This window comes from Streptomyces sp. NBC_00029 (assembly GCF_045160505.1).
GTDB lineage: Bacteria > Actinomycetota > Actinomycetes > Streptomycetales > Streptomycetaceae > Streptomyces.
In genome coordinates, this window is sequence record NZ_CP108292.1 from 4,521,143 (window position 1) to 4,577,202 (window position 56,060).

Annotated in this window: 53 protein-coding genes, 3 tRNA genes and 1 pseudogene (1 of these 57 cut by a window edge); 26 read left to right on the forward strand and 31 right to left on the reverse strand. The window is 70.9% G+C overall.

Annotated elements, in window-relative coordinates:
- From OG753_RS21205 to OG753_RS21240, 8 genes are all read right to left on the reverse strand, one after another.
- Nucleotides 1-1,162 carry the 5' portion of an ArnT family glycosyltransferase gene (locus OG753_RS21205; protein WP_405789639.1) on the reverse strand. 1,067 nt of this gene lie to the left of the window's left edge, so the window shows 1,162 of its 2,229 coding nt (coding positions 1-1,162); its start codon is at nucleotides 1,160-1,162; the stop codon falls past the left edge of the window.
- Nucleotides 1,159-2,433, reverse strand: coding sequence for a bifunctional glycosyltransferase family 2/GtrA family protein (locus OG753_RS21210; RefSeq protein ID WP_327263279.1), 1,275 nt, complete (start codon nucleotides 2,431-2,433; stop codon nucleotides 1,159-1,161). The genes OG753_RS21205 and OG753_RS21210 overlap by 4 nt, the downstream gene beginning before the upstream one ends.
- A 25-nt stretch (nucleotides 2,434-2,458) precedes the next feature.
- On the reverse strand, nucleotides 2,459-3,991 hold the full coding sequence (locus tag OG753_RS21215) for a sensor histidine kinase (protein WP_405792750.1): 1,533 nt from the start codon (nucleotides 3,989-3,991) through the stop codon (nucleotides 2,459-2,461).
- A 5-nt stretch (nucleotides 3,992-3,996) separates the two neighbouring features.
- On the reverse strand, nucleotides 3,997-4,782 hold the full coding sequence (locus tag OG753_RS21220; protein WP_327263281.1) for a response regulator transcription factor: 786 nt from the start codon (nucleotides 4,780-4,782) through the stop codon (nucleotides 3,997-3,999).
- Between the two features lie 88 nt (nucleotides 4,783-4,870).
- Entirely contained in the window at nucleotides 4,871-5,758 is an 888-nt protein-coding gene (locus tag OG753_RS21225) for an amidohydrolase family protein (protein WP_405789640.1), read from the reverse strand.
- Nucleotides 5,736-6,074, reverse strand: coding sequence for an antibiotic biosynthesis monooxygenase (locus tag OG753_RS21230; protein ID WP_327263283.1), 339 nt, complete (start codon nucleotides 6,072-6,074; stop codon nucleotides 5,736-5,738). Before OG753_RS21230 ends, OG753_RS21225 begins: the two co-directional genes overlap by 23 nt.
- Nucleotides 6,075-6,188: 114 nt before the next feature.
- Nucleotides 6,189-7,082 (reverse strand): DUF2797 domain-containing protein, encoded by an 894-nt coding sequence (locus OG753_RS21235; protein ID WP_327263284.1) that lies wholly within the window; start codon nucleotides 7,080-7,082, stop codon nucleotides 6,189-6,191.
- On the reverse strand, nucleotides 7,079-7,513 hold the full coding sequence (locus OG753_RS21240) for an Lrp/AsnC family transcriptional regulator (RefSeq protein WP_405789642.1): 435 nt from the start codon (nucleotides 7,511-7,513) through the stop codon (nucleotides 7,079-7,081). The genes OG753_RS21235 and OG753_RS21240 overlap by 4 nt, the downstream gene beginning before the upstream one ends.
- 107 nt (nucleotides 7,514-7,620) lie before the next feature.
- On the opposite strand from OG753_RS21240, the gene OG753_RS21245 reads away from it, so the two are divergent.
- Nucleotides 7,621-8,532: an SMP-30/gluconolactonase/LRE family protein gene (locus tag OG753_RS21245; RefSeq protein WP_405789644.1), complete on the forward strand. Its 912-nt coding sequence runs from the start codon at nucleotides 7,621-7,623 to the stop codon at nucleotides 8,530-8,532.
- 25 nt (nucleotides 8,533-8,557) lie between these two features.
- Here the strand turns inward: OG753_RS21245 and OG753_RS21250 are convergent, their stop codons facing one another.
- The 3 genes from OG753_RS21250 to OG753_RS21260 form a co-directional block, all read right to left on the reverse strand.
- Complete coding sequence (locus OG753_RS21250; RefSeq protein ID WP_327263286.1) at nucleotides 8,558-8,923, reverse strand: PH domain-containing protein; 366 nt, start codon at nucleotides 8,921-8,923, stop codon at nucleotides 8,558-8,560.
- Between the two features lie 194 nt (nucleotides 8,924-9,117).
- Nucleotides 9,118-9,190 (reverse strand) — tRNA-Arg (locus OG753_RS21255).
- Between the two features lie 219 nt (nucleotides 9,191-9,409).
- Nucleotides 9,410-9,500, reverse strand: a tRNA-Ser gene (locus OG753_RS21260).
- Between the two features lie 187 nt (nucleotides 9,501-9,687).
- On the opposite strand from OG753_RS21260, the gene OG753_RS21265 reads away from it, so the two are divergent.
- The 3 genes from OG753_RS21265 to OG753_RS21275 all read left to right on the forward strand — a co-directional run bounded on the left by OG753_RS21265 (nucleotide 9,688) and on the right by OG753_RS21275 (nucleotide 14,163).
- Entirely contained in the window at nucleotides 9,688-10,113 is a 426-nt protein-coding gene (locus tag OG753_RS21265; protein ID WP_327263287.1) for an SSI family serine proteinase inhibitor, read from the forward strand.
- Nucleotides 10,114-10,232: 119 nt separating this feature from the next.
- Nucleotides 10,233-13,574, forward strand: coding sequence for a PAS domain-containing protein (locus OG753_RS21270; RefSeq protein ID WP_405789647.1), 3,342 nt, complete (start codon nucleotides 10,233-10,235; stop codon nucleotides 13,572-13,574).
- A gap of 13 nt (nucleotides 13,575-13,587) precedes the next feature.
- Nucleotides 13,588-14,163 carry an antibiotic biosynthesis monooxygenase gene (locus OG753_RS21275; RefSeq protein WP_327263289.1) on the forward strand — a complete coding sequence of 192 codons (576 nt, stop codon included), beginning with the start codon at nucleotides 13,588-13,590 and terminating at the stop codon, nucleotides 14,161-14,163.
- Nucleotides 14,164-14,173: 10 nt separating this feature from the next.
- Here the strand turns inward: OG753_RS21275 and OG753_RS21280 are convergent, their stop codons facing one another.
- The 9 genes from OG753_RS21280 to OG753_RS21320 form a co-directional block, all read right to left on the reverse strand.
- Complete coding sequence (locus OG753_RS21280; RefSeq protein ID WP_405789649.1) at nucleotides 14,174-15,823, reverse strand: long-chain fatty acid--CoA ligase; 1,650 nt, start codon at nucleotides 15,821-15,823, stop codon at nucleotides 14,174-14,176.
- Nucleotides 15,824-15,985: 162 nt separating this feature from the next.
- Nucleotides 15,986-16,519, reverse strand: a complete 534-nt coding sequence (locus OG753_RS21285; RefSeq protein WP_405789650.1) for a SigE family RNA polymerase sigma factor — start codon at nucleotides 16,517-16,519, stop codon at nucleotides 15,986-15,988.
- Between the two features lie 135 nt (nucleotides 16,520-16,654).
- Entirely contained in the window at nucleotides 16,655-17,821 is a 1,167-nt protein-coding gene (locus tag OG753_RS21290) for a lipid-transfer protein (protein ID WP_405789651.1), read from the reverse strand.
- A complete protein-coding gene (locus OG753_RS21295) occupies nucleotides 17,818-18,201 on the reverse strand; it encodes a MaoC family dehydratase (protein ID WP_405789653.1) in 384 nt (127 codons plus the stop codon). The genes OG753_RS21290 and OG753_RS21295 overlap by 4 nt, the downstream gene beginning before the upstream one ends.
- Nucleotides 18,198-19,316, reverse strand: coding sequence for an acyl-CoA dehydrogenase family protein (locus tag OG753_RS21300; protein ID WP_405789655.1), 1,119 nt, complete (start codon nucleotides 19,314-19,316; stop codon nucleotides 18,198-18,200). The genes OG753_RS21295 and OG753_RS21300 overlap by 4 nt, the downstream gene beginning before the upstream one ends.
- A complete protein-coding gene (locus OG753_RS21305) occupies nucleotides 19,316-20,257 on the reverse strand; it encodes a bifunctional MaoC family dehydratase N-terminal/OB-fold nucleic acid binding domain-containing protein (RefSeq protein WP_405789656.1) in 942 nt (313 codons plus the stop codon). The genes OG753_RS21300 and OG753_RS21305 overlap by 1 nt, the downstream gene beginning before the upstream one ends.
- A complete protein-coding gene (locus OG753_RS21310) occupies nucleotides 20,254-21,405 on the reverse strand; it encodes an acyl-CoA dehydrogenase family protein (RefSeq protein WP_405789657.1) in 1,152 nt (383 codons plus the stop codon). Before OG753_RS21310 ends, OG753_RS21305 begins: the two co-directional genes overlap by 4 nt.
- A gap of 198 nt (nucleotides 21,406-21,603) precedes the next feature.
- On the reverse strand, nucleotides 21,604-21,915 hold the full coding sequence (locus OG753_RS21315; protein ID WP_327263297.1) for a hypothetical protein: 312 nt from the start codon (nucleotides 21,913-21,915) through the stop codon (nucleotides 21,604-21,606).
- Nucleotides 21,916-22,668: 753 nt separating this feature from the next.
- Nucleotides 22,669-23,082, reverse strand: coding sequence for a DUF6344 domain-containing protein (locus OG753_RS21320; protein WP_405789659.1), 414 nt, complete (start codon nucleotides 23,080-23,082; stop codon nucleotides 22,669-22,671).
- Nucleotides 23,083-23,349: 267 nt separating this feature from the next.
- Here OG753_RS21320 and OG753_RS21325 point away from each other — a divergent pair, with 267 nt between their 5' ends.
- Together OG753_RS21325 and OG753_RS21330 are read left to right on the forward strand one after the other, a co-directional pair.
- Nucleotides 23,350-23,652 (forward strand): RNA polymerase sigma factor, encoded by a 303-nt coding sequence (locus tag OG753_RS21325; protein WP_405789661.1) that lies wholly within the window; start codon nucleotides 23,350-23,352, stop codon nucleotides 23,650-23,652.
- Complete coding sequence (locus tag OG753_RS21330; protein WP_405789662.1) at nucleotides 23,649-24,524, forward strand: CU044_5270 family protein; 876 nt, start codon at nucleotides 23,649-23,651, stop codon at nucleotides 24,522-24,524. Before OG753_RS21325 ends, OG753_RS21330 begins: the two co-directional genes overlap by 4 nt.
- Before the next feature lie 367 nt (nucleotides 24,525-24,891).
- On the opposite strand, the gene OG753_RS21335 is transcribed toward OG753_RS21330, so the two are convergent.
- Nucleotides 24,892-25,788 carry a hypothetical protein gene (locus OG753_RS21335; RefSeq protein WP_405789664.1) on the reverse strand — a complete coding sequence of 299 codons (897 nt, stop codon included), beginning with the start codon at nucleotides 25,786-25,788 and terminating at the stop codon, nucleotides 24,892-24,894.
- Between the two features lie 644 nt (nucleotides 25,789-26,432).
- Between OG753_RS21335 and OG753_RS21340 the strand changes: the two genes are divergently transcribed.
- Nucleotides 26,433-27,209: an NUDIX domain-containing protein gene (locus OG753_RS21340; protein WP_405792752.1), complete on the forward strand. Its 777-nt coding sequence runs from the start codon at nucleotides 26,433-26,435 to the stop codon at nucleotides 27,207-27,209.
- On the opposite strand, the gene OG753_RS21345 is transcribed toward OG753_RS21340, so the two are convergent.
- A complete protein-coding gene (locus OG753_RS21345; RefSeq protein ID WP_405789666.1) occupies nucleotides 27,193-28,323 on the reverse strand; it encodes a helix-turn-helix domain-containing protein in 1,131 nt (376 codons plus the stop codon). The genes OG753_RS21340 and OG753_RS21345 overlap by 17 nt on opposite strands.
- A 728-nt stretch (nucleotides 28,324-29,051) precedes the next feature.
- Here OG753_RS21345 and OG753_RS21350 point away from each other — a divergent pair.
- The 12 genes from OG753_RS21350 to OG753_RS21405 all read left to right on the forward strand — a co-directional run bounded on the left by OG753_RS21350 (nucleotide 29,052) and on the right by OG753_RS21405 (nucleotide 39,858).
- The gene (locus OG753_RS21350) at nucleotides 29,052-29,321 is read left to right on the forward strand and encodes a DUF6284 family protein (protein ID WP_405789668.1); all 270 of its coding nucleotides are present in this window, start codon (nucleotides 29,052-29,054) and stop codon (nucleotides 29,319-29,321) included.
- Nucleotides 29,318-29,653, forward strand: a complete 336-nt coding sequence (locus tag OG753_RS21355) for a hypothetical protein (RefSeq protein ID WP_405789670.1) — start codon at nucleotides 29,318-29,320, stop codon at nucleotides 29,651-29,653. Before OG753_RS21350 ends, OG753_RS21355 begins: the two co-directional genes overlap by 4 nt.
- Nucleotides 29,650-30,651: a DUF2637 domain-containing protein gene (locus OG753_RS21360; RefSeq protein ID WP_405789672.1), complete on the forward strand. Its 1,002-nt coding sequence runs from the start codon at nucleotides 29,650-29,652 to the stop codon at nucleotides 30,649-30,651. Before OG753_RS21355 ends, OG753_RS21360 begins: the two co-directional genes overlap by 4 nt.
- A complete protein-coding gene (locus tag OG753_RS21365; RefSeq protein ID WP_405789673.1) occupies nucleotides 30,651-30,989 on the forward strand; it encodes an RRQRL motif-containing zinc-binding protein in 339 nt (112 codons plus the stop codon). The genes OG753_RS21360 and OG753_RS21365 overlap by 1 nt, the downstream gene beginning before the upstream one ends.
- 83 nt (nucleotides 30,990-31,072) lie before the next feature.
- Nucleotides 31,073-32,680, forward strand: coding sequence for a hypothetical protein (locus tag OG753_RS21370; protein WP_405789675.1), 1,608 nt, complete (start codon nucleotides 31,073-31,075; stop codon nucleotides 32,678-32,680).
- Nucleotides 32,680-34,770, forward strand: coding sequence for a hypothetical protein (locus OG753_RS21375; RefSeq protein WP_405789677.1), 2,091 nt, complete (start codon nucleotides 32,680-32,682; stop codon nucleotides 34,768-34,770). Before OG753_RS21370 ends, OG753_RS21375 begins: the two co-directional genes overlap by 1 nt.
- 208 nt (nucleotides 34,771-34,978) lie before the next feature.
- The gene (locus OG753_RS21380) at nucleotides 34,979-35,458 is read left to right on the forward strand and encodes a hypothetical protein (RefSeq protein ID WP_405789679.1); all 480 of its coding nucleotides are present in this window, start codon (nucleotides 34,979-34,981) and stop codon (nucleotides 35,456-35,458) included.
- Between the two features lie 84 nt (nucleotides 35,459-35,542).
- The gene (locus tag OG753_RS21385; RefSeq protein WP_405789681.1) at nucleotides 35,543-36,463 is read left to right on the forward strand and encodes a bifunctional DNA primase/polymerase; all 921 of its coding nucleotides are present in this window, start codon (nucleotides 35,543-35,545) and stop codon (nucleotides 36,461-36,463) included.
- The gene (locus OG753_RS21390) at nucleotides 36,460-36,813 is read left to right on the forward strand and encodes a hypothetical protein (protein WP_405789683.1); all 354 of its coding nucleotides are present in this window, start codon (nucleotides 36,460-36,462) and stop codon (nucleotides 36,811-36,813) included. Before OG753_RS21385 ends, OG753_RS21390 begins: the two co-directional genes overlap by 4 nt.
- Nucleotides 36,813-37,991 (forward strand): DUF3631 domain-containing protein, encoded by a 1,179-nt coding sequence (locus tag OG753_RS21395; RefSeq protein ID WP_405789685.1) that lies wholly within the window; start codon nucleotides 36,813-36,815, stop codon nucleotides 37,989-37,991. Before OG753_RS21390 ends, OG753_RS21395 begins: the two co-directional genes overlap by 1 nt.
- A 234-nt stretch (nucleotides 37,992-38,225) precedes the next feature.
- Entirely contained in the window at nucleotides 38,226-38,414 is a 189-nt protein-coding gene (locus OG753_RS21400; protein ID WP_405789687.1) for a helix-turn-helix transcriptional regulator, read from the forward strand.
- Nucleotides 38,415-38,472: 58 nt separating this feature from the next.
- Nucleotides 38,473-39,858 carry a tyrosine-type recombinase/integrase gene (locus OG753_RS21405; protein WP_405789689.1) on the forward strand — a complete coding sequence of 462 codons (1,386 nt, stop codon included), beginning with the start codon at nucleotides 38,473-38,475 and terminating at the stop codon, nucleotides 39,856-39,858.
- Nucleotides 39,859-39,998: 140 nt separating this feature from the next.
- On the opposite strand, the gene OG753_RS21410 is transcribed toward OG753_RS21405, so the two are convergent.
- From OG753_RS21410 to OG753_RS21435, 6 genes are all read right to left on the reverse strand, one after another.
- A tRNA-Ser gene (locus OG753_RS21410) sits at nucleotides 39,999-40,088 on the reverse strand.
- A gap of 52 nt (nucleotides 40,089-40,140) precedes the next feature.
- Entirely contained in the window at nucleotides 40,141-41,088 is a 948-nt protein-coding gene (locus OG753_RS21415; protein WP_405789691.1) for a trypsin-like serine peptidase, read from the reverse strand.
- A 219-nt stretch (nucleotides 41,089-41,307) separates the two neighbouring features.
- Entirely contained in the window at nucleotides 41,308-42,354 is a 1,047-nt protein-coding gene (locus OG753_RS21420) for a putative sulfate exporter family transporter (protein WP_327263306.1), read from the reverse strand.
- Complete coding sequence (locus OG753_RS21425) at nucleotides 42,354-42,902, reverse strand: cysteine dioxygenase family protein (RefSeq protein WP_327263307.1); 549 nt, start codon at nucleotides 42,900-42,902, stop codon at nucleotides 42,354-42,356. Before OG753_RS21425 ends, OG753_RS21420 begins: the two co-directional genes overlap by 1 nt.
- A gap of 89 nt (nucleotides 42,903-42,991) precedes the next feature.
- Nucleotides 42,992-43,897, reverse strand: a complete 906-nt coding sequence (locus OG753_RS21430; RefSeq protein ID WP_383199175.1) for a LysR family transcriptional regulator — start codon at nucleotides 43,895-43,897, stop codon at nucleotides 42,992-42,994.
- A gap of 89 nt (nucleotides 43,898-43,986) precedes the next feature.
- Nucleotides 43,987-45,486: a trypsin-like peptidase domain-containing protein gene (locus OG753_RS21435; RefSeq protein WP_327263309.1), complete on the reverse strand. Its 1,500-nt coding sequence runs from the start codon at nucleotides 45,484-45,486 to the stop codon at nucleotides 43,987-43,989.
- A gap of 238 nt (nucleotides 45,487-45,724) precedes the next feature.
- On the opposite strand from OG753_RS21435, the gene OG753_RS21440 reads away from it, so the two are divergent.
- The 3 genes and pseudogenes from OG753_RS21440 (at nucleotide 45,725) to OG753_RS21450 (ending at nucleotide 48,439) form a co-directional block, all read left to right on the forward strand.
- Nucleotides 45,725-46,513 carry a glycerophosphodiester phosphodiesterase gene (locus OG753_RS21440; RefSeq protein ID WP_327266855.1) on the forward strand — a complete coding sequence of 263 codons (789 nt, stop codon included), beginning with the start codon at nucleotides 45,725-45,727 and terminating at the stop codon, nucleotides 46,511-46,513.
- Nucleotides 46,514-46,623: 110 nt separating this feature from the next.
- Nucleotides 46,624-47,210 (forward strand): annotated as a pseudogene (locus OG753_RS21445) (ATP-binding protein).
- 254 nt (nucleotides 47,211-47,464) lie between these two features.
- The gene (locus OG753_RS21450) at nucleotides 47,465-48,439 is read left to right on the forward strand and encodes a DUF5926 family protein (RefSeq protein WP_405789693.1); all 975 of its coding nucleotides are present in this window, start codon (nucleotides 47,465-47,467) and stop codon (nucleotides 48,437-48,439) included.
- A 180-nt stretch (nucleotides 48,440-48,619) separates the two neighbouring features.
- On the opposite strand, the gene OG753_RS21455 is transcribed toward OG753_RS21450, so the two are convergent.
- A complete protein-coding gene (locus tag OG753_RS21455) occupies nucleotides 48,620-49,192 on the reverse strand; it encodes a hypothetical protein (RefSeq protein WP_405789695.1) in 573 nt (190 codons plus the stop codon).
- Nucleotides 49,193-49,371: 179 nt separating this feature from the next.
- Nucleotides 49,372-50,100: a bifunctional DNA primase/polymerase gene (locus OG753_RS21460; protein ID WP_327263312.1), complete on the reverse strand. Its 729-nt coding sequence runs from the start codon at nucleotides 50,098-50,100 to the stop codon at nucleotides 49,372-49,374.
- Between the two features lie 394 nt (nucleotides 50,101-50,494).
- Here OG753_RS21460 and OG753_RS21465 point away from each other — a divergent pair, with 394 nt between their 5' ends.
- On the forward strand, nucleotides 50,495-52,048 hold the full coding sequence (locus tag OG753_RS21465; RefSeq protein WP_327266856.1) for a PP2C family protein-serine/threonine phosphatase: 1,554 nt from the start codon (nucleotides 50,495-50,497) through the stop codon (nucleotides 52,046-52,048).
- Nucleotides 52,049-52,166: 118 nt separating this feature from the next.
- Complete coding sequence (locus OG753_RS21470) at nucleotides 52,167-53,633, forward strand: aminopeptidase P family protein (protein WP_405789697.1); 1,467 nt, start codon at nucleotides 52,167-52,169, stop codon at nucleotides 53,631-53,633.
- A 60-nt stretch (nucleotides 53,634-53,693) separates the two neighbouring features.
- Here OG753_RS21470 and OG753_RS21475 read toward each other — a convergent pair whose 3' ends face one another.
- On the reverse strand, nucleotides 53,694-54,140 hold the full coding sequence (locus tag OG753_RS21475) for an ATP-binding protein (RefSeq protein WP_327263314.1): 447 nt from the start codon (nucleotides 54,138-54,140) through the stop codon (nucleotides 53,694-53,696).
- A gap of 237 nt (nucleotides 54,141-54,377) precedes the next feature.
- Between OG753_RS21475 and OG753_RS21480 the strand changes: the two genes are divergently transcribed.
- Nucleotides 54,378-55,220, forward strand: a complete 843-nt coding sequence (locus tag OG753_RS21480; RefSeq protein WP_405789698.1) for a hypothetical protein — start codon at nucleotides 54,378-54,380, stop codon at nucleotides 55,218-55,220.
- A gap of 109 nt (nucleotides 55,221-55,329) precedes the next feature.
- Nucleotides 55,330-56,055 (forward strand): YcnI family protein, encoded by a 726-nt coding sequence (locus OG753_RS21485; RefSeq protein WP_405789699.1) that lies wholly within the window; start codon nucleotides 55,330-55,332, stop codon nucleotides 56,053-56,055.
- Nucleotides 56,056-56,060 lie beyond the last annotated feature (5 nt).

A 56,060-nucleotide genomic window follows, 5' to 3' on the forward strand; every position in this document is an offset into this window, starting at 1 on the left:
GCGCGAGCGCCACCGTGTAGTACTCGTGGAAGATGCCCTGCATGTAGCTGAAGACGACCGCGGTGATCAGCAGCGAGCCGCCCCAGGCCAGGAAGGCGGCCCGGGCCATGCCGTCGAGCGAGTCGGTGGCCCGGCGGGCCCGCCAGGTGACCACCAGGCCGGCCACCAGCAGCACCAGGGCCGCCGGCAGCAGCCAGGCGATCTGCCCCCCGATGTTGCCCGAGAAGAGCCGGTCGATGCCGGTCTCTCCCCAGCCGCCGCCACCGCCACCACCGGCGCCTCCGCGACCACCGCCGCCGACACTGCCGGTCTCGTTGCCGTTGATCCGGCCGAGGCCGTTGTAGCCGAGGGTCAGCTCCAGGAAGGAGTTGTTCTGCGAGCCACCGATGTACGGGCGGGAGGAGGCGGGCCACAGCTCGACGATGGCGACCCACCAGCCGCCGGCCACCACCATCGCAAGGCCCGCCACCAGCAGCTGGCCGAGCCGCTTGCGCAGCCGGGTGGGCGCACAGACGGCGTACAGCAGGGCCAGCGGCGGCAGGATGACGAAGGCCTGCAGGGTCTTGGTGAGGAACGCGAAACCGACGGCGACCCCGGCCCAGACCAGCCACTTGGTGCGGGCCCCGTCGAGGGCGCGCAGTACGCAGTACACGGTGACGGTCAGCAGCAGGGTCAGGAGCGCGTCGGGGTTGTTGAAGCGGAACATCAGCGCGGCGACGGGCGTCAGTGCGAAGGCGGCGCCGCTCAGCAGAGCGGCCCCGGGACCGAACTGGCGGCGCACCGCGGCGTAGAGCACACCGGTGGTCGCCACGCCCATCAGCGCCTGCGGGGCGAGGATCTGCCAGGCGCCGAGCCCGAAGAGCCGGACGGACAGCATCATCGGCCACAGGGCCGCCGGGGGCTTGTCGACGGTGATGGAGTTCCCGGCGTCGGAGGAGCCGAAGAAGAAGGCCTTCCAGCTCTCGCTGCCCGCCTGTACGGCGGCGGAGTAGAAGGAGTTGGCGTAGCCGGAGGAGCCCAGGTCCCACAGCAGCAGGGCGGCGGTGGCGATCAGCAGTCCGGCGAGGGAGGGGAGTTCCCACCGGGGACGGTCGACCGCGCGGCGGCCGGTACCGGCGCGGGCCTCGGGGACCGGGAAGAGCGAGGGTGCTGCCGTGGTCATCGGATGTCGTCCTTCACGTTCACGGGAGTGTCGCGCCGCTCGGGGAAGACCCAGGCGCGGAAGAGCAGGAAGCGCAGCACGGTGGCGGCGAGGTTTGCGGTGATCAGCACGGCCAGTTCGGTGCCGTGCGCGGGATCGGCGGTGGCCGCTCCGAGCGCGGCGAGGGATCCGCTGGTGAGGGCCAGCCCGATGCCGAACACCACGAGGCCCTGGGCCTGGTGGCGTACGGCCCGGTCCCGGCCGCGCACCCCGAAGGTGAGCCGGCGGTTGGCGGCGGTGTTGGCGATCGCGGAGAGCAGCAGCGCGGCGCCGTTGGCGAACTGCGGGCCGGTCCCGGTGCGGAAGGCGGAGTACAGCAGCAGGTAGAGCACGGTGGACAGCGCGCCGACGGCGCAGAAGCCCAGGAGCTGGCGGGCCAGTCCGCCCTCCACCCCGGGCAGCGCGGCGCGGTCGCGCGGATCGTCGCCGAAGGGACGGGCGAGCCGGTCCAGCGGGAGGGCGCCGACCGCCAGGGCCCGGCCCACGCGCCAGACGCCTTTGAGGTCCTCGGTGGCGGTCCGGACGATGTGGACGGTCGAGTCGGGATCGTCGACCCAGTCCACCGGAACCTCGTGGATCCGCAGCCCGGCGCGTTCGGCGAGCACGAGCAGTTCGGTGTCGAAGAACCAGCCCGTGTCCTCCACCAGCGGCAGCAGCCGCTCGGCCACCTCGCGCCGGATCGCCTTGAATCCGCACTGTGCGTCGCTGAAGCGGGCGGCGAGGGAGGAACGCAGGAGGAGGTTGTAGGCGCGGGAGATGAACTCCCGCTTCGCTCCGCGCACCACCCGCGAGGACCGGGCCAGGCGGGTGCCGATGGCGAGGTCGGAGTGGCCGGAGATCAGCGGCGCGACCAGCGGCAGCAGGGCGTTGAGGTCGGTGGAGAGGTCCACGTCCATGTAGGCGAGGACGGGGGCGTCGGAACCGGACCACACCTGGCGCAGGGCCCGGCCCCGGCCCTTCTCCTCCAGCCGGGTGCTGCGTACGCCGTCCAGTGCGGCGGCGAGCCCTTGCGCGACCTCGGGCGTGCGGTCGGTGCTCGCGTTGTCGGCGACCGTGATCCGGAAGGGGTAGGGGAAGGTCCGGCTGAGGTGCTCGTGCAGTCTGCGGACGCACGGGCCGAGGTCCTTCTCCTCGTTGTAGACAGGGATCACCACGTCGAGGACGGGCTCGCCGGGCACGGGTGCGAGGGGCGCCCGTGCCGGAAGGGCCCCGGGAGAGGTGTCGGTTCGCATGGTCCGACACTCGCCGGGCGCCCTGTCACCGCTGTGTGCTGAGCCTGTGCCCCGCCTGTGAGTCCGCACGGCCCGGCTGCGCGTGCGGCAGCAACACCTCGAAGCAGGTCCGTCCGGGCTCGCTCCGTACGCCGACCTGCCCGCCGTGCGCGGTGACCACGGCCTGGACGATGGCCAGCCCGAGTCCGGTGGAGCCCGCGGCGCGTGAGCGGGAGGCGTCACCGCGGGCGAAGCGCTCGAAGACGCGGGGGAGCAGGTCGGGCGCGATTCCGGGCCCGTCGTCCTCGATCCGCAGCCGGACTGCGGATGTTTCACGTGAAACATGGGCGGTGATGGTGGTGCCCGGCGGGGTGTGCGTACGGGCGTTGGCGAGCAGGTTGACCAGGACCTGCTGGATCCGGGCCGGGTCGGCCCTGATCGGTGCGGGCTCGTCGGGCAGGCTCAGGCGCCAGTGGTGCTCGGGCCCCGCGGCGCGGGCGTCGCTGACGGCGTCGACGACGAGCGGGGCCAGGTCGGTGTCGGCGTCGGCGGTGGAGAGCGGGCGGCCCGCATCGAGCCGGGCCAGTAGCAGCAGGTCCTCGACCAGCCCGGTCATCCGGGTCGCCTCGGACTCGATCCGCCCCAGGGCGTGCCGGGTGTCGGGGCCGGGCTCCTCCCGTCCCCGGCGGGTCAGTTCGGCGTAGCCGCGGATGGAGGCCAGCGGGGTGCGCAGCTCGTGGCTGGCGTCGGCGACGAACTGCCGGACCCGCATCTCGCTCTGCTGGCGGGCGGTGAGCGCGGAGGAGACATGGCCCAGCATCCGGTTGAGGGCCGCGCCGACCTGGCCCACTTCGGTGCGGGGGTCGGCCTCGGCGTCCGGGACCCGCTCGTGCAGGGCGGGCTCGCCCTTGTGCAAAGGAAGTTCGGAGACCCGGGTGGCGGTGGCGGCCACCCGTCGCAGGGGGCGCAGGGCGACCCCGACCAGGGCCTGTCCGGCGAGCGAGGCCGCGATCAGCCCGGCCAGGGTGACGCAGAGCTCCACCCCGATCAACGTGCGCACGGTGGAGTCGACATCGCGCAGCGGGAAGCCGAGTGCGAGGCTCCCGTCGGGGGCGGTCCGCACCCGGTAGCTGCCGAGTCCCGGAAGATCCGTGTCCACCGGTCCGGGCGTACCCTGCGCGGCCTGCCGGGCGGCCCGGGCCAGGGCCTTGCCCTGGGCCTCGGTCAGCGGCGGAGCCTGGTCGGCCGACCATCCGTCGACCCGGGCATTGCGGGCGGTCCCGAGGACGTTCCCGTCGGGGTCCAGCCGGATCCCGGCGGCGTCCAGCGGGCTGCCGGGAGCCATCACGAAGCCGGCGCTGTTCTCCCGGGCCGGCTTCCCGCCGGGTGCCCGGACGGCCATGGTCACGGAGGTCTTCAGCTGCTCGTCCAGCTCGGTGACCAGGTACGAGCGCAGGGCGAAGGTGGTGACCGTCCCGATGGCCGCGCCCACCACGGCGATCAGCGCCACCGCCGAGACGACGAGACGGGTGCGCAGCGACCAGGGCCGGCGGCCGCGCGGCCGCCGCTTCGTGCGCAGGGCCACTACCCGGCCGACTCGGCCGGCTCGGCCGGCTTGATCAGGTAGCCGGCACCGCGCCGGGTGTGGATCATCGGGAGGAAACCGGGGCCGCTCTCCAGCTTCCTTCGCAGGTAGGAGATGTAGAGCTCGACCACATTGGCCTGGCCGCCGAAGTCGTAGGACCACACCCGGTCCAGGATCTGCGCCTTGCTCAGCACACGCCGCGGGTTGCGCATCAGGTAGCGCAGCAGCTCGAACTCGGTGGCGGTCAGGTGGATCTCCCGGCCGCCCCGCACCACCTCGTGGCTGTCCTCGTCCAGCCGCAGATCACCGACGGCCAGCACCGATCCGCCGCGCGCGGCCTGCGCCGCTCCCGACCGCCGGACCAGTCCGCGCAGCCGGGCGACGACCTCCTCCAGGCTGAAGGGCTTGGTGACGTAGTCGTCGCCGCCGGCGGTGAGGCCCGCGATGCGGTCCTCCAACGAGTCCTTGGCGGTCAGGAACAGCACGGGGACCTGGGGGATCTCCCGGCGCAGGCGCCCGAGGACGGCCAGGCCGTCCATGTCGGGAAGCATGATGTCGAGGACGACCACGTCGGGCCGGAACTCCCGCGCCGCCCGCACCGCACCCGCACCGTCGCCGGCGCTGCGGACCTCGCAGCCCTCGTAACGCAGGGCCATGGACAGCAGCTCGGAGAGCGAGGCCTCGTCGTCGACGACGAGCACCCGGCAGGGTCCCCCGTCGGGCCGCACCAGGGCCGCGGGGTGATGGATGGACGTGGACGCATGGGAGGTGGTCGTCGCAGTCATACCGGACACGCTGTCCGGTGCCTCTGAGAGCGTTCTTGTGCCTACCTGTGAATTTCCTGAGAAAGGAAAAGGGCGGCCCAGGCGTGCGTCAGCCGTCGAGGCGGAACAGCCGTGCGCCGTTGTCGTGGCAGACCGCCCGCAGCCAGTCGTCGCCGAGGCCGAGCCGTTCGAGGGCGGCGAGCTGGTGTTCGTAGGGGTAGGGGATGTTCGGGAAGTCGGTGCCGAGCAGGATCCGGTCGCCGAGGTCCGCGAGCCGTCCGAGGTCCGAGGGCGGGAAGCCGCTGATCCGCTCGGCGAAGTCGGTGAAGGCCATGGTGGTGTCCAGGCGGACCTCGGTGTACCGGTCGGCGAGATCGAGGAAGTCGGCGTACTCGGGCATGCCCATGTGGGCGATGACCAGCCGCAGCCCCGGATGGCGGGCCAGCAGCCGCCCGACCGGCTCGGGTCCGGTGTGCTTGCCGGGGACGGGCCCCGAGCCGCAGTGGATCACGATCGGGATGCCGGCCTCGGCGAGCAGCCCCCAGACGGGGTCGAGCCGGTCGTCGTTCGGGTCGTAGCCGCCGACCTGGAGGTGTGCCTTGAAGATCCGGGCTCCGGAGTCGACGGCGTGGCGGACGTACGGGGCCACGCCCTCCTCCGGGAAGAAGGTCGCGGTGTGCAGGCAGTCGGGGGTGCGGGCGGCGAAATCGGCGGACCAGGAGTTGAGCCAGGCGGCCATCGCCGGCTTGTGCGGGTAGAGCATGGCGGTGAAGGCCCGGACCCCGAACTCCCGCAGGAGCGCGACCCGCTGCTCCTCCTCGTGCCGGTAGGTGATGGGCCACTCGACGCCGGTCATCGGACCGATCGCGTCGAAGTAGTCCCACACCTTGTCCAGGACCCGCCCGGGCATGAAGTGCGTGTGCACATCGACCAGTCCGGGCAGCCCGAGCCGCTCCCGGAAGGCGCGGACCGCCTCAGCCGTTGCGGACAAAGCCATGGCTCCGCTCGACGGTCGCGACGTGCAGGGTGTAGCTCTCGTACCAGTCGGCGCGCCCCTGCTTCATGGCCGCCCGGTGCTCCAGGTCCTCCCGCCACACGGTGAGGGACTCGTGGTCGCGGAAGTAGGCGACGGTGATGCCGAGGCCTCCGGGGGTACGCGCGGACTCGTATCCGAGGAAGCCGGGATTCGCCCCGACGATCTCGTTCATCCGCGCGAGCGTCTCGGGGTATCCGCTGTCGTCGGCGGTGCGGGTGTTGCTGAAAACGGCGATGACATAGGGCGGTTCGAAAGCCGCCACCGGCTGAATGGTCATGTCGAACACCCTCGGCGGAGCGCCCCCGGCATGTCCACCGGAAACGGCTCCGGAGGGCCAAAGGGATCCAAGTTTTGACCATGCCCGCCGCGGGACGCGCGGCGGCCACGAGGGTCAGAACAGGCCGTCCTGTTCGACCGGAGCACCGCCGGCGGACGGGAGCTGCGCCATCGGTACCGAGGTCGCCGCCTCGTCCGCCGGGACGGTGAGCTCCCAGCCGGCCAGCAGCCGGGTGTCCACCACGAGTCCGTCCGCGAGGTGCAGATCGGGACCGGCGGCGCCCACGAGCCGGCCCACGACGGCCCCGCCGGGCACCATCTCGGTGAGCACCCGCGCGGGCCCGTCCGCCCCGAGCAGCTCGTCCAGCCCGAACACCCCCGCGTGGTCGGTCACTTCGCAATCCACCCGCTCCAGCGAATCCGGCCACCCGGACAGGGCAGCCGCCCGCGCGTGCAGCTCGGCGACCTCCCGCGCCCGATCGGGCGCGGCCGGCAGCCGGGCCCGTACGGCACGCTTACGGGCGTACGCGATCCGGTCGGGCACCCCGAGCGCCGCCCGCAGCAGCTCCTCGGTGCGCCGGGTGGCCATCAGCGGACCGCGCCCGAGCCAGGCCCATGCCACCGCCCCCTGCTCCAGCAGGCGGGCCGGGCCGCGCTCCTCGGCGGTGATCCCGACCTTGACCATGCCGGGCCCGAACCACGCCAGATAGACCCGGTAGGTACGCGGATCGGCGGCATTGGTGTCGGCCGCCACGGAGAACGACCGGTCGAGGCGGGCGCATTCGGGGCACTGCGCGTTCCCGGTGCGGCCCGGCACGGTCTCCGCGGTGGGGCAGGCCGTGCGCTTGCCCGCCCGCCACACGCCGAGGCAGTGGCGCTCCCCTCGGGCGGCAAAGGCGATCCGCTGCCCGTACGCGAGCTCGCTCGCCCGCTCGCCGCGCCCCTCCCCGTACCACCCGATGGCGGGGCGGCCGTCCTTCCACCGGATCCCGGTGCACCACCAGGTCACAGCGGGAGCGGCCTCTCGAAGAAGGTGTCCAGGACGACGGTGGCGTGCGTACCGCTCACGCCGTTGATCGCGTAGAGGCGCCGCAGGACGTCCTGCAGCTGCTCGGTCGAGGCCGTACGCACCTTGACCAGCACGGACGCGCTGCCCGCAATGATGTGCGCCTCCTGGATCTCGGGGATCGCGGCGAAGTCGGCGCCCGCCTCGCCCATCCAGGCGTTGGAGTCGACCATCACGTAGGCCAGGACCCCGCTGCCCACGGCGGCCGGGTCGACGTCGACGGTGGTCCGCCGGATCACCCCGCGCTCGCGCAGTTTGCGTACGCGCTCGTGGGTCGCCCCCGCCGAGAGTCCGACGGCCGTGCCGAGAGCGGCGTACGACTGGCCGGCGTCCTGCTGCAGGCGCAGGACGAGCGCACGGTCGATGTCGTCCACGCAATCTTCCTCTCCTGGGCCTGTCGGCCCTTGCGAAGACGGTACCTGATCCTGCAATCTCACCATCAGACCGAACAAAATTCGGGAATACTCCTCCAGGGGGAATCATGTCTGCCATAGCCGACCTCACCTTGTACGAGATTCTGGACGAGCGTTTCCAGACCGGCCGCTGCGCCAACGGCGACGCCCGGCTGGATCGGCTCTACGACGACTGCCGCTGGGCGGAGGGCCCGCTCTACCTGCCCGCCTGGCGGCAACTGGTGTGGAGCGACATCCCCAACGACCGGATGCTGCGCTGGGACGAGGCGACCGGCGCGGTCTCGGTCTTCCGCTCCCCGGCCGGCCACTCCAACGGCAACACCGTGGACCGTGAAGGCCGCCTGATCACCTGTGAGCAGGGCAACCGGCGCGTCACCCGCACCGAGCCGGACGGCAGCCTCACCGTCATCGCCGACCGCTTCGACGGCAAGCGGCTCAACAGCCCGAACGACGCTGTGGTCCGCTCGGACGGCTCCATCTGGTTCTCCGACCCGGACTTCGGCATCACCAACGACTACGAGGGCCACCGCGCGCCCAGCGAGATCGGCGCCTGCAACCTCTACCGCGCCGACCCCTCGACCGGTGAGGTCCGGCTGGTCGCCGACGGCTTCCTCGGCCCCAACGGCCTCGTCTTCTCCCCCGACGAGAGCGAGCTGTACGCCGCGGACACCCGGGCCGGCCACATCCGCGCCTTCAAGGTCACCGACGACGGCACCCTCACCGGCGACCGGGTCTTCACCACCTGCCCCGGGGTCGACAACATCCGCTTCGACGACGAGGGCCGGCTGTGGGCGGCCGCGATGGAGAACGGCGTCCGGTGCTACGCCGCCGACGGCACCCTGATCGGCCGCCTCCGCGTCCCGGAACCGGTCTCGAACATCGCCTTCGGCGGCGCCAAGAACAATCGCCTCTTCATCACCGCCACCACCTCCCTCTACTCCTTGGTGATGTCGGTGACCGGCCTCCCCCGCGTCCTCTGAGGAACGGGCCGGCCGTCCCCTCCTCCTATCGGGCGACGAACTGCGTCAGGATCGCCTGCACCTCGTAGATGTCGACGCCCTTGGTGAAGGTCTTCTCTACCGGCGCCGAGCTGCCGGATATCCAGATCTTGAGCTCGGCGTCGAGATCGAAGTGCCCGGCGGTCTCGACGGAGAAGTGCGTGATGCTCCGGTACGGGATGGAGTGGTACTCCACCTTCTTGCCCGTGAGCCCCTGCTTGTCGACGAGCACCAGCCGCCGGTCGGTGAACAGGATCGTGTCCCGGATCAGCAGGAAGGCCGCATGCACCTGCTCCCCCTGGCCCAGCAGCCGCGCGTAGTCCCGCTGTGCCGACACAGGGTCGACGGTGTGCGCGTTCCCGAACAGTCCCATGAGTGCCCCCGTTTTCCGGCTTCGAACGATCTTCAGAAACCGTACCGAGGCAGACCCCTCGTCCACGTCCCCCGCCAGAGCCATCCCACCCCTGACATCCTCCGGGGGACCCCGTCCCCATCAAGGAGGAGACGGGAGTCGTCAGGACATACGACAGAGGGCCCAGGATTTCTCCTGGGCCCTCTGTCCTGCTGTGCACTCGGCAGGATTCGAACCTGCAACCTTCTGATCCGTAGTCAGATGCTCTATCCGTTAAGCTACGAGTGCTTGGGCTTCTCGGGGTTTTGCGCCCCGTTGGCCTTGCGAGAACAACAATACATGGACCTCGCCGGGACGCGAAATCCATTACCCATACCGCTGCTGACCTGCGGAAACGAGCCGGATGGAGATCATCCGGATGGGCTCGCGCAGACGTCGCGGCCGACCGGATTGCCCCGGAAACGCATCGAAGCCCCGGTCCGTCAGGACCGGGGCTTCGATGAGGTGCGGAGGCGGAGGGATTTGAACCCTCGATGGGGTGTAAGCCCCAAACCGCATTAGCAGTGCGGCGCCATAGACCGGACTAGGCGACGCCTCCAGCACACCCTCGCGTACGAAGGTGCGTGCAGATGATGACACAGGCGCAGGGCCCCTCACCAATCCGCTCCCACGGTACTAGGCAGGACGGGCGGAGGGCAAAGCCTTAAAGCAGCCGCGGCACGCAACGTCGGCGGGCCCCGCGTCGTTGGGCAGGCGTACGACGTACGGACGACCTGGAGTGCCCCATGCTGCGTCTCGCCGCCTTCGCCGTCACCTCCGCCCTGGCCGCCGCGGCGGCCGGGCCGCTGCCCCCGCTGCCGCTGGGCCGGCTGCTGTCGCCACCCGACCGCCTCACCATCGCGATGGCCGACACGGGGAACCGTCAGTTGGACCGGGAGTACCGCCTCGAATGCAATCCCGTCGGCGGCGACCACCCGCAGTCTCAGGGCGCCTGCGCCCGGCTGGACCAGTTCGCCGAGGAGGGGAGGGACCCCTTCGCGCCCGTCTCCAAGCGGCAGATCTGCACCATGCAGCACGGGGGCCCCGCCACCGCCCGGATCACCGGTACCTGGAACGGCCACAAGGTGGACGCCACGTTCCGGCGGACCAACGGATGCGAAATCAGCCGCTGGGACGAGTTGGAACCTCTGCTTCCGAGTGGGCGTTCCTGACCTGGGAGGATGCGCAGGATGTGCGGTATCCGCCACACATCGGCCACCCCACCGCGGGCCTGTGGCCTTAGACTCCTCCCGTGACTTGCCGGTAGTTGTGGTCAGGGAGGAAGCTCGTCGTGAGCAGCAGGCCATCCCGAGGCGCTGCTCGCCTCGCAGCAATACTCGACGCTCTTCCGGACGCGCTGTTGCTCGTCAACGCCAACGGCACTGTCGTCAACGCCAATTCGATCGCCCTCGAGGTGATGGAGAGCCCCGGCACCGGGCTGGTCGGCCGCGGCGTGCTCGATCTCCTGCCTGAATTCGACTCCAAGCTGATCCCCGGCTCCATGCGCCGGCCCGGCGAGGACGAGGGCGGCCGTGCGAAGCCCAAACGGATGATCGCGCGCCGCACCGACGGCTCCGAGTTCCCCGTCGAGGTCACCAGCGCCCATCTCGACGGGCGCGACGCCTACCGCGAGCCGCAACCCTCGTACACCGGTGACGAGCTGCTGATGCTCGTGGTGAGGGACCTCTCGCAGACCGTGGACACCGAGGCCGAGCTGGCGCGCTCGCAGCGGCAGACCGAGATGATCCTGCGCGCCGCCGCCGAGGGCGTCGTGGGCACCGACACCGACGGACGGGTGGTGCTGGTCAACCCGGCCGCCGCCCAGATCCTCGGCTACCGCGCCACCGACCTCGGCAACCGCGAACTGCACGGGCTCGTCCAGCACTCCCGCGCCGACGGCTCCCCCTTCCCCTTCGAGGAGTCCCCGCTCGCCGACACCCTGCGCAGCGGACGCAAGCACCGCGTCCGCGGGCAGGTGCTGTGGAACAAGGCAGGACAGCCGGTCTCCGTCGACCTGACCACCTCGCCCGTACGGGACGGGGAGCAGCTCGTCGGCGCCGTCATGACCTTCACCGACCGGCGGCCCTACGACACCCTTGCCGCGCGGCACGCGCAGCTGATGGCCGTCCTCGGCGAATCCCTGCGCGGCCCGCTGGACGAGCTGCGCGGTGAGCTGGCGACGCTGGCCGCCGACGACGCAGGACAGCTGTGGCCCGAGGCCAACCAGCTGCTGCACCACCTGGCCGCCGGGTATTCGCGGATGACCACCCTGGTGGACAACGTCCTCGGCTACCAGCGCCTGGACTCCGGCAGCGACCGGCTCTCGAAGAAGAAAGTCCTGATCAACACCGTCGTCACGGCGGGCGTCGACGGCGCCGTCGAGCTGATCGGCCCGGGCCGCGCGCAGTTCGCCGTCCACGCGCCGACGATCGAGGCCGAGGTGGACGGGGACCGGATCGCGACCGCGCTCGCCCACCTGGTCGCGGACGTGGCCGGGGTGGACGCCACCGGCAAGACCCGTCAGGGCAGCGGGTACAGCGACTCGACGATCGTGGTGGCCGCCGCGCAGCGCGGTGACGTCGTACGGATCGAGGTGCGCGGCCCGTACGAGGGCGGGAACCCGGTCCACGAGCCGATCGTCCGGGGGATCGTGGCTGCGCACGGCGGCGTCCTGCAGACGGTGGAGGTTCCGGGCGCGCCCGGCGGGGCGTACGTGCTGGAGCTCCCGCTCGGCTCGGGTGCCGGGACGGTGACCCTGCCGGAGCCGGTGGAGGAGCCTCCGGCCGGTCCGACCACGGACGGCTCGGGGACCGCCGGCGGCGCCGCTCCCGGCAAGGTCTCCGGCGGCCGGCGCGGCCGGCGCGGCGTGGATGCCTTCCTGGACGACGAGGTCACCGGCCCCGAAGCGGCTCAGGCGGCGCAGGCCGGCCAGGGTGGTGGCGCGCTGGCGCTGCCGTCCGGGCGGCGGCGGGCCGGCGAGGTGGGCGAGGTTTCCGACTCGGGCCCCGAGCTCGCGCAGTCCCCGGTGAACCCGGCTGGACTCGGCACCGGCCGTCGGCGCGGCCGGGCCGGTGACGGCAGCGGCGAGGCCGAGGGCTCCGGCGTCCAGGCCGGCCAGGGCGGGCCCGGGCGGCCCGTGCCCCCGCAGGGCACCGCCCTGCCCGCACTGCCGCCCGTACCCGCCGTGCCCCCGGTTCCGGTGACGGAGCATCCCGCCGGCCGGCGCCGCGCGCTGGGCCCGGCCGGTCCGGCGCAGCCCGGTGGCCCCGTCCCCGCGACCGGGCTCGGGCCGACGCCCGCTCCCGCGCGGCCCATCGCCCCCGAGGGCGGCTTCGCGTTGCCCGCCGGCCCGACCCCGGCCACCCCCGCCGCCGGCCCCGCTCCTGCCGGGGCCGATACCGACGCCGACGCCCAGGCCGGGCGGCGCGGCCGCCGCGTGCTGGGTTCGCCCGCCGAGCCCGAGGCGCCCGCCGCGCAGCCCGACGAGTCCGCCGAGAACCCGACCGGCCGGCGCCGCGCGCTGGCCGGCGCCCCGGCGTGGCCGGTGCCCTCGGCCCGTACCGCTCCCGAGGACGAGGCCTCCGGCCAGGTCGCGGTCCCCGGTGCGCGCCGACCGCAGGACTCCCCCGCGGAGGCCCAGGCCGCGCAGCCGATCAGCGTGCGCGCCCTCGGCACCCTCGGCCAGGGCATTTCCGTGGACCCGGGCGGTTCCGGCCCGGCCGCCGGGTCCGGTTCGGCCTCCGGGTCCGGCCGCCGCCGACGCCTCTCGGAGCCCGCCCCGCAGGGCCGGGCCTTCGCCATAGGAGCGCCCGAGGCGGGCGCCGACGAGGGTCCCGAGCCGCTGGACGGCCCGGGCGGCGCCGTCGAGGTGGTCAACCGGCCCGTGCCGCGGCCCGTTGACGACGAGCTGCCCCCCGAGCCCCTGGACAACCCCCGCCGACTGCTGGTGTGGCCCGCGCCCGACGTGCAGACGCAGCAGGCGCTCAGCGACCGTGGCTACCGGCCGGTGATCGTGCACTCCCGCGAGGAGGTGGACGCGCAGATCGCCGCGTTCCCCGCCGCGCTGTTCGTCGACCCGCTGACCGGGCCGATCACCCGCACCGCCCTGCAGTCCCTGCGCCAGGCCGCGGTGGCCGCGGAGGTCCCCGTACTGGTCACGGCCGGGCTGGGGCACGCCACGCGCGAGGCGGCGTACGGCGCCGATCCGGCCGTGCTGCTGAAGGCGCTGGCACCGCGCGACAGCGAGCAGCACCCCTCCCGGGTGCTGCTGATCGAGGAGCACGACGAGATCGCGACCGCGCTGACCGCCGCCCTGGAGCGGCGCGGCATGCAGGTCGCGCGGGCGGGTGCCGACACCGACGCCGTGGAGCTGGCGACGCGGATGCGGCCCAACCTGGTGGTCATGGACCTGATGCAGGTACGCCGTCGGCGGGCCGGGATCGTGGACTGGCTGCGCGCCAACGGGCAGCTGAACCGCACCCCTCTGGTCGTCTACACGACGACCGGCATCGACCCTGCCGAACTGCCGCGGCTCGCCTCCGGCGAGAGCGTCCTCTTCCTCGCGGAGCGGGCCACCACGGCGGACGTCCAGGGCCGCATCGTGGACCTGCTGGCCAAGATCGGCACGAACTAGTAATCCTGGGCCGATGGCCATCACCAACACGAGCGAGCACACCGTCCCCGCCGACAACGGGGAGGTGAACCTGCTCATCGCGCGGCAGGTGGAGCCCGGGCACGAGGAGACCTTCGAGGCCTGGGCCCACGGGATCCTGGAGACGGCCGCGGGCTTCCCGGACCACCTCGGGTACGGGCTCTTCCGTCCCGCGGCGGAGGGTGGGCCGTGGTTCCTGGTCCACCGTTTCCGCAATCAGGCCGCGTTCGAGCGCTGGCAGGACTCCCCGGAGCGGGCGCAGTGGTTCTCCAACTGCCTCGGCCACCACCACACGGAGATAGCCCGCCGGGAACTGCACGGCATGGAGACCTGGTTCGCCAAGCCGGGTACGACCCGGCCCGCGCCGCCGCGGTGGAAGATGGCGATCAGCTCGGGGCTGGCCATCTTCCCGATCTCGCTGATCGGCAACGCGGTGCTCGGGCCGTACCTGGTGGATCTGCACTTCGTACTGCGCACGGCCGCCTTCGCCGTCGTCTTCAGCACTCTGATGACCTACGTGGCCATGCCCGCGGTCAGCAAGCTGCTGCGGCCGTGGCTCACGCGGGGATAGCCCCCGGTCGTCAGTCGAGCTTGGTGACGTCCAGTGCGCCGTCCGCGTACTGCTTGCGGATCACCTTCTTGTCGAACTTGCCGACGCTGGTCTTGGGCACCGCCTCGATGAACGTCCAGCGCTCCGGCAGCTGCCACTTGGCGATGGTCCCGGCGAGGAACTCGCGCAGACCCGCGTAGTCCACGGCCGCGCCCTCCTTGAGGACGACCGTGGCCAGCGGGCGCTCTCCCCACTTCTCGTCCGGGACGGCGACGACCGCGGCCTCGGCGACCTCTGGGTGCGCCATCAGCGCGTTCTCCAGCTCCACACTGGAGATCCATTCACCGCCGGACTTGATGACGTCCTTCGCACGGTCGGTGAGGGTGAGGTAGCCGTCGGCGCTGATGACGCCGACATCGCCGGTCTTGAGCCAGCCGTCCGCGCTGAACTTGTCCTCGGGCCGGAAGGGTTCACCGGCCGCACCGCCGTAGTAGGAGCTCGCGATCCAGTTGCCGCGTACCTCCAGCTCGCCGGCCGACTCCCCGTCCCAGGGCAGGAGGTCACCGCCGGGGCCGACCAGACGGGCCTCGACGCCCGCCGGGAAACGGCCCTGGGTGATCCGGTAGGGCCACTCCTCCTCGGCACTCAGACCGGCCGGAGGGTGCGCCATCGTGCCGAGCGGGGAGGTCTCGGTCATACCCCAGGCGTGGCAGACGCGGACGCCGAGCTTGTCGTACGCCTCCATGAGGGAGGGCGGACAGGCCGCGCCGCCGATGGTGACCTGCTTCATCGAGGTCAGGTCGCGCGGGTTGGCGGTGACCTCGGCCAGCAGCCCCTGCCAGATGGTGGGGACGGCTGCCGCGTGTGAGGGCTTCTCCTGCTCGATCATCTCGGCGAGCGGGGCCGGCTGCAGGAAGCGGTCCGGCATCAGCATGTTGATACCGGTCATGAAGGTGGCGTGCGGCAGCCCCCAGGCGTTCACGTGGAACTGGGGGACGACGACGAGGGTGGTGTCCTTGTCGGTCAGGCCCATCGACTCGGTCATGTTGACCTGCATGGAGTGCAGGTAGATCGAGCGGTGGGAGTACACGACGCCCTTGGGGTCCCCGGTGGTGCCGGAGGTGTAGCACATGGCGGCGGCCTGGCGCTCGTCCAGCTCGGGCCAGTCGTAGGTGTCGGAGCGGCCCGCGAGGAGCTCCTCGTAGTCGTGCACGCGGACGTCGAGCCCCTCGAGCCCGGAACGGTCGCCGGCACCGGATACCACGACGTGCTCGATGGTCGGCAGGTGCGGCAGCAGCGGCACGAGCAGGGGCAGCAGGGTGCCGTTGACCAGGACGACGCGGTCGACAGCGTGATTGACGATGAAGACCAGCTGCTCAGGAGGGAGCCGCAGGTTGAGGGTGTGCAGGACCGCGCCCATGGAGGGGATCGCGAAGTACGCCTCGACATGCTCGGCGTTGTTCCACATGAGGGTGGCGACCCGGTCGGTCTGCTGCACTCCGAGCTCGTCGCGCAGCGCGCCGGCGAGACGGGTGGCGCGGGTGCCGATCTCGGCGAAGCTGCGGCGGTGCGGCTCAGCCTCCCCGGTCCAGGTCGTGACCTGGGACTTCCCGTGGATCGTCATCCCGTGTCGGAGTATGCGGGTGACGAGGAGCGGTACGTCCTGCATGGTGCTGAGCAAAGCGTCCTCCCGGTGAGCGCTGCGGCGCTGCGGCGGCTACGGATGCTGCCGATTCTGCGCACGTACCGGTCGGCATGTCACTACCCGGGAGTAGAAACCGCTACGTGTTTCACGTGAAACATCCCCTGACGTCCCCAGGTTTCACGTGAAACATCCGCCGTCTCACCGGACCGGCATGAGCTCCGGGTCCTCGCGGAGCTTGCCCAGGGCGCGGGAGACCGCGCTCTTGACCGTGCCGACCGAGACCCCGAGCAGCTCCGCGGTCTGCGCCTCGCTGAGGTCCTCGTAGTACCGGAGGACGACCATGGCACGCTGACGGTCGGGCAGCCGGGTCACCGCGCGCCACATCGCGTCGCGCAGTGCCTGCGCCTCGGCGGGGTCGGAGGCCGGAGCCACCTCGGTCTCCGGCAGCTCGTCGCATACGAACTCGTCGACCTTGCGCTTGCGCCACTGGGAGGTACGGGTGTTGACCAGCGTCCGCCGGACGTAGCCGTCCAGCGCGCGGTGATCCTCGATGCGGTCCCAGGCCACATACGTCTTCGCAAGGGCGGTCTGGAGCAGGTCCTCCGCATCGCACGGGTTGGCGGTGAGGGAGCGCGCAGTGCGCATCAGGACCGTGCCGCGGGTCCGGACGTACGCCGAGAACGACGGGTACGGCGTCGGATTCGAGGCGAGCGGGCACACAGGCGTGGTCATGTCTCCACGCTAGGAGCGCCCACCCGCCATGGGATCGGCCGTAGGTGCCGATGGTGGATCCGTCTCAGGTTGTAGGCGCAGGGCCGTCCCCACCCCCTGAAGGTGGAGGGGTGGGGACGGCCCTGGTCCCGGATCTCAGCCGTCGGCGCCCAGGATCAGCCCGGAGGTCGGGACACCGGTACCGGCTGTGACAAGTGCGTGCGCCGCCCCCGCGACCTGGTTGACGGAGGTCCCGCGCAGCTGGCGGACGGCCTCGGCAATGCCGTTCATCCCGTGCAGGTATGCCTCTCCGAGCTGGCCGCCATGCGTGTTGATCGGCAGGGCGTCCGCGGCCACGAAGTCCGCGGCCTCACCGGGCGCACAGAAGCCGAACTCCTCCAGCTGCATCAGCACAAAGGGGGTGAAGTGGTCGTAGAGGATGCCGACGTCGATGTCCGAGGGCCGCAGCCCGCTGGTGCGCCACAGCTGGCGGGCGACCACGTCCATCTCCGGCAGCCCGGTGAGGTCGTCCCGGTAGAAGGAGGTCATACCCTCCTGGCGGCGGCCGGCGCCCTGAGCGGCGGCGGTGATCACGGCGGGCGCGTGCCTCAGATCCCGGGCGCGCTCGGTCGTGGTGACGACGACGGCCTGGCCGCCGTCGGTCTCCTGGCAACAGTCCAGCAGCCGCAGCGGCTCCACGATCCAGCGCGAGGCCGCATGGTCGGCCAGGGTGATGGGCTTGCCGTAGAAGTACGCGGCGGGGTTGTTCGCGGCGTGCCGGCGGTCGGTGACGGCGACGTGCCCGAACGCCTCGGGGGTGAGGTTGTAGGTGTGCAGGTAGCGCTGTGCGGTCATGGCCACCCAGGAGGCGGGGGTCAGCAGCCCCCAGGGGAGCGACCAGCCGAGCGCCGCCCCCTCCGCCGAGGGTTCCCGCTGCTGGACCCCGGACCCGAAGCGGCGCCCGGAGCGCTCGTTGAAGGCGCGGTAGCAGACCACGACCTCCGCGACTCCGGTGGCGACGGCGAGGGCGGCCTGCTGGACGGTGGCGCAGGCCGCGCCGCCGCCGTAGTGGATGCGGGAGAAGAAGGACAGCTCCCCGATGCCGGCCGCCTGGGCGACCGTGATCTCGGGGCTGGTGTCCATCGTGAAGGTGACCATGCCGTCGACGTCGTCGGGGGTGAGCCCGGCGTCGTCGAGGGCGGCGTGCACGGCCTCGACGGCGAGTTTGAGCTCGCTGCGGCCGGAGTCCTTGGAGAACTCGGTGGCTCCGATGCCGGCGATGGCTGCGCGGCCGCCGAGCTCGTCGCGGGTGCGGACGCTCATGCCGGCACCTCCGCGGTGACCGTTCCCGATACGTGGTGGCCGAGGCCGTTGGCGCCGACGACCCGGATCTCGACGGTGGTCGCGGATACGGCGGTGACGGTGCCGGTGAGGGTCATCGTGTCGCCCGGGTAGTTCGGGGCGCCGAGTCGGATGGCCACCTTGCGCAGGACGGCGCGCGGCCCGAGGTGGTCGGTGATGTACCGGCCCACCAGGCCGTTCGTGGTCAGGATGTTCATGAAGACGTCCGGGGAGCCCTTCTCCTGCGCCAGCGCCGCGTCGTGGTGCACGTCCTGGTAGTCGCGGGAGGCGATCGCGCCCGCGACGATCAGGGTGCGGGTGACCGGAATCTCCAGCGGCGGCAGCGTGTCGCCGACGTTCATGCCTGTTCTCCCTCGGCTGTCGAAGCGAACGCGGATGCGGATGCGGATACGGGTGCGGGCGCGGGCGCTGGTGCAGGCGCGAGCGCGGATGCGGGGGACGCGGCGATCGTGGCCCCCAGCTCGGCCAGCAGCTCGCTGCCGCAGCCCAGGTATGCGTCCAGTTGGCGCCCCCACAGGAAGTGCCGGTGCACGGGGTGGTCCAGGTCGGCGCCCATGCCGCCATGCAGGTGCTGGCCCGCGTGCACGACCCTCCTGCCCGCCTCCGAGGCCCACCAGGCGGCCGTCAGCACGTGTTCCTGCGCGGGAAGACCCTGGTCGAGGCGCCAGGCCGCCTCGTAGGCGGTGACCCGGATCGCCTCGGTGTCCATGTACGCGTCGGCCGCGCGCAGCATGACCCCCTGATGGGTGGAGAGCGGCCGGCCGAACTGCTCACGGGTGGAGGTGTACTCCACCGCCCGGGCGAGGGAACCCGCGCAGACGCCCGCCTGGAGGCCGGCGAAGGCGGTGCGGGCGGCGGCGAGCGTGTCCTCGTACGCGCCGTCGGACCCCAGCCGTTCGGCCTCGGCTCCGGCCAGGGTCAGCCGGCCCGCCGACCAGGGGGCGGTGGTCTCCACGGGGGAGGTCCCCACGCCGGGCGCGTCGGTCCGTACGAGCCACAACGCCCGGTCGGCGTCCGGGACCAGGACGTGCGTGGCGTCGCGCAGCCAGGGCACGGCGGGGGTGGTCCCGGTGAGCCGGCCGCCCTCGGCGGTGATCCGGCCGCGCGATGGGAAGGCGCCGGTGGCCACCGCCTCGCCCGTGCCGAGGGCGGGCAGCAGGCGGGCGCGCTGCTCGGGGCTGCCGTGCGCGGCCACGGGGAGGATCCCGTACACGCAGGTGGCGGCGTACGGGACCTGCGCCGTGGTGCGGCCCTGCTCCTCCAGCAGCAGGACCAGCCCGAGCAGACCGATCTCCTCGACCGCGGCGGTCAGCCCGGCCGTGGTGAGGGCCTTCCACAGGTCGGCGTCGCTGCCGGTGCCGGCTTCGGAGAGGCGTTCATGAGTGGCCAGGTCGGAGAAGATGCGGGCGGCGAGACCGGCCGCGGCGGCCTGTTCCTCGGTGGGACGGAAGTCCATCAGCCCTCACTCCCGCGGAAGACGGGGAGTTCGAGATCGTCGTCGACGCGCAGGAACTCCAGCTGAACGGGGAGGCCGATGCGCACCTTGTCGTAGGGCACACCGGTGATGTTGCTGATCATCCGGACTCCTTCGGCGAGCTCGACCAGCGCGACCGCGTAGGGCGGGTCGAAGGCCGGGAAGGGCGGATGGTGCATGACCACGTAGCTGAACACCGTGCCCGCGCCGGAGGCCTCGACGGTGTCCCAGTCCGCGCTCGCGCAGGCGTTGCAGCCGGGGAGCCACGGGAAGCGGAGCGTGGTGCAGGCGGTGCAGCGCTGGATCAGCAGCCTGTGCTCCCGCACTCCTTCCCAGAACCCCTGGTTGTCTTGGTTGATCACTGGGCGGGGCCGCTGCGCCGGTGGCCGCTTCTTCGACGGCCCGGCGGCGGGCACGTACTTGAGGATGCGGAAGCGGTGGGTGCCGGCGGGCTCGCCGTCCGCCCGGACGTCCATGCGGGTGGTCACGAAGTGGCCGGTGCCCAGCTTGGTCGTCTTGCGGGGCGACACGGACTCGATGACGGCGTCGAAGGTGATCGCGTCGCCGGGGCGCAGCGGGCGGAGGTATTCCTGCTCGCAGTCGGTGGCGACCACGGAGGTGAAGCCCGCGCCGTCGAGGAGCCCGAGGAGCTCGTCATAGGCGGAGGAGCGGTCCGCGTGGCCGGAGAGGCCGCCCATCGTCCAGGCCTGCAGCATGGTGGGCGGAGCGATCGCGTCCGGCCCGGTGTAGGCAGGGTTGGCATCGCCCATCGCCTCGCACCAGTGGCGGATCATCGGCTCGTTGACCGCGTCCTTCCCCCGGCCGCCGGTGGCGGCCGGATGCCCCTCGAAGGCCGTCAGCAGCGTGTGGAACCGGGCTGCCTCCTCCGCCGCGTCAACGACCGCGTCCGCGTCCGCCGTCATCGCTTCCTCCCCTTCATCCCGAGCCGCATCATGGCGACGATCTCCCGCTGGACCTCGCTGACCCCGCCGCCGAACGTGTTGATCTGGGCGGCCCGGTTCATCCGTTCGAGCTCGCCGCCCGCGAAGGCCGCGGGCCCGCGGATCAGGGCCTCCTCGCCGACCACCTCCTGGCACATCCGGTACACCTCGACGGTGGACTCGGTGCCGAGGAACTTCACCCCGCTGGCATCGCCGGGGGCCAGGGCGCCGCTGCCCACGTCCTGGACGAGGCGCCAGTTGAGGAGGCGTACGGCGGCCAGTCGCGCGCGTGCCTCGGCGAGCCGGGACTGCACCCAGGGGAGGTCGGCGGGCCGGTCGCCGGTGGCCGGATCGGGGGTGCGGGCGTGGTCGAGCGCGTACGCGTAGAAGTCCTCGGCCTGCATGCCGATGGCGGCGAGGGCGACGCGCTCGTGGTTGAGCTGGTTGGTGATCAGGCCCCAGCCGCCGTGCTCGGGGCCGACGAGATGGCCGGCGGGGACGCGGACGCCGTCGTAGTACGTGGCCGTGGTGGTGAGGCCGCCGACGGTGTGGATCGGGGTCCAGGAGAAGCCAGTGGTGTCGGTGGGCACCAGGATGATCGAGATGCCCTTGTGCTTGGGCGCCTCGGGATCGGTGCGGCAGGCGAGCCAGATCCAGTCCGCGTTCTGGGCGTTGGAGGTGAAGATCTTCTGCCCGTCGATGAGCCAGTCGTCTCCGTCGCGGACCGCGCGGGTGCGCAGGGCGGCGAGGTCGGTGCCGGCTTCGGGTTCGGAGTAGCCGATGGCGAAGACGATGTCGCCCGCGAGGATCCGGGGCAGGAAGTAGTCCTTCTGCTCCTCGGTCCCGTATTTCATCAGGGTCGGGCCGACGGTGTTGAGCGTGACCATGGAAACGGGGGCGCCGGCCCGGTAGGCCTCGTCGAAGAAGACGAACTGCTCGTCGGCGCCGCGGTCCTGGCCGCCGTACTCGACGGGCCAGCCGAGGCCGAGCAGCCCGTCGGCGCCTATGCGGCGCAGGAGTTCGCGCTGACGGGCGGGATCGCCGGGGACGCCGTCCGGCAGCAGATCCTTGAAGTACGCGCGCAGTTCGGCGCGCAGCCGCAACTGGCCTTCGGTCGGGGCGAGGTGCACGGCGCAGGCCTCCCGGCATCACATCATCGAGGGAACCTGACTGTCCGTCAGATTCACCCGTGGTGTCAAGGTCGGGAGAGGAGCCGGCTCGGGGGCTCGGGCTGGCGCCGGGAGATGCGCGAGGGCGCCTGCGCTACCGGACCCCAGCCGGTCCGGTCGCACAGGCGCCCTCAAGAATCTGAGCGACTCAGGCCGCGGCTACCACCAGGGGTGGAAATTGACCGCCACGGTGGCGTTGGACTGGTCGATCGCGGTGAAGGCCGACCCGTTCACCTGCGCGGTGTTGCTCTGGTTGGAGGCCCCGGAACCGGTGGCCACCTGCTGCGACGTGGACGAGTTGCCGTTGTTGTTGCCTCCCACACCACTGCCGACGATGCCGGCGACGCTCGCATTCGATCCGTCGTTCGCGAAGGAGCCGTTGTCGGCCGACGCCACCCCGCCCAGGAGAGCTACGGCGAGAGGGAGCGCGGCGACGGCGGCGATGACGCGGGCGGTACGGATGCTTGCCATGTCTTTGTCCTCCAGAAAACCGAAATGGGACTTGCTCCAAGGCAGTTGGCCGACCGCCTCGGTCGTTCCGTGTGGTGACGACGTCGCGAATCCAGAGTTGCCCACCGAATCCCCGGCGAACCGTCACGGAGTCCCCGATTCCCCCGCAAGTATGACCAACATCGGATAAACCTCATTTGCGCCCCCGAAGCCCCAGGTCAGCACCCTGGGATCGGCCGAAACCGGCGCCGCACAAGGGCCGAAGCGTTCCGCCAGAACGGCCTGTCCCGGACATGCCGAAAAGGGCCGCGCCGTCCGGGAACCCCACCGTCTCCCGGGCCTGCGGCCCTGCAATGCCAAGCTTCACGCCCCCTGCACGCCCCGGCGCAAGCCGGGGTGACCCATCCGTGCCCCGCTCCGGGGGCACCACCGCGCGGCGCGATCCACGGTCGCGACCGACCGGGCTCCAGCGCCTACTCGTACTCCTGCTTCTCCTACGGGTTCTACTGCTGCTTCCGGCTCCGCTGCCGGCTTTGCGGCTGCTTCCGGTTCTCCTTCTGGCGCCACTGGTCCAACTGATCCTGCTGGCCCTACTGGTCCTGCTTCTGGCTTCAGCTTCTGGCTTCAGCTTCTGCCCGGCGGCGGCACATACACCCGCGAACCGGACCGTACGACTGCGACTGCGACTGCGACTGCGACTGCGACTGCGACGGCGACGGCGACGGCGACGGCGACGGCGACGGCGACGGCGACCAAGGGATACGGGATACGGGGCTACGCGGCCAGCCCGAGTGCTTCCCGGGCGGCGCCGGCGGTGGCTGCGGCGGGCACTGCGACCGGGGCTGCCGGGGCTACGACCGGGGCAGTGGTGCGGGCAGCGGTTCCGGGACCGGCACCCATGGCATCGGCGGTGGTGGAGCGTCGGACGGAGGGGGTCTTGCCGTGCGCCTCGGCGCGGATCCGCTGCTTGATGGTCGGCGGGAGCGAACCGCCCCGCATCATCGCCCGCCAGGTCCGCCGGGCCACTACGGCCGGCCGGCGCACTGCGGTGGCCGCGGCGCCCGCGGCGGAGGGGGCCGGGGCGGAGGCCGGAGCGGCCTTACCCGCGAGACCGAAGCAGGAGAGGAGGGCCACGAGAGCGGCGAGGACGGAGGTCCAGATCGACGTGAGGATGGTGCGGTGAGCCATGACGAGGTGCCTCGATTCACGATGTTCCGACGGGCGGATCTGCATACATTCGTCATGATGTGGCCGCAACCGCACCGACCCCATCGCCCGCGCCGATCTTCCGACAAACACCACTCGGAAGGCCCAAGGCAGCGGTTCGGCGTCCAAGAAGGCCCCGGAAGGAACGCCGCAGACAGCGGGCAGGGACAGGGGCAGGGGCACGCCCGTCCCGTGAATGTGTGACGCGCGCCTCATGCAGCGCACGGGGTCGAGCGGACACTACGCAGTGTGGAACAGCAGCTGTTCGCCGAGATCTACGATGCGCACGGCCACGCCGTGTACGCGCATGTCGTCCGCATGACTTCTGACCGGTCGGGGGCGGAGGACATCGCCTCCCTCACCTTTCTCGAAGCCTGGCGGCTCAGGGCGACGCTCGGCGGAGTCACGAACCATCGGGCGTGGCTGCTCGGTGTCGCCACCATTTCCTGCGCAACACCCGCAGGGCGGCACGACGCCACAGAGAGGCCCTCACGCGCTTACCTCCACCGAATGCCGTGCCGGACCCGGCCGATGGAGTCGTATCCCGCATGACGGACACGGCAGAGGCTGAGGCCGCCCTGAGCGCCTTGGGCCGGCTCCGGCGTGCCGACCGCGAGACCATCGTCCTGTCCGTATGGTCCGGCCTCAGCCACAGCGAAGTGGCAAGGCCTGCGGCGTCGCAGAATCCACCGTTCGCTCCCGGTTGTCGCGGGCGCGCGCCCGCCTGCGCAAGCTCACCACCGACCATCTGGCTGCGGAGCCAGCCGCAGGGCGTCCGGCCACGTCCCGCACCGCACGCGAGGGACACCTCCCTGTCCGAGGTGCCCGGGAGCGGGGGAAGGATGGAGGCGTCCCCTACCGACGAGTCTGCGGAACACTGGCACTCGGTCGATGGGTCGGCAGGAACGACGACGCGCACCGTGCGAGGGTCCGAGACACTCCCGCCCGATGGCCCGCCCACTCTGAACGGCCCCACTTACCGGTTTCTCGAAACGCTTCCGACCGACCCGGACGCGCTGCTGCACCTGATCTACGAGGACACCCAGATGCAGCAAAGCCCCGGCTCCGGTTCGACAACGGGACCCGATCAGCAGGCGTTCGTCGCCATCGGTGACTTGCTGCGGAGGTTCCAGGCACCGCCCGGTCTGAGTGCGGCGCTCTACCGTGCGGCGGCCCGCATTCCCGGCGTGGTTCTGGTTCAGGACTCGAAGGACGCTGTGGGCCGAACGGGTGTCGCTGTCGCCCGGGTCCACGACAACGAGCGAACCGAGTGGATCTTCGACAAGCAGACCATGCGGCTCCTGGGCGAGCGGACCATCGCCCTCGGGGACAGCGACTGGGGCAAGGCCGGAACGGCAGTGACCTCCGTAGCCATCGTCGCGCAGGGGATCACGGACCGTCCCGGGCAGCTGCCGCAGGGTTGAGCCGGCAAACGAAAACGGCTCCTGCCCATTTGATCCTGGTCAGGAGCCGTTCACCTGCGGTGGGTGTGGGATTTGCACCCACGGTGACTCGCGCCACGACGGCTTTCAAGAGGGTTCCGCCGAGAGTCTCAGCACCGCCGTGACCTGCACCGGAGCGCGCTCCAACATCCACCCCGCCCGCGCTGGCCCACACATGGCCCAAACCTCGGTATTGGGCTGGGGCGAGCCGCATCCGAAGGACGTCAGTCCGGACCGCCTCAGCCCGACCCCAGGGAGCCAAGAGGCTCGCTGTCTCGCCGGCGCCATGGGTTGCTGGATACCCACCGCTGAAGTGGGCGCTCGTAGTCGACGACGGGAGGGCCCCGGGCTAGAGTCCGCGGCCCTCCATCTCCTTCCACTTCCGCTTGATGGGGATCAAGGTATTGGCACCCCCTTGCGCATCCAGTTCGACGGGATCGCTACAAACAGTCGTTCCGGACGGAGTGCGCTCCACGAAGCAGTTCAGGGCCGCATGACGCCCATCACGGGTGACCGCGTAGACGGTTAGCGCCTCCCGCCTATCCAATCGATCCCTGGCAGGCAGCAACACAGTTCCTAGTTTCTTCTCAGTTTCCGTTTGCGCCCCCATCCAGGTCTCCCCAATAATTAGAACCCCGTCCGCCCGCGTTGACTCAACAAGATTTGCCAGCCCTTCAAAGATGAGAATCTTTGCCCCCTGGTCAGGAAACTCCATCACCTGAATGCGCACCACGGCGTCACCCTTATAGCAGAGCGCCAGCGTGGCATGAAATCCATCCCTCTGCATCACCTGCCGGGCTACTTCCATATATCCAGGTACGCACGCCACGGCATCCCCTTCAGGAAATTCAGGTGAGCCATACCCTTCAAAAGCAGCCCGCCCTCTTTCCTCATCCACTTCAAATTCTTCGGAAAACTCCTCCAGAACCCGTCCATCCCTGGCGGAAAAATGGCCGGACAGCTCGGATCGCGCAGCGTGCATGCATGAAAGATGTCCAGAGAGTTCCGGCAATTCAGAAGTGATGCACTCACCGTATCCAGAATCCAACTCACAAGCCCCAACGCCTGCGGCCAAGTGACCCGTACGAAGCAGACGGTTGAGTTCCATGTAAGCGTCAGCTGTGGCTTCGAGAAGCTCCCAAGTAGGGAGCGCTTTATCCACCCATCGACGTTTGACCGTGATCGTACCGAAAGGCGGCATACCTCGCGATCGACGGATGGCATCAATGATTTCATCCATACTCATTCGCGGAGGAAACTGCGCCACAGCCTCGGACCTTCGATACCAATCTCCGATCCATACCACTTGACAAGAGCTGTACAGCTCTAGATCAGACTCATGAACGATGCGATTCCGCGACTTTTTGGCCCATCGCATAATTTCACCTTTACTGACTCCTTCAGAGAAGCGGGTAAACCACTCCTGGAAACCAGGAAGAGTTGCCTTGCGCTTAAGCAAGAGGTCAGTGACACTTCGATGCGTTTGAAGCAATGAGTTCAAGGCCAACCGAAATCCGTCAGGGCTGAAATATGCTTCATGAAGCGCATGCCACTGAGCGTGGCAATCCAGAAGACGTCGATGGGCGTGCGGCATCGGACACGCCGAATTCTGACCTTGCTGCATGGCTTGGCGGCCTCTCACGAGTCAAGTAGAAGAACAGTCTGGCACGCCTGTAATCAAAGCCGCAGGGATTATCTCTACTTGCGGTAAACATCGGAGGGCGCGACTGAAGCCCCTGAAGCGATCGTGTGTGAGGCCATCCCGGGTCGCCTCCAGCCACCCCCCGTCCGCACCAGATCGGAAGAGAGATGGGTATGACCGAGTCCCCTGCGCTGATCCCCCACTACGCTGGCTGGCACCAGCTGACGAACGGGGAGAGTGCTCTGAGGATGGGACCGAAGTCGACGAGGGTCTACCAGACGATCCGGTCGTGGATCGAGTCGGGTAAATATGGACCCGGCGAGAAGCTTCCCTCCGAGCGGACCATGAGCGCTGAGCTGGAGATCGGCCGTACTGCCCTCCGCCAGGTGCTCGCGCGACTGGCGAGCGAGCACCTCATCAAGGCGTACGACCGCAGCTCCTACCGCGTCGTGGGCAGCGAGGCCGTTGCCACGCCGGCGGAGCTGGAGCCCTGGACGATCCATGGCAGCAGGACGGTCTACGAGAACAGGTGGGTCAACCTCGACCTCGTCGATGTCGAGCCGCCCGGGGTCGAGCGGTTCGAGCACCACGTGGTGCGCCTGCACCATGTGGCGATCACGGCTGTGATCGATGAGCAGCAGCGCGTCCTGATGCTGTGGCGCTACCGCTTCGTCCCGCAGCAGTGGGGATGGGAACTCCCCGGCGGGATCGTGGACGAAGGCGAGGACGCGGCGACCACGGCGGCGCGGGAGACCGAGGAAGAGACCGGCTGGCGCCCGACGAACGTTGAGCACGTCGTGACGTATCAGCCCATGATCGGCATGGTCGATTCGCCTCACGAGATCTTCGTGGCACGCGGCGCGGTGAAGGTGGGCGAGCCCACAGACATCGAGGAAGCCGGGCAGATCGCCTGGGTGCCCCTGGCGGACATCCCCGCCCTCATGGCCGAGGGGAAGCTCATGGGGTCAGGAACCCTGGTTGCCCTCCTGCACATCCTCGCGTCGCGGGCTACAGCCGCCCAGTAAGCAGCTCCACACGCCGGCGATGCCGCACGGACCCCGTGCGGTTCGCCAGCAGGCGCGCCTGCTGAAGGTTCGAGCGCGCCTCGTCGAACTCGCCGCGGGCAAGGTGGGCTTGCGTCAGGTCGCTGTGCAAGCCTGCCTTGGCGCGGACGAACGTGGGGTCTGCCGTCTGGAGCGATGCGTAGAGGTCATCCATGGCCGAGCTGTCCCCCAGCAGCGCCAGTACGTTTCCCCTCCAGCGCGCCAGATGGTCCGTGTTCAGGAAGATGCTCAGCATGTCGGAGTCGCGGGTGTCCGCGCCTTCCGGCAGCGCGGCCGCCGCCCGGTCGAGCGCGTGCCTGGAATCGTCGTGCATGCCGGCGGTGGCGCACAGCTCGGCTTCGGCCGCGCTCAACCAGGCTCGAAGGCGGGGCGACTGCCGCTCCGCATGGGTGCGCTGCGCGTCTCGGATGAGCTCCACCGCCATCTCGGGTCGGCCGGCATCACCCAGGACGTACGCCTGCTCGCCCATGGCGTGAGCCAGGTACTGGGGCGCGTCAGCATCCTGCGCGGCACGTTTCGCCAGCTCGTAGTGCCGCCAGGCTCGCTCCACGGAACCGGCATCCAGCGCTTGCCAGGCTGCCAGGGTCGCCGCTCCGGCCAATGCCGTCGCGATGGGACGGCGCGTTCCCGGCAGGACGGCGAAGGTGAGCGCGTCCTCCATCCTCGCCAGGTGGCCGGTCATCTGGTCCACCAGGCCCGATGCGCCCATCTGCCGATCCATGGTCCGCAGTAGCTCGGTCTGGTCCATGAAGGTGCTCACCATGGAATCGCTGACACTCCGCGCCGAGTCGATCCGGCTCAACAGGTCCTCGTAGCCGTCAGCTTGCTTGGGGACTGAGCGTGCGCGCTCCCCGCCCAGCTCGGCGTCCGTCACCCCGAGCAGCGGCCGGAGGATCACGGCGTACCGCTCCGTGATGGCCCGTCGGCCGTTCTCCCACTCCGACACGTAGGTCTTCAGGCTCGCGCTGGATGCGACGTTCAGCATGTGCTGCCGCGCGTGGCGCTCGATCTCGAAGATCAGCCGCTCCTGCGACCATCCCCGCGCGGTACGAACAGCTCGTAATCCCTTGCCCACGTGCATCGCCTCCGATGGCCGTGCCACCTGAGGGGTTTAACCGAGTCGCCGCAGGTGGGAGCGGGTTAACACCCTTGAGGTTAACCCCTGTTGGCTACCGAGACCCCCCATCTGGGCCGTTTCCTGAAGTCACACCGGAACGACACCGGCAAGCCCCGAACGAACCAAGGGCTTGCATCTGGTGCGCACCAGATGCCATGCTTCTGGTGCGCACCAGATGGCCCGCAAGGGCCCAACTCCGGTGTGCACGAGGCAGAAATGGCCCGCGTCGGAACGGGGCCACAGCTAAGGGCGGGGACGCTGCAATCCCGCTAAAGGCCAGGGGACAGGGCGAGCGGTTGGCGCCTGACTGGCGAGGTGGCCCGGTGACCGCGAGCAACGGCCGGAGGGTGGGGACTTGAGTCCCCCTTGCAGTGCTGCATCCCAGTTGAAGACGTAGGAGGACATCGTGATCCGCTTAAGACTTCGGGCCCCGATCGCGCTTGACCGGCGCGGCGGGAACGCCCTTCGCGTCATCCCCTGAGCCGCTGCGACAGCGCACCGGGATAGCCGGTGGCTCGCCTCTCAGGGCGGTTGCCTCCCCCGCACGTCTGCCGCTTCGGCGGTGTACGTGCGGGGTTGAGGGGAGCCGGAGATCTTCCCGCTTCACCCCAACGCAGTGCAGCCCCGGCGCTCGAACGCCGGGGCTGCTGTTCGGGCCCCGTTCCTCTCTCGAAGGAGCAAGACCCATGAAGTCCATCGCCGCACTTCACAACGTTGTTACCCCGTGGTCCGACGGCCTGGAGCCGTCGGACGCGGAGTTGGACGCGATCGAGTGGGAGATGCCGCTGATCCTGGCGGATGTCGAGCTGCTTGACGCGCGGATCGCCGTGCTGGACCGCACGCCGTCCGAGCTGGATGAGCGGCGTATCCGCCGGGCCCGTCGCAAGATGCTGGACGTCCGGCGGACGCTGACCAACCAGGCCGCCACGGCGAGCATGCCGGGCGGTGCCGCATGACCGCCACACTCTCCTCGCTGGACGCGCCCCTGCGAGTCCTCCGCCTGTTCGCCGCCGAGTTCCCGCACCTGCCGGCCCCCTGCGTACGGGTGACCACGATCTTCCCCGGCCGGCTGGAGCTGTCCTTCCACGACGACTTCGCCGGGTTCGAGGCGTGGCGTGACGCCCTCGGGATCGCTCCCGAGAGCGTGAGCCACGGCGTTCAAGGCGGTGGCTGTACTCGCGTGCTGGAGGCGGAGAGCGACTACGCCGGAGCCTTGCTGAGGCTGGTCGGCTTCGCGAAGATTCCGGCTGCCGACGTGGAGCGTTCACGGGCGGAGGCGGCTTCGTGAACAGCGTTCAGATCCGTTCATCCGAGCGTGCTCTCTCGGTGGGGACGTGGCTGATCGTCGGCGGGGCGATGCTCTACTCCGTCCTGACGGTCACGCCGTTGATGGCGGCCCACACCCCGGTTGAGTGGCGGTGGACGGCGCCGATCCTGCCGCTCGTCGTCGACGCGGCCGTGGTCATCGTGGTCCGCCTCGACTCGGTCCTGGCCCGTCTCGGCGGTCACGGTGGCGCCTGGCCGGTGGCCCTGCGGTGGATGACCGGGACCATGACCCTCGCGCTGAATATCGGCGTATCCGCCCTGGCCGGGGACATGGTCGGGGTCGCCGTCCACTCCGTCGCCCCGCTCCTGCTCATCGTCACGGCAGAGGCCGGACTCGCCTACCGGCGGGCCCTGACCGCCGCCGTCCTGGCTGTGGAGGCCCGCAAGCGCGCCGAGCGGGACGCCCGGGAGCGGGCGGCCGCGGAGCAGGAGGAGAACCGGCGGCGGGCCGCACGTGAACAGCGCGAGCACGAAGCGGCCCTCGCCCGTGAACAGCGTGAACACGAAGCCCGGCTAGTCCGCGAGGAGGCCGACCGGCAGGACCGGCTCCGCCGCGAGGAACAGGCGCGGGCAGAAGCCGCCGAGCTGGCGGAGCGGGAGGCCCGTGAACGCCGTGAACGCGAGCGTGAACAGCAGCAGGCCGAGCGTGAACAGCGTGAGCGCAGGGTCGCGCAGCAGCGTGAGTTGGAGGCCCGCGAGCGGGCCGAGCGTGAACGCCGTGAACAGGCGGAGCGCACCGCGCAGGCCGAGCGTGAACGCGAAGCACTCCTCGCCGCTGGCCCGCCCGCGGAGAAGCAGCCCGAGGAGCAGGCCCGCAAGACCGTGCAGGCCGCGTTCGCTGCCGGGGTACCGGTCCGTGTCGCGGCCGAGCTGTCCGGCTGGTCCGTTGGTTGGGCCTCGGCTCGTTACCAGGAAATGCGCGACGCGAACGCCGCCTCGATCGCCCCGGCCGTCGGCTGATGGCCGCCCTTCCCATCTACCGGTGGCGCCTGGCCCCCGATGGCCTGGCCACCCGCCGTCAGCTCCGCTCCCTGGGGCTGCGGCCCGGAGGTCAGGACGTCGTCGCCCAGCTCGAACGCCCCCGGCGCCGGCGCGGCCCACTGGTCGCCTATCTGTACCTCGTCGATCGGGCCCTGCCCGTCCGGCCGATGACCGTCGGCCGGACCGCCGCCCTCGCGAAGGCGAATGCCGCCCGCCGCTGGTGCCCCGCCTGCCGCCGCGACGCCGGATACGTGATCCCGGCCTCGCTCGGCATGTGCACCCCGTGTGCGTACCCCGATGAACAGCGCGTCGCCTGAACCACCTCAGCAGCGAGGGCCCGGCTGCCCACCTCCTACAGCGTCGGCCGGGCCCTCTTCTCCCCTGAAGGAGCACGTTCAGCATGACCGAGACCCTCAGCGAACCGGTAGCCCCACCCGAAGAAGCCACCCCCGCCCCGGCACCGTCCGAGACCAGCGCGACCACCCCGGCCAAGGAGGTGGAGCACACCGCCGGCGGATTCCCGGTAGTCCCGCTCAGCTTGTCCGGGACGAACGCGGCGGCCGGCCTGCTGGCTACCGCCGCGCTGGCCGGGGGCCCGATCGCCGCCGCCATCGCCATGACCGGCGCCGCCGTCCTGGGCACCGCCGCAGCCCACAGCCGCAGCAAGACCGGCAAGAAGAAGCCCGCGGTGAAGTCCACCCCGGCCGCCACCCGAACCACCGGCGGCAGCGCGGGACGTGGCCTCTTGGGGCGGATTCCCGCCCAGCCCAGGGCCTCGGCGCGTACCGCGGGTGGCATCGGGTCCGGATCTCGCAGGACCACGGGCGGACAGGCCCGGCATCGCACGGGCGGCCCGGCCGGTGGCCGGTCCGGCACCGCCTTCGGCAAGGCCGGTACGCCGTCGGCCCGCCAGCGCGCCGCGCAGGCCGCCGGCCGTCTGGCCGGTGGCCGGGCCGGGCAGGTCCATGGTCTGCGCTCGCAGGCCAGGGCGCAGGACCCGACCCGGTCCGCTGCCCGTAGGGCCGCGGTTCAGGCCCGGCGGCAGGTCGCGGACACCCGGCGAGCCGCGAAGGCCGCCGAGCGCGCGGCCGCGCGCGGTACGAAGGCCCGTGGTCCGGCAGCTCGCACCCTCGCGAGGGGCATGGGCAAGGCCGCCGCCGTCCGCGACAAGGCCGTCAACGCGGCCCGCGCCGCGAGGGATCGCAACGCGGGCAGGGCGGTGGGCAAGGGACGCCAGCAGGTCCAGCAGGCCGCGTACCGCAGGCGTCTGGCGCAGGTGAAGGCTCCGGCGCAGCGGGCAGCGCGTAAGGCGCTGCTGCGGTCGGCTGCCCGTTTTCACGCCCGTAAGGCCCTCGCCGGGGTCCTCGCCGCAGGGGCCGGACTCCTCGGCATGGTCACCACCCCGCTCGGGCGGTGGCTGCGCTGGGGCTGGCTGATGTACCCCGGCCGGCGCCTGTACCGGTTCCTCGTCGGCCGGGCCCGCGCCCAGCGCGAGGACCGGGACGCCGACATCCGCGCCCAGCTCGAAGACGACGAGCGGGCCGCCGAAGAGCAGGTGGCGGCCGAGCACGACCAGGACGACGAGCCGGTCGGTGACAGCGCCGCACGTCCCACCACGCACGTTCCCGCACCTCCCGCCAGCCAAGGAGTAGCTGTGAGCAACGCATCCGGGTTCAAGTTCGAAGAGCTGGCCGCCGAGATGGAGCAGGCCGCCCAGCAGTACGAGCCGGAGAACTGCATGGAGATCCTCGCCATGCTCGAAGGCCTCCCCGAGGCCCTGCAGGCCATCGCGAACGTCCTGCGCATCCTCGCTGAGCGCTCCGACACCGAGTTCCCGCTGGAGAAGGTCGTCGCGGACATGCTCTCCGACCTCTTCAGCGTGTTCACGAACTCGGTGTCCTTCTCCGAGGAGCTGGGCCCGACCTTCCGCCAAGCCCACGAGGCGGACATCGCCCGCCACGAAGACCCCCGCAACGGCACCGAGGCCGAGAAGGGCTGGAACGTCTGATGAGCGCCCAAACCATCGAGCACAACGGGCTGGCGCTGGACTGGGCCGCCGGCCACGGCCCCATCACCGGGGCCCTGTCCGCCACGACCGGCGCGTACGCGGTCGCCACCGTCGGAACCCTCGCCCACATGCCGCCCACCTGGGCATTGGCCGTCGGCACCGTCGGCGCGATCGGGCACACCGCGTCGGGCTTGCGGCAGAAGCTCGCTGCCCGCACCATCGGCGCGCGTGCCGCGTCCTGGCTCCTCGGGTCCGGCTGGACCACGTGGGCGCTGGCCACCGGGCCGCTCACGTGGACAGCCCTGGGTTCGCTGGCGGTGATCGGCGTGGGCATGGGAGCCGCGGCCCGGTCCGTCGGCCTGTACGAGGAGGCCCGCGAGCTGGAAGCCCTCGCCGTCTCCGAGCGGCAGGTGGCCCGGGAGCTGTCGGCGGAGCGGCGGGGCATCGCGGCGGAGTGGGTGGACCGGGTCCAGCGGGTCTGCGGGATCACCCTGCGGGTCCTGGCGGTGGAGATGTGGCCCACGAACACCGGCTACACCATCGACGCAGAACTCCCCACCGGCGGCACCACCTACGACCGCATCGCCAAAGAGAACGCCCGCCTGTCCGCGGACGCGCGGCTGCCGCACGGCTGCACCGCCGCGGCCTCCCCGGGCATCGACCAGGGCCGCGTCCTGATCGACGTGACGACCGTCAATGTCCTGGCCGCAGAGGTGCCTTACCCGTCCGAGTACGGCGCTTTGTCTATCCACACGGGCTTGCCGTGGGGGTACCGGACGAACGCGGACGAGATCCTCACCTATCTGCGTGAGCAGTGCGCGCTCGTCGTCGGCCCGACCGGGTCGGGCAAGACAAACATGGTCCACGTCATCCTGGCCGGGTTCGCCCGCGCCACCGACATCCTGACCTGGGTCATCGACCTGAACGCGGGATCGGCCGGCCTGCCCTGGGTCCGGCCGGCGATGGACGGCTCCGGGCAGGGCGGGCCGGTGCGGCCGGGGATCGACTGGCTGGCCGCCTCCCATCAGGAAGCCGACCTGATGCTCGATGCCGCGCTGCGGATCGGGCTCTACCGCAAGCGCGCCTACCAGGAGCTGATGGCGCAGGCCAACACGGACTTGCTGCCGGTCAGCGCGCAGATTCCGCAGATCATGCTCGTCATTGACGAGGGCGCCGAGATCCTCGTCAGCAACGAGCCGGAGAAGCGCAAGCTCGCGAAGAAGATCCTGGAAGTGATTCGGATGCTCCGCGCGATGGGCATCCGCACCGTCCTGACCGCGCTCGGCGCGACCGGCGCCGTCCTCGGCAACATGATGATCCGCCGGGAAGCCAAGACCCGCGTAGCGCTGACGGGCGGGGCGACCGAGGGCATGGACCTGTCCAAGCTGTTCCCCAGCGCCCGCGGGCTGCGGATCGAGCAGGCACCCCACAAGGGCACCGGCTTCATGGGCACCCCTGAATCCCCTACCGGCCTGTTCGGGACGTGGCGCATCCTGCCCACCCAGATCCGCGACATCGTCCACGCCACCAGCGACCGCCACCCCCGCTTGGATGCCGTCTCCGCGAAGGCCGCCGGCGCGGACTACGCCCGCCGCTGGGATCAGCAGCGCACCGCGTGGATCAACGAGCACCACCACACCGACCCGGACCCCGACACCAGCGCGCCCGACCAGGCCCCCGCGGGAGGGGGCCTGAACCTCGCCGCCCACCGAGACCGTGGTCAGGCACCGCTCGCCCCTTTGGCGGACCGGGTGGACGCGGAGTTCGAGCGGCTCATCTCCGTCGAGTTCACCACCGCCCCCGACCCGGAGCAGGAACAGGCGCGGCCGGGGCTGAACCTGTCCGCGCACCGCGACGAGGACAACGCCGCCCGGCAGGCAGCCCTGACCGTCCTCATCGCCGCGGGCCCGGAAGGCACCGGCGCATCGGCTATCGCTCGGCAGCTCGACCGGTACGGCACCACCCGCCAGACCGTCGCCGGATGGCTCAAGTCCTGGACCGACGAAGGCGAAGCCGTCCGCGTCGGGACCGGCACCAAGACCCGCTACGTCCACCACACCCACGCCCCCAACATCCCCGACGAGGACTGACCTTGTCGCTTGTCGCCACCCCCGGAGGAACACCCTCCCGGACCTCGCAAGGGCTTGCAAACGGTCTCTGACCTGGGAGGCGACAAGCGACAAGACAAGCGACAAGACAAGGGCACGCGACAAGACAGACGACAAGCGACACGACAAGCCACGCCAGGACCACCCCTTGATGTTTAGGGGTGGTCCTGGCCTACGAGGGAGCCCCGTCGTGCATGAACGCACCCGCACGAGCACCACCCCCGCCACCCGCTACGGCGACGCGATCCTCTACCCGACGAGCGTCCAGCAGCCTGTGATGCTGCCCACCGAACTCCCCCCGGGAGTCGAGATGGTCACCCTGCCGAACGGCTACCGGACCCTCGCCTACACCCAGCCCGCCGCCCCGACGCAGGCCGCGGCGCAGCCGATCCCGGCATGGGCCAAGACGACCGCTCTCCTCGCCCCGACCGTCGGCGGCGGGATCGCCGCGGCCGGATTCGGGATCTCCTACGCCGCACCGGGACTGATCGCTATGACCGAAGCCCTCTGGGCCGCCATCGCCCTCATCGCCGCCGGCGTCATCGCGCCGATGCTCCTCCGCGCCACCCGAGGAACGGGACGCGGTACCGCGCCGGTCCAGCACGTCACCCAGAACATCACCGCGTCCGGGATGTTCGGCCGCGCCACCGGAACCATCAACAACCGCTGAACGCCGAAGGCGGCCCCCCACTCACGCCAATGAAGCGGGGCCGCCCTCGTCCACCAGCCCTCACGAGAACTGGAGACACCCAGCATGACCCAACCCGCCGACATCCGGCGAGACCACCGGCCGCGGCTTCTAGCCGAGGCACTCAGCCTCGCCGCCCGCGGCTGGCCCGTCTTCCCGCTCCGGCCCGGATCGAAGATCCCCGCGCTCCACAGCGAAGAACGCTGCCCCCGCACCGAAAGCTGCATCGACGGGCACCTGAAGTGGGAGCAGCGCGCGACCACCGACCAGACGGTCATCGTCCGCTGCTGGACCCACAAGCCCTACAACATCGGCCTGGCCACCGGCCCCGCCGGACTGGTCGTCATCGACCTCGACACCCCCAAGCCCAACAGCAGTCAGGACGCGCCTGACGGCGCGGAGACCTTCACGGCGCTCTGCGAGCGCGCCGGGCAGCCCGTACCCGCCACCTACCGCACCCGGACCCCCTCCGGCGGGTCCCACCTGTACTTCACCGCCCCGGCCGGAATCCGGTTGGGGAACACGGCGGGCAAGCTCGGGCCGCTCGTCGACACCCGCGCCGTCGGCGGATACGTCGTCGCCCCCGGCAGCACCACCCCCGCCGGGGCCTACGAGGTGACCCACCAGGCCCCGGTCGCGGAACTCCCCGGCTGGCTGCTGCCCATGCTCCAGCCACCCGCCCCGGTCCGGACGCGGAGGCTGGCGGCCCCGGCCGTCAGCGGCGGCAGCGCGGCCCGCGCGGCGCTGGACGCCGAGTGCGCCGTGGTCCGCAACGCCCCGGACAAGGGGCGCAACAACACGCTCAACCGGTGCGCCTTCAAGGTGGGGCGCTTCGTCGCGTGGGGCGACATCCCCCGCGACGAGGTGGAGGAGGCCTTCCAAGCGGCAGGGGAGGAGCGGGGACTCGCCACCGCCGAGTGCCGCTCAACGATCCGCAGCGCCCTGGATAGCTCCGCCCGCACGGCCCGGGCCCGGGAGACGGCATGAGCGCCCAACCTCATCCCCGCTTGGAAGGCCCCACCCAGACACCCACCGGCCCCAGCTCCGCCGAACCGGCCCCGGCCATGGGCGGCAGTGGCGCGCTGAAAGTCGTCGCCGAAGGCGTCCTTTCATCTGTTCGCACTGACCCGCGCGGTGACGACGGGCGCCGGCCCGTGGCCTGGCTGCACATCAGCGCCCCCGGACGCGGCGTCACCCCGTCCGTCCGGTCCTGGTGTGCGTGCGGACGCGACCTCTTCGCCGCCGGCCAGACGCGCGCACTCGCGCTGATCGAGGACCACGTGGAGCACCGCGCCATCTGCCCCCAGCTCGTATCCCAGGAAGGGAAGGCCGCCTGATGAGCGACCACAAGGCCGCGGTCGTGCCCATCGACGGGGCCACGCTCCTCGACGAGGTGGAGGCCTTCCACCGCCGGTTCAACATCTTCCCCAGGGAAGCCGCCTACGTCGCCGTCGCTCTGTGGGACGCACACGCGCACCTCCTCGACGCGTTCGACTCGACCCCCCGAATCGCCTTTCTCTCCCCGGAGCCCGGGTCCGGGAAGTCGAGGGCGCTGGAGGTTGTGGAGACCCTGGTGCCGAACAAGATGGCCGCTGTGGACGCCTCGCCCTCCGCGCTCTTCCGGTCCGTGGCCGGCGTCGAAGGCGAACGGCCCACGATCCTCTACGACGAGATCGACACCGTGTTCGGACCCAAGGCAGGGGACAACGAGCAGCTCCGCGGCTTCCTCAACGCCGGGCACCGACGCGGGCGGCTGATGTACCGGTGCGTGGGTGACGGCGCCAACCAGACCGTGCAGGGCTTCCCGTCCTACTGCGCCGTGGCCATGGCCGGCCTCGGCTCCCTGCCCGACACGATCCTGACCCGCTCCGTCATTATCCGCATGCGGCGGCGCGCCCCGAACGAGACGGTCGAGCCCTACCGGCTCGGCACCCACGAACCGCAGGGCAATGCCATCCGCGACCGCCTCGCAGCCTGGGCCGACCAGGTCCGCGATCAGGTCAAGGCCGCCTGGCCCAAGATGCCCGAAGGCGTAACCGACCGCCCCGCCGACGTCTGGGAACCGCTCCTCGCCGTGGCCGACGCCGCCGGCGGCGACTGGCCCGACCGGGCCCGTGCCGCCTGCATCGAGCTGGTCAAGGCCTCCCAGGCAGACGACAAAGCATCACTCGGGGTCCGACTGCTCACCGACCTTCGCGACCACGTCCTGATCGGGCTCGACAAGCTGCCCACCATCGCCGTCCTCGACCGGCTCAACGCCCTGGACGACGCTCCGTGGGCCGACACCGACGGCAAGCCGCTCGACTCCCGCCGCCTGTCGAAGATGCTCAAGGAGTACCGGACCGGCACGGACGAGCCGATCGTCTCCCGGAACATCCGCACCGCCGGCGGCATCCTCAAGGGCTACTACGCCGTCGACCTCCACGACGCATGGACTCGCTACTGCCCCCCGCCGCAGAACAGCGCTACATCCGCTACGCCGCTACAGCCCAGCTCACAGCCGGTGCTCGCGTAGCGGCAACCCCAGATGTAGCGGCTACACCCCCCGCCCCCACGGGCCCTCCAAAAGAGCGGCCCGACACGACCCCGGACCCAGTCCGAGGACGTCGTGAAGCGGGATGTAGCCGCTACATCGAGCCCCTCCGCTACACCAACGCACCCACTGACCTGCGATGTAGCGGCGTAGCGGATGTAGCGGACTTCCCCAGAGGGAGGGAGACCCTCCCGTGGTTTCGAAGGAGAGACGTCCATGGCCCGCCCGCAGATGCTCAAGCTCCTCGAAGTACTTGCAGAGATCGGCATGAGCCGAGCCGCGTTCTACCGGATGCGCGCTCGGGGACAAGGCCCGCGGCTCATCAAGCTGCCCAACGGCCAACTGCGCGTTCGCCGAGCGGATCTGGACGCCTGGCTGTCCGGGTGCGAGGAAGCCGCCGCCTGACCCACCCCGCTCAGGGAGAGGGCCCACCCTTCGGTGGGCCCTCTCCAATTGGAGAGAAATGCTGACGTACGACGTTGACATCTGGTCCATCCGAGAGCGGAAGGGCCGCCCCAAGCCGTTCGAGCTGCGGTGGCGGGCAGGGGAGCGGCCGCACTCCAGAAGCTTCAAACTCAAGGTGCAGGCTGACGGTCGCCGTTCCGAGCTGCTCGCCGCGCTCCGCAACCGCGAGCAGTTCGACGAGCAGACCGGGCTGCCGGCCTCGGAGTTCGAAGCGCTGAGCACACCTACTTGGTACGAGCACGCCACGGCCTACGTGCTGATGAAGTGGCCGAAGGCAGCGGCCAAGCACCGCGCGAGCATCGCCGAGACGTTCGCCACCGTGACCCCGGCGTTCGTGTCCAGCTCACGCGGCGCTCCCGACTCCGCTGTCCTGCGGAAGGCGCTGTACGGGTGGGCGTTCCGCGCGGTACAGGCAGACGAGGGCCCTCTTCGCCTGCGGCACGAGGTCGAGAAGCCGCCGGAGGACATCGCGGCCGCCCTCACCTGGGTCGCATCGAACACGGTCAAGATGACCGAGGTCGCGCGATCGGAGCGCCTACGTGGGGCCCTTGATGCCCTGTCCAAGAAGCTCAACGGGAAGCCCGCGGCGGACAACACGGTGAACCGGAAGCGCATGGTCATGAGCAACGCTCTGCGGTACGCCGTGGAGCGCGGCACCCTCCCCGCCAACCCTCTCGGCCGTCTCGACTGGACCGCGCCCGATAAGGACGACGAGGTCGACTTCCGGTACGTCCCCAACCCCGATCAGGCCGCAGCTCTGATCGACGCCGTGAAGCAGTCCGGCAGACGAGGGGAGCACATGGCCGCCTTCTTCGGCTGCCTGTACTACGCAGCCATGCGCCCTTCGGAGATCGCTGCCCTTCGCTCTGCGGACTGCACCCTGCCCTCAACCGGGTGGGGAGAGCTTGTCCTCGCGGGAAGTCGCCCCGAGGTCGGCTCGGGGTGGACCGACGACGGGAAGTCGTTCGAGCAGCGCGGACTGAAGCGGCGGGCCCGGACCGCAACCAGGTCCGTGCCCATCCCGCCCGTGCTGACCGCGATGCTCCGGGACCACAAGGAGAAGTACGGGGTTGCCGACGACGGACGACTCTTCCGGGCCGCACAGGGGGGACGGGTCCGCTCGACGGAGTACTGCAACCTCTGGGACGCGGCGCGGGTCAAGGCCCTGCCGGCGGAGGAGGCCAAAACGCCTCTCGCAGACGTGCCGTACTCACTCCGGCACGCGGGGGTGTCCCTGTGGATCAACTCCGGCGTGGACCCGATGGAGGTCGCGCAACGGGCCGGGCACAGCCTCACGGTGCTCTTCCGCTTCTACGCCAAGATCCTGAAAGGCCAGCAGTCCCGGGCAAACGAGCTGATCGAGAAGGGTCTGAGCGGCGGGTGAGTCCCGCGGTCCTGGCCCACACATGGCCCATACGCGCTGGTCAACAGCGGGATACGGGCGGTCCAGGGTGAGACAGGGTGAGCAGAGAGGGCGGGCACCCGATTCGGGTACCCGCCCTCTGACCTGCTACTTCTGCGACCTGGCGGTGGGTGTGGGATTTGAACCCACGGTGACATCGCTGCCACGACGGTTTTCAAGACCGTTCCCTTAGGCCGCTCGGGCAACCCACCTGGCCGGTACAGAGTACCGGCCAGGTGGGGGTGGCGTGGGCGAGTGTGGGGGTCAGGACGTCTGGGCCTTGTCGTAGGCCGCCTTCGCCTCGTTGCCGAAGTACGGGCCGTACATCCGGTTCGGCAGGAAGGTGTAGCCGAAGCTGTTCACCGAGACCTGGGTGCCCAGGCCCGTGGCCTCGTTGAAGTCCTGGAACCAGGGGCCGCCGCTGGAGCCGCCGGTCATGTTGCAGGCCAGGCTGTGGTCCTTGGTCAGCAGGAAGTCCTTGCCGCTGTTGCCGCTGCAGTAGATCAGCTTGGTGCCGTCGTACGGGGCCGCCGCGGGGAAGCCGAAGGAGTACATCTTCTTGTTGTAGCCGCCGTTGAAGAGGAGACCCTGGGCACCGACGGTCTGGCTGAGAGTCTGGCCGTTCAGCGGGGCCACGACGCCGAGGCCGACGTCCATGTTCATGTCCTCGCTCGCGGCCCACTTGTCGGTCGCGAAGGTCTTGGTGGCCGACCACTGCCCGTAGGGCGCGGAGCCGTTGTTGTAGGCGGGGACGAACACCCAGTTCGTGTGCCAGGCCCCCTGGTACTTCACACAGTGGCCGGCCGTCATGACCGTGCTGCCGTTGGCGCTGGTGACCGAATCTCCGGAGCAGGAGGCGGTCCGGTCGCCCATCGTGAAGAAGACCCGGCCCGAGGTCTTCACGACGGCACCGGCGCCCGTCCAGGCGCCGCCCGCCTGCGGGAACGCCGTGGGGGACACCGCAGCCGTCGGGGCGATGGCCGTGGGGGTCGCCGATGTGGCGACCGGCGTTCGGGCCGCTCCGGGGACCGCCGTCACATCGAGCGGGGTGGCGCTGCGCATCCGCTCGGCGGTCCAGAAGCCCTGGGTGTGCTGTTGCCGGAAGGACGCGGGGGCGTCCGCGGCGAGCGAGGGGGTGGCCGCCGTCAGGGCGCCCGCGACCAGGGCGCCGGCCGCGAGCAGGACGGACAAGGCCGTGCGATGACGATTCACGCATGACTCCTTCTGCCGTGCCCGGGCCGGGTGGCGACACCGGGCAGGGTGGGGGTGAAGAGCGGTCGGTGCGGATCGGCTGTGCGCGGTGCGTCGTGCGTCGTGCGTCGTGCGGAATATCGGGGGCAGAGTGGCACGAGCACGTCGCAATGTCAGCGGGCAGTCGGAACGTTCGGTCGGTTCCGGCCAGGAAATGGCCAACTACCCGCCGTTGCAGGGTCATACGGTGAGCATCACGCCCGCGTAGGAAACCCCCGCCACCACCACCCACGCCCCGAGTCCCAGCGCCGCGGCCCGCCCGCCCGTGCGGGCCAGCGTCGGCAGGTGCACCGCGCTCCCCAGCCCGAACAGCGCCGCCGCCAGCAGTGCCTCCTGGGCGGTGTGCGCCCACTCCAGCGCTACGTCGGGCAGTACGCCAGTGGCGCGCAGCGCGGCCGCGGCCAGGAACCCGAGGACGAACAGCGGCACCGGCGCCGGCCGCCGGCCCGAGGCGGTGCGCACCCCGCGCCGCCGGGCCCGTACCGAGAAGGCCACGGCCGCCACCAGCGGGGCGAGCAGCGCCACCCGCATCAGCTTCACCAGGACGGCCTCGCCCAGGGCGTCCGGGCCCGCGGTCTGCGCGGTGGCCACGACCTGGCCGACGTCGTGGACCCCGGCGCCGACCCACCGCCCGAAGGCGAGGTCGGAGAGTCCCAACGGACCCTGGAGGAGGGGGAGTACCGCTATGGCGAGCGTGCCGCACAGAGTGACCAGGGCCACCGATGCGGCCACGTCCTCCTCATCGCTGCCGGACACCTCGCTCACCGCGCCGATCGCCGAGGCGCCGCAGATCGAGTACCCGGTGGCGATCAGCAGTGGCTGATCGCCGGGGAGGTGCAGCCTGCGGCCCAGCCAGAGGGTGCCGAAGAAGGTGGCCGCGACCACACCGACCACCATCGCCACCGTGGCCCATCCCAGCCGGAGCACCTGCTCCAGTCCCAGGCCGAGGCCCAGCAGGACGATGCCCATCCGCATCAGCCGGCGGCCGGCCAGGGAGAGGCCGGGCCGCGCGGCCGCGCGTACGAACGTCCGCAGGCCGGGGAGGTGTGCCACCGCGATGCCCAGCACCACCGCTGCGGTCAGCATCGGCACGGCGGGCACCAGGCGATGGAGGCACCATGCGATCAGCGCACCGCCCGCGGCCATCGCCAACCCGGGCCAGGGAGTGGGTGTTTCACGTGAAACATGCCGGACCGGCGCGCCCTGCGGGCGGTGGAGGAGGGCCATCAGTCGACGGGGAGCGTGTAGACCCGACGGATGCTGGTGCCCAGCCGGGAGACGTCGGCGCCGTACACGTGCACGGATATCGCCTTGGTCGTACAGGAGTTGCGCACCTTGTGGATGTCACCGGGCGGGGCGAACCCGCAGACCTCCCCCTGGGCGTTGACCACGTCCTCGGTGGCCACCAAGCGGGCGGGGCCGACGCCGGGCGCGAGCCGGAAGCGCCGTTCGCTCTCCTCGCCCTGGTGCACCCCGGCCACGCACCACGACACGTGGTCGTGGATGCAGGTCTCCTGCCCGGGCAGCCAGACCAGTGCCACCACCGAGAAGCTGCCGTCGGACTCGGCGTGCAGGATGTGCTGCCGGTACCGCTCCGGGTCACCTTCCTGCTGCGCCGGGGTCAGCAGGTCAGGGGCACCCAGGTGCGGGGCGAGCCGTTCGCCCACCAGGTACGCGGTGAGGTCGGGAGCCAGCCCCCGCTCCACGACCGTGCGGATCTCACTGACGAGGGCGGCCATCCTCGTGGTGGTTCGGGCCGGCGTGGTGGTGGTCATATCGGCAGCGTGCTGCCGTCGTCCCATCACGTCCAACGACAGTTATTACCTGAAGTCCCAAGCACCGCTTATGGATCGGCCGGACCGGGTCAGCAGCCGACCCGGTTCCCCGCCACCTGCTTCAGCGCGTCGAGCACCACGGCCGTCGCCGGAACCCGCAGGTGGTCCCGGTAGACGTACGCCGCGATGTGCCGGCGCGCGGCGGGCTGGAGGGCCCGGCCGCAGACCCGGTTCAGCGAGAGGGAGGGCAGCACCAGCGCGGGCATCATCGCCACGCCCAACCCCTGTGCGACCAGGCTCTGCACCACCAGGTTGTCGTCCGTGGCGAAGCGGATGTCGGGCACGAAGCCCAGCTCCGCGCACTCGTGCAGCAGGTTCGCACGGCAGCGCGGACAGCCCGCGATCCACCGCTCCTCGGCGAGGTCGGCCAGATGCACGGCGCGGCGCCGGGCCAGCGGATGCCCGGTCGGGAGCAGCACCGTCAGCTGGTCCTCCAGCAGCCTGACCTCGGCGACCTCCTCCGGAATCTCCTCGTGCAGACCGGGATAGGTGAAGGCCAGCGTGATGTCGCACTCGCCGCGCTCCAGCCGGCGCAGCGACTCGGGAGGTTCCCCCTCGAGCAGTTCCACCTGTATGCCCGGGTGGTCCTTGGCCAGGCCGCTCAGGGCCTCGGGGACGAGGGTGACATTGGCGCTGGGGAAGCCGCACAGCCTGACCCGGCCGGTGCGCAGCCGGGCGTACGCCCTCAGCTGGGCCTCGGCGGCGGAGAGGTTGCCCAGGATGGTCTCGGCGTGCCGGGACAGGGACTCCCCGGCCTCGGTGAGCTGCATCTTGCGGCCCACGCGGGTGAACAGCGGGGTCCCGACGGCGCGTTCGAGCGCCTTCATCTGCTGGGTGATCGCGGGCTGGGTATAGCCGAGTACGCGGGCCGCGGCCGAGTACGACCCGGAGGCGACGACCGCGTGAAAGGTCCGTATGTGCCGAGAATCGAACACCAGCGAAGCATAAGCGGACGTTGGAGGGGCCGTAGGCGGATTCCCGCCTACGGCCCCTCCTCTTCGGGTCGCCGCCGCGACCGGTGGTCCTACTTGTCGCCGACCCGCGAGCCGAGCGTGATGTCGACCGTGGTCGGCTTGCCGCCGCGCAGGTAGGTCAGCTTCACGGTGTCGCCGGGCTTGTACGTCCAGATCATGCTGATCAGGGTCGGGCCGCTGTCGACCGGCTTGCCGCCGAACTCGGTGATGACGTCGCCCGGCTTGAGGCCTGCCTTGCCGGCCGGGCCGTTCGGATCCACCAGTTCATTGGCGGCCGCGCCCTGCTCGGAGATCTTGGCGCCCTCGGACTTGGCCTGGAGGTCCACGGAGACCGAGATCACCGGGTAGACCGGCTTGCCCGTCTTGATCAGCGATTCGGCGACGTTCTTCGCCTGGTTGACCGGGATGGCGAAGCCCAGGCCGATGGAGCCGGCCTGGCCGCCGCCGAAGCCGCCGTTGCCCGCCGACTGGATCGCGGAGTTGATGCCGATCACCGCGCCGCGTCCGTCGAGCAGCGGACCGCCGGAGTTGCCCGGGTTGATCGAGGCGTCCGTCTGGAGGGCGCTCATGTACGAGTTCTTGCTGCCGGTGCCGTCTCCGGAGGCGACCGGGCGGTTCTTGGCGCTCACGATGCCCGTGGTGACCGTGTTCGACAGGCCGAAGGGGGCGCCGATCGCGATGGTCGAGTCACCGACCGCGACCTTGTCGGAGTCGCCGAGGGGCAGCGGCTTGAGGCCGGCCGGCGGGTTCTTCAGCTTGAGGACCGCGACGTCGTAGCCCTGGGCGCGGCCCACCACCTCGGCGTCGTAGCGCTTGCCGTCGGAGAACGTCGCGAACAGCTTGCCGCCGTTCGCGGCGGAGGCCACCACGTGGTTGTTGGTGAGGATGTGGCCCTGCTGGTCGTAGACGAACCCGGTGCCGGTGCCACCCTCGCCGTCGCCGGCCGAGGCCTCGATGGTGACCACGCTGGGCAGGGCGCCCGCGGCCAGGCCCGCGATGGAGCCGGCCTCGCGCTTGAGGTCCTTGGGGGTGTTCACGGCGCTGATCGTGGTGGAGCCGCTGCCGTCGCTGTTGCTGCGCTCGGCGGCCCAGTAGCCGACGCCACCGCCGATGCCGCCCGCGAGGAGGGCCGCCACCAGGACGCCCGCGACCAGGCCGCCCTTGCCCTTCGGCTTGGGCGCAGGGGCGCCGTCGGTGGTCAGGGGAGCACCCCAGGCGCCGCCGCCGTGGCCGCCGGCACCGTACGCCGGCACCGTGGGCGGCGGGGGCGGCCAGCCCTCGGCTCCGTGCGCGGCCGGGGCCGGGGCCGGATAGCCGTACGCCGCGGACGCCGGGGTGGGGGCCTGGCCGTAGGCCGGAGGCGCGGCGGTCGGCGGGATCTGCTGGGTCGGCTCGGTGCCGGGTGCCGGAGTGGGCGGCAGCTGCTGGGTCACCGGCTCGGTGACGGCAGGCGCGGGAGCCGCATCCTGCGTCGCGGAGGCCGGAGCAGGGGGTACGGACGGGGCCGCGGGGGGTGTCGGGGCCGCGGTGCCCTCGTTCTCGGTGCTCACAGCGCTCTCTCCTCGTCACACACGGCTTCGGAAAATTCTCTGGCGATCGGTCCGACTGAACGTTCGACGTGCCGCACAAGTTCCTGGGCAAAGCCTTTCCCATGACCCGTCAGAGCACTGTAAGCCGGACCTGTGCATCTCTCCCCATTCTTTATATCCGACATTTAGGATGTACTCCCGGGGTCGGGCTCGCCGCCGGGGGACCTCTCGGTGGCACCATGACCCGGTGACCCACGCAATGCCGCGCACCATCCAGGTCGTCGCCCACCGCGGCGCCTCGGAGGATGCCCCCGAGCACACCCTGGCCGCCTACCGGAAGGCCATCGAGGACGGCGCCGACGGCCTCGAATGCGATGTCCGGCTCACCGCGGACGGCCATCTGGTCCTGGTCCACGACCGCCGGGTGAACCGGACCTCGAACGGCCGCGGCGCCGTCTCCGCCCTGGAGCTGGCCGATCTCGCCGCCCTCGACTTCGGCTCCTGGAAGGACCGCGAGGAGTCGCCCGACTGGGACGCGGACCCCGAGCGCACCTCCGTCCTCACCCTCGAGCGCCTGCTGGAGCTGGTCTCCGACGCCGGAAGGCCGGTGCAGCTCGCGATCGAGACGAAGCATCCGACCCGCTGGGCCGGACAGGTGGAGGAGCGCCTGCTCGTCCTCCTCAAGCGCTTCGGTCTGGACGCCCCGCCGGTCGAGGGTCCGCACCCGGTGCGGGTCATGAGCTTCTCCGCGCGCTCGCTGCACCGGATCCGGGCGGCCGCGCCGACGATCCCGACCGTGTACCTGATGCAGTTCATCTCGCCCCGGATGCGGGACGGACGCCTGCCGGCCGGTGTGACGATCGCCGGTCCCGGGATGCGGATCGTGCGCAACCACCCCGCCTACATCCACAAGCTCCGGGGCGCGGGCCACTCCGTACACGTATGGACAGTGAACGAACCGGAAGACGTTCAGCTCTGCGCTGATCTGGGCGTGGAGGCAATCATCACGAACAGACCCCGCCAGGTTCTGTCCCAACTGGGGCGCTGACGTCCCCTTTTGCGCACCCGTCACCCTGGACCCAGTCGTAACAGGGTGTGCTCCGGCGCATCCGCTCCGCATTCGGTCCGCATGAATGCGTCAGAGGGGCCCGCTTCGGGCTGCTTCGGCGGTTTCCGGTCCAGGCCATTGGGGCATCCAGACCATGCGTGGGGCTAAGGAGGTTCCGGGGGTGGCGTTGGTGGTGGCACAAGAAGTGCCCACGTCGTCGTGCATGGACGTACGCCATGGTCCTGCGGGCGTGGGCGAGGCGAGACACCGGATGCGCGAACAACTACGTATCAGCGGTGTGCCCGAATCGGTCGTGGACGATGCCGTACTGATCCTTTCCGAACTGCTCAGCAACGCCTGCCGACACGGCAGGCCGCTCGGCTCTCGGGAAGTCGGGGACGGGGAAATACGCGCCGCATGGCGCGTCGACAGAGCGGGACGACTGACGGTCGAGGTGACGGACGGAGGCGGGCCCACCCGCCCGGTTCCTGCCACGCCCTCGGTCACCGCACGGGGCGGCCGGGGGCTGAACATCATCAGCGCCCTGGCCCAGGACTGGGGTGTCCGGGACGGAGCGGCGGGTGAGGTCACCGTGTGGGTGATCGTTGCCTGTGGGCCCCGGCACGACGATTTCGCTACGCGCGTTGCGCCCCCGGCGATCGACTTCAGTACGGCATTCGACGACCTCGATCCCTGAATCCGGGATCCTTCACTGCACGACGCGCACGACGAACTCGACAAGCACGACGGGCACGAGCACGACGAGCGCGACGAAGACAGCCGCACGAGAACACGACAACAGCACAGCAGTACCGGTCATCCGCACAGGCGGCCGTCCGGGAGCGCACGCCGACCGTGCTCCCGGCCGCAACCAACCGGTTCCGGCGGTACGAACGGCTAGGCTCGCGCCGAGACACGACGCCGTACCGCCGCAACCGGGAGACACGCACGATGGCCAAGAAGCGCCCCGCAGCCAAGACTGCAAAGCCGCAGCTCAACAACGGTGAGATCCCGGTTGTGGGCGCCCGCGAGCCCTGTCCCTGCGGATCCGGCCGCCGCTACAAGGCCTGCCACGGCGCAGCCGCCGCGCACGCCGTCACCGAGCACGTACAGCGCCCCTTCGAGGGCCTGCCGGGCGAATGCGACTGGGTCGCGCTGCGCGAGCTGGTTCCCGCGGCCACCGTCCCCCTGACCCTCAAGGGCGGCCAGCCCGAGGGCGTCCCCTCCGTCACCCTGGTGACCGTACTGCCCATGGCGTGGCCGGCGCTGCGCCGCGAGGACGGTTCCGTCCTCCTCGGCCTGCAGAACGACTCGTCCTCCGGCGACCTCGGCCGCGACATGGCCGACACCCTGGAGCGCGCCCTCGTGGCCGAGCCGGGTACGCCCGTTGCCGCCCGCCGCGTTCCCGCCGAGGGTCCCCGACTTCAGGATCTCCTGGACGTCGACGGCGGTTTCGAGCCGGTTGTCCACACCGGGTTCGAATTCTGGATTCCGGAATCTGAGAGCGCCCAGAGCGCCTCGCCGGAGATCGCCGCCTCGCTGGAGCGCGCCAACGCGGCCGCCATTCCCACCGTCAAGCTGACCGGCGTGGACGCCGCCTACTGGTGCGAGACCCCGGACAAGAACCACCTGCGCTGGGTCATGCCGCACCCCGAGGAGAAGCTGCTCGACGCGCTCGCGCGGCTGCACGCGGCCGGCACGACCTCGCTCGGCGAGGGCACGAAGCTCGTCGGCTCCTTCCGTGCGCACGGCCTGATGGTCCCCGTCTGGGACCTGCCCACCGGGGTCACGGCCGACGACGTCGAGAAGCCCGCGGCGCAGTTCGCGGAGCGCCTGGCCGGGGCTCTGGCCACGGATGCTCCGCTGACCACGGAGGAGCGCCGGGCCCGCGGCGGACTCACCAACCGCCAGGTGACGCTCAGCTGACCGGGAGCACACGCGGGGCCGGTGACCGGAGTCACAACTCCCGCTAATCGTCTGCAAATCGGTGTCTGAATATCGGAGATCGAATTTGCGAACAGGCGATCTCTTGTTACCGTTCTTGTAGCCCGGTCGCTGGTGCATCCCCCGTCGCCAGCGACCGGGCCCTTGATTTTCAGGGTGCGATCAACCGTCACCCGGTGCCGGTGAGTTGCTCCCGGACCTCAGGAGCAGTTCCCCTTCATCATCCGGAACTGCAAATTCCGCTACGGCCGAGTAACTCTCCGGCTCCCCTGCCGATGTTTCCTTGGGCGTCTCGCACAGGCCCGGTTCGTCGCCCGCACCCACCGCACACCTGATCTGGACCGTGCGCCCGGCCGGCCCCATCATCGTCAGCACCGCATCGAGTGCGCGGCCGCTTGTGTTCCGGTAGTAACTCCGGCCCCACGTATGGCCTTCACCCACCAGCACGCAGGTCTGCGCCTCCACCCCGTGCGGCGAGGACAGTTCGGGTCCGCACCGGGAATCCGTACGGGGCTGGTCGGCCGGGCCGGGCTGCTGCGGGCCGGCCGACGGTGCCGAGCGGGCGGGCGTCGCAGCGGACGTACGGGACGGCTGCGAAAGCCCGAGGGCCGAGAACAGGCCGCCGCCCTTTCCATCATCCTGACCGGCGAAATCCGGCCCGGCGATCGCTCCGGCGAGCGGGAGCGACAAGATGATCAGCACACCGGCGCCGATACCGATCAGGCGGAGATTCATTCGCCGAAGATAGCGAGGCGGGAATGGGGCACGGAGATCCCCGCGCCCAATTCCCTTGGAAACTCGTCCCGCTGGCACCCGTACGAGTGATCCCCGGGCCCCGGCACGGCGCCCGGCCCGTTGCCGGGCAGGGCGCCCGGGAAGCCGCCCTGCCAACGCCGTGCCGATCGCCCGGCAGATCAGTACGCGAGCCTGCTGCCGCCTCCCGGCGCACCGCTGCTGGCCTCGACCAGAGCGTCCACGACCGCCTCGACCTCGGGCAGCCAGAGGTCTCCCGCACCCCGTGCACCCGACGGCCGCCGATCCGCCCGCGGCTCCCGCTCCCAGCGCACTTGGCCGCCGGTGGACGCGGCGGAGGGCGGCAGCAACAGGTAGCCGCCCTCGCCGTGGAAGCGCAGCGAGGAGGGCACGTGGTCCTTGGCGTACAGGAGTTCGCCGAGGCGCTCCAGCGAGTACGGAGCCACCATCAGCGACCAGCGGGTGGGCGTGGCCACGACCGGGCCGAGCCGCATGCCCTGCGCGTCCAGTCGTACGAGGGCACGCGCGGCCGCGCCGGCCGGCAGGCTCACCGCGCACGGGGCGGGCCCGCCGGTGGCCATCAGGACGGGAGCGGTGGGCCGGTTGGCCCACCACCAGGCCACCATCCGGGGGTCGGTGGTGGCGGCGAGCAGTCCCGGGTCGAAGGGGTGCGCGCCGGGAACGACGCAGTCGGGTTCCGGGCAGGCGCACCGCGATCCGTCGGTGGCGGACCGGCCCACGCCGGGCAGGACCGGCCATTGCCAGGTGGTGGCGCAGACGAGCGCCGCATCGAGGAGGGCGGACGTGCCGCCGCTCCGTCCGGGGTCGGGGCGCAGGGACTGAAAGCGATCGCGGAGCCGCTGGAGACGCCTTCCGAGGATCTCGCGCATGTGCGCTCGTTCCTTTCCGTTGAACGCCGAGGCCACATCACACCATGTAACCGGTGTCTCACCACACGTACAGGTTTCGCGTCACTGTCCGCCGAAGCAGGTTCACACGGTTCGTGCAGATTTCTTACGGGTCCAACAAACGTCCCGCGGGGTGGGAGCACGACCCGCGCCGACCGCCGAGACCGGCTGCCGCCGCTAAGGACGACGGCCCGCGCCGGGCGGTTCCGCGCAGCGCCAACTCGCCCCGGGCACCTAGGAGTAGGTACCCGACCCCTTGAGGAGCCCGCCCAGTCGATCGCAAAAACCGACTGCTTCCAGCTTTTTCCGGCCAAGTTCTAGCCTTGGCCCGACAGTGAGTTGCCGCCCCCTGGACACCAGGATTCCCACCTTGGCAATGCTGGACATGCATCCACGTGTGCGTGTAGATGTGGATTCCTTGATGGCGGCGCAGCACGATCTGGGGGTTTGCGATGCTATTTGGCGAATCGCACCAGGTGGAAAGGCGGACGCCATGAGCGCCCCGCATCTGCCGAAAGTGGCTGGAATCGATCCAGCAGTAACGGTGTCACCGCAGACTGCGGCGCCCACACCCGCCCGGACCACCCCCGCACCGGCCCCTCCGCCCGGCCCGGGCAGTGTCATCCAGGACCGGCTGGCGGGCATGGTCTCGGATCTCACCACCCTGCACGAGCTCACCGAGCGCCTCGCTCGCGCCAGTGATCTCGACACCTCGCTCCGCGAGTTCCTGCGCGCCGGAGCCGCACTCGTCGGCGCCCGCCGCGGTCTGGTCGTCCTGGAGCCCTCCGACGGACTCGGCCCGACCAGCACGATCGGCCTCGGGCTCGGCCACGCGGAGCTCGGCCACATCGAGACCGTGCCGCGCAGTGCCACCTCCTACGGGCGGATTCTCGACGGCCTGCCCGACGCCCAGGGCGGCTCCGAGGTCCTCCCCGAACCGGGGGCGCCCCCCGGCGCCGGGGGTTTCGCCGCCCCCGTCGACCCCCGCCACCGTGAGGTCGCCGCCCGCCTCGGCTATGCCGCCAGCTACGCGCTCCCCCTCACCGCCGAGGCCACCGGCCGGCTCGGCGCGGCCGTCTGGCTCTACGACGAGCAGGCCGAGCCGAACGACCGCCAGCGCGACCTCGTAGGGCTGTACGTGCGGCACGCCGCCGAGCACCTGGCCCGGATGCTGGAGGTGGAACGCTGCCGCTCGCAGCTGGCCACCGTCTCCGAGGAGCTGCTGCCGAGCAGGCTCCCCCGGATCCCCGGGGTGCAGCTCGCGGCCCGCCACCACACGGGGCCGCGGGGCGGGGGCGACTGGTACGACGCGCTGCCGCTGCCCGAGGGAGCCCTGGGCCTGGCCGTCGGATCCGTCACCGGATCCGGGCCGAGCGCCGTCGCCGCGATGGGCCGGCTGCGCGCATCACTGCGCGCCTACGCCGTCATGGAGGGCGAGGACCCCGTAGCCGTCCTGTCCGACCTGGAGCTGCTGCTGCGCCTCACCGAGCCCGCCCGCTCCGCCACCGCGCTCTTCGCCTACTGCGAACCCGCCGGGGGATCCCAGCCCGCGGGCGAGAGAAGCAAGATCATCCTGGCCGGTGCCGGGCACACCCCGCCGCTGCTGATCGGCGAGCACCGCACCGAGTACGTCGAGACCTCGCTCTCCGCACCCCTGGGCATGCTGTCCTGCTGGGAGGCGCCGAGCGTGGAGATCGAACCTGCACCCGGAGAAACAGTGCTTCTCTACACCGACGGGCTGCTCCACCACACGGGCGACCCGATGGACCGGGCCTACGCACGGCTGCACGCCGCAGCCGCGGGGGTACCCCGCAGCGCCCGCGACGATCCGGCGGCCCTGTGCGAGCACATCCTGCGGACCGTGCTGCCCGGCGGGGAGCCGACCGACGCCCCCGAGGACATTGTGCTGCTCGCCGCCCGGTTCGAGTGAGGCCCGGAGCTGTTCCGAATCGTGACGGACGGCACGATTCGGAACAGCCCTCTCCGTACATGCATACGATGGATGCGGTCCACACCCAGGTCCGTACCGTCGTAGCTGAGGAGAAGACGTGGCTGACGAGCTCACCCCGGAGACCCCGGAAGAAGAGCAGCCCAAGAAGACGCACAAGCAGCGCAAGAACGGTCTGTACCCGGGCGTCAGCGACGAACTCGCGGAGAACATGCGCAGCGGCTGGGCCGACACCGAGCTGCACGGGCTGGAGCCCATCGAGCAGGCCGCGCACACCGTCGCCCGCCGCGACGCCCTGTCCCGCCGCTTCCCGGGCGAGCGCCTCGTCATCCCCGCGGGCCGCCTGAAGACCCGCTCGAACGACACCGAGTACCCCTTCCGGGCCTCGACCGAGTACGCGTACCTCACCGGCGACCAGACCGAGAACGGCGTCCTGGTCCTGGAGCCCTCCGGGCCGGCCGGTCACACCGCCACGATCTACCTGCTGCCGCGCTCCGACCGGGAGAACGGCGAGTTCTGGCTGTCCGGCCAGGGCGAGCTGTGGGTCGGCCGCCGCCACTCCCTCACCGAGGCCGAGCAGCTTCTGGGCATCCCGGCGAAGGACGTCCGTGAGCTCGCCGAGGCCCTCACCGAGGCCGAGGGCCCGGTCCGCGCCGTGCGCGGCCACGACTCGGTGATCGAGTCCGCCCTCACCGACAAGGTGACCAAGGAGCGCGACGAGGAGCTGCGCGTCTACCTCTCCGAGGCCCGCGCCGTGAAGGACGCGTTCGAGATCGGCGAGCTGCAGAAGGCCGTCGACTCCACCGTCCGCGGTTTCGAGGACGTCGTGAAGGTCCTCGACAAGGCCGAGGCCACCTCCGAGCGCTACATCGAGGGCACCTTCTTCCTCCGTGCCCGCGTCGAGGGCAACGACGTCGGCTACGGCTCCATCTGCGCCGCCGGCCCGCACGCCTGCACCCTGCACTGGGTCCGCAACGACGGCGACGTCCGCTCCGGCGACCTGCTGCTGCTCGACGCCGGCGTGGAGACCCACTCCCTCTACACCGCCGACGTCACGCGCACACTGCCCATCAACGGCACCTACACCGACATCCAGCGCAAGATCTACGACGCGGTCTACGCCTCCCAGGAAGCCGGCATCGCCGCGGTGAAGCCGGGTGCGAAGTTCCGCGACTTCCACGACGCCTCCCAGCACGTCCTGGCCGAGAAGCTCGTCGAGTGGGGGCTGCTGGAAGGCCCGGTCGAGCGGGTCCTGGAGCTGGGCCTGCAGCGCCGCTGGACCCTCCACGGCACCGGTCACATGCTCGGCATGGACGTCCACGACTGCGCCGCCGCCCGCCGCGAGGCATACGTCGACGGAACCCTCGAGCCCGGCATGTGCCTGACCGTCGAGCCCGGCCTCTACTTCCAGACCGACGACCTGACCGTGCCCGAGGAATACCGCGGCATCGGCGTCCGCATCGAGGACGACATCCTCGTCACCGAGGACGGCAACCGGAACATGTCGGCCGGACTGCCCCGCACCTCGACCGAGGTCGAGGCCTGGATGGCGCGCCTGAAGGGCTGACGCCATCAGCGGTACGTCTCGTTGGGCGGGATCCTCCAAGGGTCCCGCCCAACGGCGTTCCTACGACACCCTGAGCAGCGCGTCGTCGCGCCACTTCAGCATCTTGTCGAAGCTCACCACCGCGCCGCCGCAGCCGGTCCGGTTGCGGAAGCGGACGTGGTCGGCGAGTTCGGCGATCAGATGCAGGCCCCGGCCGTGTTCGGCCAGGGAGGGTCTGCGGCGGGCCACCGTCGCGGGCGGGAATCCCGGACCGGAGTCGGTCACCTCGATGCGACAGCAGTCCCCGTCCAGGTAGGCCGTGACGTGGTACGCCTCGTCGTCGTCCGGGATTTCGCCGCCCCCGCCGTGCTCCACCGCGTTCGCACAGGCCTCGGTCAGCGCCACCGAGAGATCGAAGGAGATGTCCGGGTCCACCCCCGCGGTCTCCATCGTCCCCAGCAGCAATCGCCTGGCGAGCGGCACGCTCGCAGCTTCGCGCCTCAAGTGGAGTGACCACCAGATGCTCATACGGTTACCTATTGCCGCCCGCGAGGGGGCGTAAGCGCCCTGGGGCCGTCCGAGACCTCAATGCGCTCGTTCGGCCGATGCGGCTCTCCCGGGCGGCGGTGTATGCGGCGGGGCACATGCGGCAGCCGTGGCGACAAGAGGCCGACGGACCGGGACGGTCGCCTCAGAAGAGACCCATGCGGACCTTCCGGACCTGCCGTATGAAGGGCCGGAGCGCAGTGCGATGATGGCCCGGCCATGTCTGACCCCCACGCGACGCACGCCGAAGCCGGCCTCCGGCTGATCCGGGCCGCGGTGTTCACCGCGGTCTGTGTCGTGCTGTCCGCGACCGGGCACGCCCTGGCCTCCTGCGCCACCGTGCCCTGGTGGTCCCTCTCCCTCGGCTTCCTCACCGTATTCGCGATCGCCGCCCCGCTCGCGGGCCGTCGGCGGACGCTGCCCGGCATCGCCGCCGGGCTCACCGCCGGACAACTCGGCCTGCACGCGCTGTTCGGCCTCGGCCAGCACAGTGCCGCGGCCGCGCAGGCTCCGGCCGGCACCGCCGATGCCTCGCTCGCAGAGCTCGCCGCCCGGCTGGTCTGCGGGGGCAACTCCGTACCGCTCAGCCCGGCCGACGCCCGGCAGATCCTGGAGGCCGCGGGCCTGGACCCGGCCGCTCTGGCGGAGCAGGCCGTTCACGCCGGACAGGCCGGACAGGCCCTCGCGCAGGGGCACAGCGCGCACGCCCACGTGGCCCAGGCCGTCACCACGGCGCCCGCGACCGGCCTGTTCAGCCCGGCCATGCTGGCCGGGCACCTGCTGGCCGCGGTCGCCGCCGGCTGGCTGCTCGGCCGCGGCGATGCCGCACTCCTCCGCCTCGCCGAACTGTCCCGACGCTCCGCCGAAGCCGCCCCGGTACGCGCGCTGCGGGCCGCACTGGCCTTCGTACGGGCCCTGGGCGCCGGGCTCCCGCGCTCGGCCGCCCGCACCCCGAAGGTCGCGCGGACCGGGTCCGACCCCGCCCGCCGCACAGGCCGGGAAGCGCTGCAGCACACGGTGATCCGGCGCGGCCCGCCCATGGCGCTCGCCCTCGCAGCCTGACGCGGCGCCCTCCTTCCCGGACACCCAGCGGGACAGCGGTGCCGCGAACTCCGTGCGCACCCGTGCCCGGAGCAAACGCCACCCCTGCTTCCGTGGAGTGTTCCCTGCCATGAAGACCTCTCGCGTCTCCATCGCCGCCGCCGTCGCCGCCGGTTCCGTCCTCGTCCTCTCCGGCCCCGCCTTCGCCCACGTCGGCGTGCAGCCTGCCGGCGAGGCCGCCAAGGGCGGTTACGCGACGATCAACTTCAAGGTCCCCAACGAGCGGGACAACGCGTCGACCACGCAGCTGGAGGTCAACTTCCCGATCGACCAGCCGCTCAGCTCCGTCATGCCGCAGGACGTTCCCGGCTGGACCGTGAAGGTCGAGACGAGCGACCTCGACAAGCCGCTGACGGTCCACGGCAAGCAGATCACCAAGGCCGTCACCAAGGTGACCTGGTCCGGCGGAAAGATCGAGCCCGGGAAGTTCCAGCAGTTCCCGCTCTCCGTGGGCAAGCTGCCCGAGAGCGCCGACCAGATGGTCTTCAAGTCCATCCAGACGTACGACAACGGTGAGGTCGTCCGCTGGATCGAGGAGTCCAAGGAAGGCGCCGCGGAGCCGCAGAACCCCGCGCCCGTCCTGAAGCTGACCGCCCCGCAGGGCGACGACCACCACGGCAGCGGCGCCAAGGCCGACGAGCCGAAGAACTCCGACAAGGACGCCGGGCACGGCCACGACAAGGCCGCCGCCGAACACGGCTCCGACACCACCGCGCGCGTCCTCGGCATCGCCGGCATCGTCGTCGGACTCGGCGGTGTCGCCTTCGGCATCGCCTCGCGCCGCCGCTCCGCCTGATCTGC

Bases quoted from the DNA above. Each gene is read 5' to 3' on its own strand.
- OG753_RS21250 (WP_327263286.1), bottom strand. From the start codon at position 8,923: ATGGGACTGTTCGGGAACGCGCACACCGTCGACCCTGTGTCGGCACAG.
- OG753_RS21405 (WP_405789689.1), top strand. From the start codon at position 38,473: ATGCTGACGTACGACGTTGACATCTGGTCCATCCGAGAGCGGAAGGGC.
- OG753_RS21475 (WP_327263314.1), bottom strand. From the start codon at position 54,140: ATGAGCATCTGGTGGTCACTCCACTTGAGGCGCGAAGCTGCGAGCGTG.
- OG753_RS21305 (WP_405789656.1), bottom strand. From the start codon at position 20,257: ATGACGGCGGACGCGGACGCGGTCGTTGACGCGGCGGAGGAGGCAGCC.
- OG753_RS21220 (WP_327263281.1), bottom strand. From the start codon at position 4,782: ATGACTGCGACGACCACCTCCCATGCGTCCACGTCCATCCATCACCCC.
- OG753_RS21295 (WP_405789653.1), bottom strand. From the start codon at position 18,201: ATGAACGTCGGCGACACGCTGCCGCCGCTGGAGATTCCGGTCACCCGC.
- OG753_RS21300 (WP_405789655.1), bottom strand. From the start codon at position 19,316: ATGGACTTCCGTCCCACCGAGGAACAGGCCGCCGCGGCCGGTCTCGCC.
- OG753_RS21230 (WP_327263283.1), bottom strand. From the start codon at position 6,074: ATGACCATTCAGCCGGTGGCGGCTTTCGAACCGCCCTATGTCATCGCC.
- OG753_RS21465 (WP_327266856.1), top strand. From the start codon at position 50,495: ATGCTGGACATGCATCCACGTGTGCGTGTAGATGTGGATTCCTTGATG.
- OG753_RS21340 (WP_405792752.1), top strand. From the start codon at position 26,433: ATGGGACCGAAGTCGACGAGGGTCTACCAGACGATCCGGTCGTGGATC.
- OG753_RS21350 (WP_405789668.1), top strand. From the start codon at position 29,052: ATGAAGTCCATCGCCGCACTTCACAACGTTGTTACCCCGTGGTCCGAC.
- OG753_RS21245 (WP_405789644.1), top strand. From the start codon at position 7,621: ATGTCTGCCATAGCCGACCTCACCTTGTACGAGATTCTGGACGAGCGT.
- OG753_RS21285 (WP_405789650.1), bottom strand. From the start codon at position 16,519: ATGACCACGCCTGTGTGCCCGCTCGCCTCGAATCCGACGCCGTACCCG.
- OG753_RS21425 (WP_327263307.1), bottom strand. From the start codon at position 42,902: ATGACCACCACCACGCCGGCCCGAACCACCACGAGGATGGCCGCCCTC.
- OG753_RS21450 (WP_405789693.1), top strand. From the start codon at position 47,465: ATGGCCAAGAAGCGCCCCGCAGCCAAGACTGCAAAGCCGCAGCTCAAC.
- OG753_RS21320 (WP_405789659.1), bottom strand. From the start codon at position 23,082: ATGGCTCACCGCACCATCCTCACGTCGATCTGGACCTCCGTCCTCGCC.
- OG753_RS21480 (WP_405789698.1), top strand. From the start codon at position 54,378: ATGTCTGACCCCCACGCGACGCACGCCGAAGCCGGCCTCCGGCTGATC.
- OG753_RS21275 (WP_327263289.1), top strand. From the start codon at position 13,588: ATGGCCATCACCAACACGAGCGAGCACACCGTCCCCGCCGACAACGGG.
- OG753_RS21390 (WP_405789683.1), top strand. From the start codon at position 36,460: ATGAGCGCCCAACCTCATCCCCGCTTGGAAGGCCCCACCCAGACACCC.
- OG753_RS21290 (WP_405789651.1), bottom strand. From the start codon at position 17,821: ATGAGCGTCCGCACCCGCGACGAGCTCGGCGGCCGCGCAGCCATCGCC.
- OG753_RS21420 (WP_327263306.1), bottom strand. From the start codon at position 42,354: ATGGCCCTCCTCCACCGCCCGCAGGGCGCGCCGGTCCGGCATGTTTCA.
- OG753_RS21330 (WP_405789662.1), top strand. From the start codon at position 23,649: ATGACGGACACGGCAGAGGCTGAGGCCGCCCTGAGCGCCTTGGGCCGG.
- OG753_RS21440 (WP_327266855.1), top strand. From the start codon at position 45,725: ATGCCGCGCACCATCCAGGTCGTCGCCCACCGCGGCGCCTCGGAGGAT.
- OG753_RS21210 (WP_327263279.1), bottom strand. From the start codon at position 2,433: ATGCGAACCGACACCTCTCCCGGGGCCCTTCCGGCACGGGCGCCCCTC.
- OG753_RS21355 (WP_405789670.1), top strand. From the start codon at position 29,318: ATGACCGCCACACTCTCCTCGCTGGACGCGCCCCTGCGAGTCCTCCGC.
- OG753_RS21460 (WP_327263312.1), bottom strand. From the start codon at position 50,100: ATGCGCGAGATCCTCGGAAGGCGTCTCCAGCGGCTCCGCGATCGCTTT.
- OG753_RS21365 (WP_405789673.1), top strand. From the start codon at position 30,651: ATGGCCGCCCTTCCCATCTACCGGTGGCGCCTGGCCCCCGATGGCCTG.
- OG753_RS21395 (WP_405789685.1), top strand. From the start codon at position 36,813: ATGAGCGACCACAAGGCCGCGGTCGTGCCCATCGACGGGGCCACGCTC.
- OG753_RS21455 (WP_405789695.1), bottom strand. From the start codon at position 49,192: ATGAATCTCCGCCTGATCGGTATCGGCGCCGGTGTGCTGATCATCTTG.
- OG753_RS21225 (WP_405789640.1), bottom strand. From the start codon at position 5,758: ATGGCTTTGTCCGCAACGGCTGAGGCGGTCCGCGCCTTCCGGGAGCGG.
- OG753_RS21335 (WP_405789664.1), bottom strand. From the start codon at position 25,788: ATGAGTATGGATGAAATCATTGATGCCATCCGTCGATCGCGAGGTATG.
- OG753_RS21375 (WP_405789677.1), top strand. From the start codon at position 32,680: ATGAGCGCCCAAACCATCGAGCACAACGGGCTGGCGCTGGACTGGGCC.
- OG753_RS21370 (WP_405789675.1), top strand. From the start codon at position 31,073: ATGACCGAGACCCTCAGCGAACCGGTAGCCCCACCCGAAGAAGCCACC.
- OG753_RS21265 (WP_327263287.1), top strand. From the start codon at position 9,688: ATGCTGCGTCTCGCCGCCTTCGCCGTCACCTCCGCCCTGGCCGCCGCG.
- OG753_RS21315 (WP_327263297.1), bottom strand. From the start codon at position 21,915: ATGGCAAGCATCCGTACCGCCCGCGTCATCGCCGCCGTCGCCGCGCTC.
- OG753_RS21385 (WP_405789681.1), top strand. From the start codon at position 35,543: ATGACCCAACCCGCCGACATCCGGCGAGACCACCGGCCGCGGCTTCTA.
- OG753_RS21485 (WP_405789699.1), top strand. From the start codon at position 55,330: ATGAAGACCTCTCGCGTCTCCATCGCCGCCGCCGTCGCCGCCGGTTCC.
- OG753_RS21400 (WP_405789687.1), top strand. From the start codon at position 38,226: ATGGCCCGCCCGCAGATGCTCAAGCTCCTCGAAGTACTTGCAGAGATC.